Below are 56,727 nucleotides of genomic sequence, written 5' to 3' on the forward strand. Positions count from 1 at the left end.
CCCGGCACCCCTGGTCGGGCGGTCGCTGCCCGCGCTGGACCTGGTCGACGTCGACCAGACACCGGTGCCGCTGCGCGGCCTGCTGCCCGCGATGATCGTTCTGGTGGACGGCTGCGCGTGTGCCGCGCAGGTGGCCGCCGCCGCCAGCGCGGCACCCGACGGCGTGCAGGTGGTCACCGTCGCCGGCGGACGTGAGGTGACGCCCGCCCCGCCGGTCGGCGGTCCGGTCCGCGCCCTCGCCGACCCCGCCGGGGAACTACGCGCCGCGCTGCACCTGACCGCCCGACCCGACACCGCCCCGGCCCTGCTGGTGGACCGGGCCGGCACCGTGGTCCGGGTGCTGCCCGAGCTGGGTGCCGCCGCCGACTACCGGAACGACCTGGTCCGGCTCGCCGGCTGACCCGGGGCCGCCCGCCCAGGACGCAGGCCGCCCAGGACGCAGGCCGCCCAGGACCAGAGCCGCCCGGACCCGGGGCCGCCCGGACCCGGGGCCGCCCGGACCCGGGGCCGCCCGGACCCGGGGCCGCTGCCGGCGGCACGTCGACCGGCCCGCTCAGGGCAGCGCGACGACCTGCGCCTCCAACTCGACCGAGCCGGGGCCCACCGCCGAGAACTCCAACCGGGTGCCACCCAGCGGGCCGGTCAGCTCCCAGGCGACCAGCTCGCCGTCGCAGTCCGCCTGCCGGCGCTGCGGCGGATCGTCGTGCAGCACCGAGACCAGCAGCGTCCCGTCGCCCGAGCAGCGGTACTGGAACAGGTGCCGTGCGCCGTCGGGGGCCGACTCCCGCAGGACCGGCGCCCGGCCGGACACCAGGGTCATCCGTTCCCGCCACATGGTGTCGGTGAACGTCGGCAGCCCCACGTCCGGGTCACCGGAGGAGCCGGGCAGTTCGGTCGAGCCCAGCACCCGCCCGGTGCGGCTGTCGAGCACCACCACCCGCCGGGTGGCCTCCGCGAGGGCCGACGGTGCCGGGGACACCGTCCCCGCCGACCCGACCGGGTCGACCGCAGGGGCGGCGGCCGACCACCACCAGCCGCCCCCGACCAGGGCGATCAGGGCCGCGCCGGCCAGCACCGCACCGCGCAGCCGATCACTGCCGCCCCTCTCGACCCCCACCCGGCGAGGGTAACCAGGAGCCGACGACGACGCTCGGCGCAGCGCCGACCGCACCCTCCCCGACCAGGTCATCTGCCCACACGCCGGTGCCCCGGGCCAGCCGTCCGCCGGCCCGGGGTGCCGGACCCGCTGGGCTCGCCGGGCGGCACCGACCACCCCGGGGCCGGGGTTCCGGACCGGGGCCCGGCACAGGGCCGGCGGTCAGGTCAGGGTCGGCGTTCGAGTAGGGCGGCGTAGAGGGTCAGTCCCGGGCCGAAGGCGAGCAGCACGACCCACCGGGGCGGCACCGCCGCACGCAACAGCCGGTCCAGGATCAGCAGCACCGTCGGCGACGAGCAGTTGCCGTGCTCGTCGAGGACCGCCCGGGAGGCCGCCAGCGCGTCGGCGGGCAGGGCCAGTTCCCGCTCCACCACGTTGAGGATGCGCGGCCCGCCCGGGTGCACCGCCCAGCCGTCCACCTCGGCGATCGTCGTGCCGTGCCGGGTCAGCAGACCGTCCACCAGCCCCCGGACGTGCGCCGAGAGCACCTGCGGCACCTTCGGCGACAGGCCCATCCGGAAACCCGTGTCGGTGACGTCCCAGGTCATGTGGTCGGCCGTCGAGGTGTCGGTGACCGAGGCGACCTCGCGCAGCGCGTACCCCCGGTCGGTGGTTTCGGTCCCCGGGACCAGCACGGTGGCCACCGCGGCGTCGGAGAACAGGGCGTGCGAGACGATCTGCTGGGTGTCCATCCGGGCCGACGCCGGCTGGATGTGCAGACTGGTCAGCTCGGCACAGAGCAGCAGCGCCGGCCGGCCCCGCGCGGTGACGAAGTCGCCCGCCGCACCCAACCCGGGCAGGGCCGCGTAACAGCCCATGTGCCCGACGAACATCCGCTGGGTCTGCGCAGCCATGCCGAGGTCACGGGCGAGGAGGATGTCCAGCCCGGGGGTGGCGTAACCGGTGCAGGAGCAGACCACGAACAGTCCGAGGTCGCCCGCCGCGAGGCCGGCGGCGGTCAGCGCCCGGCCGATCGCCTCCTTGCCCAACGGCAGCGCCTCCACCTGGTAGCGCCGCATCCGCCGGTCGGTCGGCCAGTCGGAGACGTCCTCCAGCAACGGGTTGACCGCCGCCTGCCGGTGCGACACCCCCGAGTTGGCGAAGATCCGCTCGGCCAGGGCCCGGGTGGGACCCGAGAAGTGCTCCGCGAAGTAGCCAGCCCAGAGTTCGTCCTGCCGGGCGCCGGGCGGATGTGCCGCCCCCAGCCCCGCGATCAACGGCACGGCCATCTGTCCCCACCTCTCGTCCACACTGCCCGTCCGGCGGCCACGCCGACCTCCGTCACCCTCACCAACGAGGGGCCGTTCCGTCGCGGTCCGGGTCACCCCCGAGCACCGCCACCCCGAGCCAGTCGGCGCACACGTCCGAGGTCGCCGGATGCAGCGAGCCGCAGCGGGCGTCCCGGTAGAGCCGTTCCAGCGGGTGCCCCCGCCGGGTGGCCGAGGTGCCGGCCGCCTCCAGCATGGACGCCGCCACCTCCGCCGCCGTGGTGCCGGCGAGCAGCTTGGCCCGCCACACCCACCGGTTCGTCTCGGCGTCGCCGGGGGCGTCGTCGACCCGGCGGGCCGCCTCGGCCACCACCAGCTGCGCCGCCGCCACCGCCGCGTCGGCCCGGCCGAGCCGGGCCCGCACCGCCGGCAGGCCACCGAGGTCCCGCGCGGTGAGGTGCTCGGCGGCGGCGTCCACCGCCGCCCGGGCCACCCCCACGTAGACGGCGGCGTAGCTGGCCACCAGCCAGTGCGGCATGAGCTGGGCGACGACCAGGGCCAGCCCCTCCACCCCACCGAGCAACTGGTCCGCCGGCACCGTCACGTCCAGGTGCAGGTCGTGCGACGAGGTGGCCCGCATCCCCAGCGCGTCCCAGGTCGGCTCTACGGTCACCCCGTCCCCGGCGGGCACCAGGAACTGGGAGACCACCGACGGGTCGGCGGCGCTGCGGGCGGCCACCAGGTAACCGTCGGCGTGCCCCGCCCCGGAGCAGAACGTCTTGCTCCCCTTGATCCGCCAGCCGCCGTCGACCGGTTCGTAGACCGTGCTGAGCCGGGACAACCGGGCCCCCGCGCCGCGCTCGCTCATCGCCACCGCGTACCAGGCGCCCTCGGCCGCCGCGCGCAGCAGCCGGTCCCGGGCGACCAACGCCTCGTCCGGGACGCCCAGCGCCTCGGCCAGCTCCTCGGTGACCGCGCCGAGCGCGCCGGTGACCGAGGCGTGCATGTTGAACACCAGCGCGGTCGCGCCGTTGCCCCGGGCCAGCTCGGTGGCGACCGCCGCGTACCCGGCGAAGGAGGCGTCCGCGCCACCCAGCCCGGCCGGGACCATCAGCCCGAACAGCCCGGACTCCCGCAGGTCGGCGAAGTCGTCGGCCGGGAACGTGCCCTCCCGGTCGTGCCCGGCCGCCCGCGCGGCGAACCTCGGCGCCAACCGGCGGGCCGCCGCCAGAGCGTCCACAGTCATACGGTCCCCTTCCTGGGTGTTCCTGGTACCCCGAACCGGGGCGGCTAGCCGTGCCGGACCCCCCGGCCCTGGTAGAGCACCGCCGTCGACCAGGTCGGACGGATCGCGGGCCCGTCGTGGGAGACGTCGCGGGCGGCACCCCCACGGGTACGCCGCACCAGCCAGCCCAGCGTCGCCCGCAGCCCCGGCCGGACCCCCCGTACCCGCAGGGCGACGCCGTGTCTGGCGCACTCGACGACCAGCGCCCGGTCGTCCACGAACAACCGTGGGTCGTGGATGCCCCGGGGCACGGTGGGCAGGCGTTCACCCAGCTCCACCGCGACCAGCCGGGCCAGCAGCGTGTCGTTGAGGGTGTCCAGCACGAGCAGTCCACCGGGGCGCAGCAGGCGGCACGCCTCGGCGACCGCCGCCCGCCAGTCGGGCACGTGCTCCAGCACCTCACCGGCCGCGACCACGTCGGCGCACCCGTCGGTGAGCGGCACCGCCGTGACGTCACCGGCGAGCGCGGTGACGCCGTGCGCCGCCGCCTGCTCCAGGGCCGACCGGGTGAGGTCCACCCCGACGTGCCGGTAGCCCTTGCCGACCAGGTGCGGGGCCATCAGCCCGGCACCGCAGCCCAGGTCGACCAGGACCGCGTCGGGCCGGGACGCCGGTGGCACCAGGGCGGCGCGGGCCCGGGCCAGCCAGTGCAGCATCGCGAAGGCGCCGTCGGGCCGCCACCACTCGCCGGCCAGGTCGTCGTACTGGCGAGGGTCGTTGGGGGGCAGCACCCGGGCACCGTTGGACACCGGACCGTCACGCATGGCATCGAGCGTGGCACGACCGGCCGGTAACGACCAGACTTCCCTTATGTCGCGGACGGTGTTAGGGCTGGTCAGGGCGAGTCATCCGGAACCCGGCCTGGCGGTGACCACGGTGGCCGGACTGCTCGCCGTCGGGGTCGGCCACCGTCCGGCCGGGACGGTGGCCGTGGTGCTCACCGTGCTGGCCAGCCAGCTCGCCGTCGGCTGGACCAACGACGCGGTGGACGCCGGGCGGGACGCCGCGGTGGGGCGTACCGACAAACCGGTCGCCGCCGGGGCGGTGGGTCGCCGGACGGTGGTGGTGGCCGCCGTGCTGGCCGCGCTCGCCACCCCGCTGCTGGCGCTGACCACCAACCCGGTCGCCGCGTTCTGGTTCACCCTCGGCCTGGTGTCGGCGCTGCTCTACGACTGGCCGCTGAAGTCCACCCCGGTCTCGGTGCTGCCGTACGCGGTCTCCTTCGGCTCGCTGCCCGCCTTCGTGGTCCTCGCCCTGCCGGGTGCCCCCGCGCCACCGGCCTGGCTGGTCGTCGCGGGGGCCTGCCTGGGTGCCGGCGCGCACTTCGCCAACGTGCTGCCCGACCTGGCCGACGACGCCCGTACCGGGGTGCGCGGGTTACCGCACCTGCTCGGCGCCACCGGGAGCCGGCTGGCCGCCGCCGGGCTGCTGTTCGCCGCCACCGTCGCCCTGGTCCTCGGGCCACCCGGGCCACCGTCGTGGGTCGGCTGGTCGGCCGTCGCGGCGGCCGTCGCGGTGCCGGCCGTCGGCTGGTACGCGGGCCGCGCCGCCACCCGCCGCGACGGCCGCTCGGTGGCCGCCTTCCGGGCGGTGCTGGTGGTGGCCCTGATCGATGTGGTGCTGCTGGTGGCGAGCGGTCGGGTGATCTGAGCGGCACCCGCCCGGGTGGCGGCACCGGGTCCGTGTGCGGTCCTCGATCAGCCCCAACTACCCTGGAGCGCGGTCTGCGCGGGTATGACCACCCCGCGCCCGGGGCATGCACCGGGTGGGGATCGTGACGAGGAGGACCGACGTGACGCGCTCGATCAGGGGTTCCCGGCGGGCCACCCTGCTGCTGGTCGGCCTGGCGGGGGCGACCGCCCTGCTGGCCACGGGCTGCGGGGCGGGCCAGGTGTCCGAGACCGCCAACAAGCAGCCGTCGGTTCAGGGTGTGAACGTCCAGACGTCGGACAACGCCTACAAGGTGCGCGGCCTCTACGTCGCGTACCCGGGTGACAGCGGCCTCGCCGCCGGTGCGAACGCCGCGCTCAACGCGGTGATCTACAACGACACCCGGGACCCGGTCACCGTCACCGTCACCACCGACAGCGCCCGGCAGATCGTGCTCACCGGGGCCACCGGCTCGGCCAGCCCCTCCGGTTCCGCCTCCCCGGCCGAGAGCGCCTCGCCGTCGGGCAGCGCCTCCCCGGCGGAGACCACCTCCCCGGACGGCAACGCCTCCCCGTCCGAGGGCGCCTCCCCGTCCGCGCCCGCCGGTCAGCCGGCCCGGATCGAGATCCCGGCGCTGAGCTACGTGCAGCTCAACGTGCAGAACGGCCAGCACCTCCAGCTCATCGGGATCAACGAGGCGCTGCGCACCGGCCAGCAGGTCAACCTGACCTTCGACTTCGGCGGCGGTCGTACCGTCAGCACCCCGGTCCCGGTCGGGGTGCCGCTGAGCCCGGCGCCCCCGGCCTCCCCGATCGTGCACCGCGAGGGTGGCGAGGAGAGCGGCCAGGAGGGCAGCTCCGGCCACGGCGGCTGACCCCGCGAGCGAGACACCGGCACCGCCGGCGTGGCGACGACCACGCCGGCGGTGTTTTCGTCACCGGTGAGGGTTAGCGTCCTGGGGTGACCACCCCCCGATCGACTCCCGCCCGTGGCGCGTCCGGCGCGTCCCGGAGCCGGGCCACCCGTGAGCCCCGCCCCGCCTACGCGTGCGACGCCTGCGGCCACCAGCCACCCAAGTGGGTGGGTCGCTGCCCGGAGTGTGGCGAGTGGGGTTCGGTGGTCGAGTGCACGGTCACCGGCCCGGTCGTCTCCGGTCGGGTGGTCAGCTCCCGGATGCCGGCCGAGCCGGCCCGACCGATCGCCACGATCAGTGCCGCCCCGGCACGGGCCCGACCCACCGGGGTCAGCGAACTCGACCGGGTCCTCGGCGGCGGCCTGGTCCCCGGCGCGGTGGTCCTGCTCGCCGGGGAGCCCGGGGTGGGCAAGTCCACCCTGCTGCTCGACGTGGCGCAGCAGTGGGCGGCCACCGCCGGCAGCCCGTCGCTGGTGGTCAGCGGCGAGGAGTCGGTCAGTCAGGTCCGGCTGCGCGCCGAGCGGATGGGGGCCCTGCACGAGCAGCTCTGGCTGGCCGCCGAGAGCGACCTGAGCGCCGTGCTGGGCCACCTCGACGCGGTCAAGCCGGGCCTGCTGGTCCTCGACTCGGTGCAGACCATCTCCACCACCGGCAGCGAAGGGGTGCAGGGCGGGGTGACCCAGGTGCGGGCCGTCACCGCCGCTCTCGTCGCGGTCGCCAAGGAACGCGGCATCGCCACCGTGCTGGTCGGCCACGTCACCAAGGACGGCCAGGTCGCCGGGCCCCGGGTGCTGGAGCACCTGGTCGACGTGGTGCTGCACTTCGAGGGCGACAAGCATTCCTCGCTGCGGATGGTCCGGGGCGTCAAGAACCGGTTCGGCGCGGCCGACGAGGTCGGCTGCTTCGAGATGCACGAGGGGGGCATCAGCAGCCTGGCCGACCCGTCCGGGCTTTTCCTCACCCGCTATTCCGAGCCCGTCCCGGGCACCTGCGTCACGGTGGCGATGGAGGGGCGGCGGGCGCTGCTGACCGAGGTGCAGGCACTGATCGGCGCTACGGTGGCCGGCTCGCCCCGGCGTACGGTCTCGGGGCTCGACGGGGCCCGGTTGGCGATGGTGCTGGCGGTGCTGCAACGCCGCACCGAGCGGCTGACCCTGCACGACCGGGAGGTCTTCGCGGCCACCGTCGGCGGGATCCGGGTGGTCGAGCCGGCCGCCGATCTCGCGGTCGCACTGGCGGTCGCCTCCGGCGGGCTCAACCTGTCCATCGCGCCCCACCTGGTGGCGATCGGCGAGGTCGGGCTGACCGGTGAGGTGCGCCGGGTCGGAGCGGTCCCCCGGCGACTCGCCGAGGCGGCCCGGCTGGGCTTCCGGACGGCCCTCGTCCCCACCGGATGCGGCCCCGAGAGCACCGGCGCCGGCCCGGACACCATGCGGGTGATCGAGGTCACGGATGTCCGGTCGGCGCTCCAGGCGGTCGCCCGCGCATCCGCTGAGTGACGGACGGTGGCGAAGCGCCGGGGACCGGTCAGGCCATACCGGACAACGCCCGCCAGGTCAGGCGGGTGGGAAAATCCGACGCCGTGGCACATCACAGTAACCACGAGAGCACCCACCGCAGGGCAGTCCGTAGACTGTGCGCGTGCCGACCGACCGCGACGCCGCCAAGCCTGCCGGCGCGACGCCCCACACCCGCGCCGCCGCCGTGGGCTCACCCACCCGTCCGATCAGCGTGAGCGTGGCCGGGGCCACCGGCAGTGCCGGTGATCCGCTGCGGGCCAACCTCGCCCTGATGGCGCCCGGTACCGCGTTGCGCGACGGGCTCGAACGCATCCTGCGCGGTCGTACGGGCGCACTGATCGTCCTCGGCTACGACAAGGTCGTCGACGGGATCTGCACCGGTGGCTTCCCGATGGACGTCGAGTTCTCCGCGACCCGGGTCCGCGAGCTGTGCAAGATGGACGGCGCGGTGGTGCTGTCCAGCGACGGCACCCGGATCGTGCAGGCCGGGGTGCACCTGATGCCCGACCCGTCCATCCCCACCGAGGAGTCCGGCACCCGGCACCGCACCGCGGAGCGGGTGGCCCGGCAGACCGGCTACCCGGTCATCTCGGTCAGCCAGTCGATGCGGATCATCAGCCTCTACGTCAACGGGCAACGGCACGTCCTGGACGACTCGGCGGCGATCCTCTCCCGGGCCAACCAGGCCCTCGCCACCCTGGAGCGCTACAAGCTCCGCCTCGACGAGGTCTCCGGCACCCTGTCCGCGCTGGAGATCGAGGACCTGGTCACCGTCCGGGACGCCGTCGCCGTCGTGCAGCGGCTGGAGATGGTCCGCCGGATCGCCGACGAGATCGCCGGTTACGTGGTCGAGCTGGGCACCGACGGCCGCCTGCTCGCCCTGCAACTCGACGAACTGATGGCCGGTGTCGACGCCGACCGTACCCTGGTCATCCGCGACTACCTGCCCACCGGCCGCAAGTCGCGCACCCTCGACGAGGCTCTCGTCGAGTTGGACCTGCTCGGCGCGACCGAGCTGATCGACCTGGTCGCGGTCGCCAAGGCGATCGGTTACCCGGCCGCCTCCGACGCGCTCGACGCGGCGGTCAGCCCCCGCGGGTTCCGGTTGCTGGCCAAGGTGCCCCGGCTGCCGGTGGCCATCGTCGACCGGCTGGTGCTGCACTTCGGCAGCCTCCAACGGCTGCTCGGGGCCACCGTGGAGGATCTCCAGGCCGTCGAGGGGGTCGGCGACGCGCGGGCCCGGGGCGTACGGGAGGGGCTGTCCCGGTTGGCCGAGGCGTCCATCCTGGAACGCTACGTCTGACCGGGGTGGGCCACCCGGGCTGACCGGCTCGTCGGTGCCGGTCGGCACCTCCGGGATCAGCCGGTGACGACCAGCTTGACCGGCTCGCTCAACTTGGTGCCCACCCGGGCGAAGACCTGGTAGGTGCCGGCCGGCGGGTTGGGGCCCGAGGCCACCCCCTGGCTACAGCGGCTGGCGTCCATGCCGTTCCAGGTGAGCTGGTAGGTCCGTTCGAAGCCGGGGGTGAAGGACTGCACGTCGGAGCCCTTGCCGGTGCCGCAGGTGTCCGAGGACCAGACCTTCTCCGCGCCGGACTTGATGAACAACTCCTGCACGTCCGCACCGACGTCCCGGCTACAGGTCCGCTGGGACGTATTTTTGATCTTGAGGGTCAGGTCGACCGGGGCACCCTGGCGCACCTCGGCCGGGAGCGCCACCGGGGTCACCTGGACCTCGCTGTTGGTGCAGGTCCCGTCGTCCGCCCGGGCCGGATTCGTCGGCGCAGGCGCAGCGGCCGACGGCGCGCTGTTCGTGCCCGGCTCGGCGCTCGACGCGGCCGACGAGTCCGGCGCACCGGCCGCACCCGACGGCGACGCGGACCCGGGGGCCGGCGACGCGACCGTCGGGGAGGCCCCGCCCGCCGCCGGGGCCGACGTCGGGCCCCCGGCACCCCGTGTGGTGCCGGTGTCCCCCGATCGGGTACACGAATAGAGCAGGACAACCAGGAAGAGAAGCCCCGCTCCGAGTACGACGGCGCGACGCCGCCAGTACACGGCGGAGGGCAGGGGACCGACCGTCAGACGCATGATGCCCCCACCGTAGCGGCGTGACGCACGAGGACCGACCACGACTCGCCGGGCATCGGCCGGCGGCGGGGAAACCGCACTCCACTCACGACAGTCACCCGGAATCCGCCCCGACCCGCGTCACAGGTAGACCTTGCGCTGATACACCGCGTGCGCGCTGGCCACCCGGTCCAGGAAGAGCAGCCCGGCGCAGTGGTCGATCTCGTGTTGCAGGGCACGGGCCTCGAAGCCGTCGGTGACCAGCCGGACCAACGCGCCGCTGCCGGGCAACGCCCCCTCGACCACCAACCGGCTGGCCCGCTTCACGTCACCGGTCAGATCCGGCACCGACATGCAGCCCTCCCGGCCCGGCTTCCAACGGCTCGCCTCCACCACCCGGGCGTTGCAGAGCACGAACGTGCCATGCACCGTCACCGCCTTGGGGTGACCGGTCACATCCACCGCGAACACCTGCGCACCCACCCCGACCTGCGGTGCCGCCAACCCCACACAGCCAGGCGACACCCGCATCGTGGCCACCAGGTCGGCCGCCAGCCGGACGGTCTCCTCGGTGGTCGGGTCGACCTGCGGTCCCGGCCGGCTCAGCACCGGCTCGGGGGCACACACCACCCGACGCACCTCCCCCGGCACCCCCAACGCCGCCGGAGTCCAGCCACCGAGCCCGGTGTACGGTTCCTCGCTCACGGGTTCACCTCGGTTCGCGACTGCGGGGCTCGCAAACCCGGCTCACTCCTCGCGCTCACAACACCCACCCGCGCTCGCGACTGCGGGGCTCGCACAACCCGCTCACTCCTCGCGCTCACAACACCCACCCGCGCTCGCGACTGCGGGGCTCGCAACCCCGGCTCACTCCTCGCGCTCACAGGAGGTCCGGGTCGGCGGGGCGCAGGGAGAATCCGACACCCAGGTCGGCGGCGACCCCGGCGAGTCGGACGGCCAGGTCGTCGGCGCTGCCCGGCGGCAGGTCCACCTCGGCCACCACCACGTAGAGCGGACCGGCCAACCGGGTGGAAAGATCCGTCACGTTGCCGCCGCTCTCGGCGACCACCCGGGTCATCGCCGCCACGATGCCCATCCGGTCCGCGCCGTGCACCGCCAGCACGTACGGCTCACCCGCCGGAGCCGTCGTACCGTCCGGGGTGACCGCGCGTACGGTGGCCAGGAGTTGGCCGTCGGCGGCCAGCGGCGTCAGGGCGGCCTCGACCTCGGCGGCGGCCGGGCCGACACAGATCAACGTCATCGCGAAGTGACCGCGCAACCGGGTCATGGTCGAGTCGGTGAGGTTCGCGCCGAGCCGGGCGAGCACCTCGGCCACGTCGGCCACGATGCCGGGCCGGTCCCGACCGATGACGGTGATCGCGAGCTCGCTCATCCGGGCATTCTGCCCGATCCGCCCGGCGGTCCGGTGACGCCCCGCCCGGCCCGCCCAATCAGCGGGAAGGCATCGCGTGACATCATCGTCGGCGCGATGACTGAACCGACCTTCACCACCCTGGTCAGCCGGTGGTACGAGCAGAACGCCCGCGACCTGCCCTGGCGGACGCCCGGCATCGGGGCCTGGCCGATCCTGGTCAGCGAGGTCATGCTCCAACAGACGCCGGTGGTGCGCGTCCTGCCCGCCTGGCACGCCTGGCTCACCCGCTGGCCCGATCCCGCCGCCCTCGCCGCCGACACCCCGGCCGAGGCGATCCGGATGTGGGGTCGGCTCGGCTACCCCCGCCGGGCGGTACGGCTGCGCGAGTGCGCGGTGGCGATCGTGGAGCGGCACGGCGGGCGGGTGCCCGACCAACTGGACCAGTTGCTGGCGTTGCCCGGCATCGGGACGTACACCGCGCGGGCGGTCGCCGCGTTCGCCCACGGTCAGCGGCACCCGGTGGTCGACACGAACGTCCGGCGGGTCGTCTCCCGGGCCGTCGCCGGTGCACCGGATGCCGGCCTGGCCACCACCCCGGCCGACCTGGTCGCCTGCGCGGAGCTGCTGCCGGTCGAACCGGCCGCCGCGGCCCTGGCCAGCGCAGCCTTCATGGAACTCGGTGCGATCGTCTGCACCGCCCGTTCACCGCGTTGTCCGGCCTGCCCGGTCGAGGCGGTCTGCGCCTGGCGGGCCTCCGGCCAGGCGGCGCCCACCGGGCCGACCCGCAAGACCCAGCGGTACGCGGGCACCGACCGTCAGGTGCGCGGGCTGCTGCTCGGGGTGCTCCGGGACGCCACCGGCCCGGTGCCGCACCAGCGGCTCGACCAGGTGTGGCACGACGACGTGCAACGGGCCCGGGCACTCGCCGCGCTGGTCAAGGACGGCATGGTGGAGCCGGTCGGCGAGGAGCATTTCCGGCTCATCGGGGATGGTCCCGCCACCCAACCGATTCCCGGCTGACCCGCCCCCGCCGAGGGCTGCGCTGGCCGACGGCAGGCAGAAAGGGCGACGGCCCGGTGGCTCGCGCCACCGGGCCGTCGCCCTCGTGCTCTGTCCTACCGACCCGTCAGGTCCTACTCACCGGCGGTGGCGGTGCCACCCAGGTCGGCCGGGACGGCGTCCGGCACCTCGTCCGGGCGGTCCGAGCCGTGGAAGACCAACTTCGACTTCTCGATGTCCTCCGGGTCCCCCTCGCAGTCCACCACCACGATCTGACCGGGGGTCAGCTCGTTGAACAGGATCCGCTCGGAGAGGTTGTCCTCGATGTCACGCTGGATCGTCCGACGCAGCGGACGGGCCCCCAGCACCGGGTCGAAGCCCTTCTTGGACAGGTACTTCTTGGCGTTGTCGGTCAGCTCCAGACCCATGTCCTTGTTGCGGAGCTGGCCCTCGATCCGCTGGATCATGATGTCCACGATCGAGAGGATCTCGTTCTGCCGCAGCTGGTGGAAGACGATGGTGTCGTCGATCCGGTTGAGGAACTCGGGCCGGAAGTGCTGCTTCAGCTCGTCGTTGACCTTCTGCTTCATCCGGTCGTAGGTGGACTCGGAGTCCTCCGACTGCTGGAAGCCCAACGACACCGCCTTGGCGACGTCCCGGGTGCCCAGGTTGGTGGTCAGGATGATGACCGTGTTCTTGAAGTCCACGATCCGACCCTGGCCGTCGGTGAGCCGGCCGTCCTCCAGGATCTGCAGCAGGGTGTTGAACACGTCCGGGTGGGCCTTCTCGATCTCGTCGAAGAGCACCACCGAGAACGGCCGACGACGGACCTTCTCGGTCAGCTGGCCACCCTCGTCGTAGCCGACGTAGCCGGGAGGGGCCCCGACCAGGCGGGAGACCGTGTAGCGGTCGTGGAACTCGGACATGTCCAGCTGGATCAGCGCGTCCTCGCTGCCGAACAGGAACTCGGCGAGCGCCTTGGACAGCTCGGTCTTACCCACACCGGACGGGCCGGCGAAGATGAACGAGCCGGACGGCCGCTTCGGGTCCTTCAGGCCGGCCCGGGTACGCCGGATCGCCTTCGACACCGCCTTGACCGCGTCCTCCTGGCCGATGACGCGCTTGTGCAGCTCGTCTTCCATCCGCAGCAGCCGGGAGGTCTCCTCCTCGGTCAGCTTGTAGACCGGGATACCGGTCCAGTTGCCCAGGACCTCGGCGATCTGCTCGTCGTCGACCTCGCTGACGACGTCCAGGTCACCGGCCTTCCATTCCTTCTCCCGCTGCGCCTTCTGCCCCAGGAGCTGCTTCTCCTTGTCCCGCAGCTGGGCGGCCCGCTCGAAGTCCTGCGCGTCGATCGCGGACTCCTTGTCGCGGCGCACCTGGGCGATCCGCTCGTCGAAGTCACGCAGGTCTGGCGGCGCGGTCATCCGGCGGATGCGCATCCTGGCCCCGGCCTCGTCGATCAGGTCGATCGCCTTGTCCGGCAGGAACCGGTCGGAGATGTACCTGTCGGCCAGCGTCGCGGCAGCCACCAGGGCGGCGTCCGTGATCGAGACGCGGTGGTGCGCCTCGTAGCGGTCCCGCAGGCCCTTGAGGATCTCGATGGTGTGGGCCAGCGACGGCTCACCCACCTGGATCGGCTGGAAACGACGCTCCAGAGCGGCGTCCTTCTCCAGGTGCTTGCGGTATTCGTCGAGGGTGGTCGCGCCGATGGTCTGGAGCTCACCACGGGCCAGCATCGGCTTGAGGATGCTCGCCGCGTCGATCGCGCCCTCGGCGGCACCCGCACCGACCAGGGTGTGGATCTCGTCGATGAACAGGATGATGTCGCCCCGGGTGCGGATCTCCTTGAGCACCTTCTTGAGGCGCTCCTCGAAGTCACCCCGGTAGCGGGAGCCGGCGACCAGGGCACCGAGGTCGAGGGTGTAGAGCTGCTTGTCCTTGAGCGTCTCGGGCACCTCGCCCTTGATGATCTTCTGGGACAGGCCCTCCACCACGGCGGTCTTGCCGACGCCGGGCTCACCGATCAGGACCGGGTTGTTCTTGGTGCGGCGGGACAGCACCTGCATGACCCGCTCGATCTCCTTCTCGCGCCCGATCACCGGGTCGAGCTTGCCCTCACGGGCAGCCTGAGTCAGGTTACGACCGAACTGGTCCAGCACGAGGCTGGTCGACGGGGCGGCCTCGCCCGGCGCGGTGCCGGCGGCGGCCGGCTCCTTGCCCTGGTAGCCGGAGAGGAGCTGGATCACCTGCTGGCGGACCCGGTTGAGGTCGGCGCCCAGCTTCACCAGCACCTGGGCGGCGACGCCCTCACCCTCGCGGATCAGCCCGAGCAGGATGTGCTCCGTGCCGATGTAGTTGTGGCCGAGCTGCAGCGCCTCGCGCAGGGACAGCTCCAGCACCTTTTTGGCCCGGGGCGTGAACGGGATGTGCCCGCTCGGCGCCTGCTGGCCCTGGCCGATGATCTCCTCGACCTGCTGACGGACGCCCTCCAGGGAGATGCCGAGGCTCTCCAGGGCCTTGGCGGCGACGCCCTCACCCTCGTGGATCAGGCCCAGCAGGATGTGCTCCGTACCGATGTAGTTGTGGTTGAGCATCCGGGCCTCTTCTTGGGCCAGGACGACAACCCGTCGCGCTCGGTCGGTGAACCGCTCGAACATGCCCTCGTGCTCCTCACGTGCCGTGCGCCTCGACTGCGAGATCTTGGCGGGGCCGGTGCGCGGACGTCCGGGACGGGCGTCCGCACCTCCTTACTCTATCGCCGCTGACCGACTCCGCTGAGGTCGTGTCTCCTCGTACCGAGCCGTTCCGACGTCGTTTTGACCAACCATCCGCGCTCAGGAGGTGTTCCGGCACCCCAGCCTGTACGCGCAGAGCGAAATTCACCCGGGGTGCGCAACGCCCTCCGGGGGGTCCCGTGGGTTGTCCACAGGCTGTGGACGAAGTCTCCACCGCCTGTGGACAACGCCTGCGGACCCGGAGAACTTCCCGCCCCCACACCGCCCGCAGCCCCACCCACCGGCCCCCGACGGCGGGTGACGTCGGCCGGGCCCGACGGCCGCCGGGCTGCTGCCCCGAGACGGCGACGCCGGCCGAGGGTGCCCCGAGACGGCGACGCCGGCCCGGAGGGGTGCCCCGAGACGGCGACGCCGGCCCGGAGGGGTGCTCCGAGACGGCGACGCCGGCCCGGAGGGGTGCTCCGGCCCGGCGTCGGTTCGCCACTGACAGCTCAGCGGGTCGCGTGGTACTCGTCGACGATCTCCTGCGGGATACGACCCCGGTCGGAGATGTCCTTGCCGTTCTTCTTGGCCCACGACCGGATCGCCTTGTTCTGCTCGCGGTCGGCGGTCGCGCCGCCCCGGCCCCGGGCGGCCCGGCCACCCACGACCACGCCGCCCCGGCCGACCCGGGTGCCGGCAGCCACGTACGGCGCGAAAACGTCCCGCAATTTGTCGGCGTTGGAGTTCGACAGGTCGATCTCGTACTGAACGCCGTCGAGGGCGAACTTGACGGTCTCGTCCGCGTCCCCGCCGTCCAGGTCATCGACCAGCTTGTGAATGATCTGCTTGGCCACGTCCCACATTCCTTTCGAGCAGGGTGCTCCTGCAATAGGAGCACGATAACCCCCCCGACGCTTGCCGCGTCAATAGGACGCCGTAACGACCCGGCAAAGGTCTCACCGGAGGCTACTCGGGGCGGACCAAGGGGAAGAGGATGGTTTCCCGAATTCCCAGCCCCGTCAGCGCCATCAACAGCCGGTCGATTCCCATTCCCATACCCCCGGCCGGCGGCATTCCGTACTCGATCGCCCGGAGAAAGTCCTCGTCCAGCCGCATGGCCTCGTCGTCGCCCCGGGCACCGAGCTGCGCCTGCGTCACCAGCCGCTCCCGCTGCACCACCGGGTCCACCAGCTCCGTGTACGCGGTGCCCAGCTCGAAGCCGAGCACGTAGAGGTCCCACTTCTCGGCCAGGCCGGGCTCGGTGCGGTGACCCCGGGTCAACGGGCTGGTCTCCTCCGGGTAGTCCCGCACGAAGGTCGGCGCCTGGAGGCTCGGCACCACCAGTTCCTCGAACAACTCCTCGGCCAGCTTGCCCGGCCCCCACTTCGGGTCGACCGCGAGCCCCACCTTGTCGGCGTACTCCACCAGGCGGGTCCGTTCGGTGCGGACCGTGACCTCCTCGCCGAGCGCCTCGGAAAGCGCCCCGAACAGGGTCACCGACCGCCACTCGCCACCCAGGTCGAACTCCCGACCGTCGGCGTGGGTCACCGTCGTCGAGCCGCTGACCGCCACCGCCGCCTGCTGCACGAGATTACGGGTCAACGCCGCCATCGTGTCGTAGTCGCCGTACGCCTGGTAGGTCTCCAGCATCGCGAACTCCGGCGAGTGCGACGAGTCGACTCCCTCATTGCGGAAGTTGCGGTTGATCTCGAACACCCGGTCGACCCCGCCGACCACGGCGCGCTTGAGAAACAGTTCCGGCGCGATTCGCAGATACAGATCAGTACCGAGCGCATTGCTGTGGGTCACGAATGGGCGGGCCGCCGCGCCGCCGTGCAGCAACTGGAGCATCGGCGTCTCGACCTCGATGAATCCCTGACCGTGCAACGAGTCACGCAGGCTGCGTACCGCCGCGGCCCGGGTCCGGACCATCTGCCGGGCCTGCGGACGGACCACCAGGTCCACGTAACGCTGCCGGACCCGGGCCTCCTCGCTCAGCGGCTTGTGCGCCACCGGCAACGGGCGCAGCGCCTTGGCGGTGACCGCCCACTCGTCGGCCAGCACCGACAGCTCACCGCGCCGGCTGGTGATCACCTCGCCGGTGACACCCACGTGGTCACCCAGGTCGACCAGGCGCTTCCAGGCGTCCAGCCGCTCCGCGCCGACCCGGTCCAGGGAGAGCATCGCCTGCAACTCGGTGCCGTCGCCGTCGCGCAGGGTGGCGAAACAGAGCTTGCCGGTGTTCCGAACGAAGATCACCCGGCCGGTGACCGAGATCCGGTCCCCGGTCGCGGTGTCGGTGGGCAGCTCGGCGTACCGCTCGCGCACCTCGGCCAGGGTGCTGGTCCGGGGGTAACCGACGGGGTACGGGTCGATGCCCTCGGCGAGCATCCGGTCCCGCTTCTCCCGGCGGACCTTCATCTGCTCGGGAAGGTCGTCGGCGGGGTCCACTGGCACGGCGTTCTGCTCGGTCACGGCACGCTTCCTCGGCTAAGGGAGTTTCGACTGGGTCAGCCCATGAGCGTACTCATGCCCCCGAGCGGCCGTTACGGGATAACCTGCCCGGCATGGTCGAGCACACCCGGGCACGGTCCTTCGGTACGGTCGCCGCCGACTACGACCGGTTTCGACCCGGTTATCCGGCCGAGGCGCTGCGCTGGGCGCTGGCCGGCACGGGTGCGGGTGCGGGTGCGGGTGCCAGCGTGGTCGACCTGGGTGCCGGCACCGGCCTGCTCACCCGTGACCTGCGGGCCCTCGGCCACCGGGTCACTCCGGTCGAACCCGACCCGGCGATGCGGGCCCGGCTCGACACGGCCGTTCCCGGGACCACCGCCCTCGCCGGCTGCGCCGAGGCGGTCCCGCTGCCCGACGCGAGCGCCGACGCGGTGCTGGTCGGCCAGGCCTACCACTGGTTCGACCGGGAACGCGCGCACGTCGAGATCGCCCGGGTGCTCCGGCCGCACGGCATCTTCGCCCCGATCTGGAACATCCGGGACGAAACGGTCGGCTGGGTGGCCGAGCTGGGGCGGATCGCCCAGATGGGGGAGAACGTCAGCGACCTGACGGTGAAGGTGACCACCTTCGGTGCGGCCTTCGGCCCGGTCGAGCTGGGCCGGTTCACCCACCGGACGACCGTCACCTCCGACGAGGTCCTCGGGCTGTTGCGTACCCGCTCACACTGGTTGGTCGCCGCCCCGCAGCAGCGGCAACGGCTGGAGCGGGACCTGCGCGAGTTGTTCGCCACCCACCCCGACCTGGCCGGCCGGGAGACCGTCGAGCTGCCGTACCAGACGCTGGTCTTCCGGGCCCGGCGGCGCTGAACCGCCGCGACCGGCCGTCGTGATCAGGTGTTGCGTTCGTAGACCATGCGCAGCCCGATCAGGGTGATCATCGGCTCGTGGTGGGTGATGGTCCGGCACTCGCCGATCACCACCGAGGCCAGCCCGCCCGTGGCGATCACCGCCCGGACCTGGCCCAACTCCTCGGTCATCCGCTCGACGATCCGGTCGACCTGCCCGGCGAAGCCGAAGTAGAGGCCGGACTGGAGACACTCCACGGTGTTCTTGCCGATCACCGAGCGGGGCTTGTTGGCCTCCACCTTACGCAGCTGGGCGGCGCGGGCCGCCAACGCGTCGAAGGAGATCTCGATGCCCGGGGCGAACGCCCCACCGAGGAACTCCCCCCGACCGCTGATCACGTCGAAGTTGGTGGTGGTGCCGAAGTCCACCACGATCGACGGACCCCCGTAGAGGGTGTACGCGGCCAGCGTGTTGACCACCCGGTCCGCGCCCACCTCCTTCGGGTTGTCGATGGCCAGCTGCACCCCGGTGCGGACCCCCGGCTCGACGACCACGCTCGGCAGGTCGGCGTAGTAACGGGCCAGCATGGTCCGCAGCGAGCGCAGCGCCGCCGGCACCGTCGAGCAGGCGGCCACCCCGGTGATCTCCACGGCGTCACCGGCGAGCAGCCCCCGGAACATCAGACCCAGCTCGTCCGCTGTCGAACGGGCGTCGGTCTTGATCCGCCACGAGTGCACCAGCTTGTCGCCGTCGAAGGTCGCCAGCACGGTGTTGGTGTTTCCGATGTCGATGCAGAGCAGCACGCACGCAGCCTAGACGCCGACCGGCCCACCGCAGGCGAGCAGTGGGCCGGACCCGCTGCCCCGCACCGACGGGTAGCCGGCGGCCCGGCCGGCTCACCGCTCGCGCAGGTCCAGGGCGATGTCCAGGATCGGCGAGGAGTGCGTCAGGGCACCCACCGACAGGTAGTCCACCCCGGTCGCCCCGTACTCGGCGGCCACCTCCAGGGTCAGCCCACCGGTCGCCTCCAGCTCGGCCCGGTCGCCGACCGCCGCGACCACCTCGCGCAGGGTCGCCGGGGACATGTTGTCCAACAGCAGGAAGTCCGCGCCCGCCTCCACCGCCTCCACCGCCTCGGCCGGGGTGTCCACCTCGACCTGCACCGGCACCTGCGGGAAGGTCTGCCGGACCCGACGGAAGGCCGCCCCGACACCACCGGCGGCCAGCTTGTGGTTGTCCTTGATCATGGCGACGTCGTACAGGCCCATCCGCTTGTTGGTGCCACCGCCGGCCCGGACCGCGTACTTCTCCAGCATCCGCAGGCCCGGGGTGGTCTTGCGGGTGTCCAGCACCGTCGCCTTGGTGCCGGCCAGGGCGTCCGCCCAGGCCCGGGTGTGGGTGGCCACCCCGGACATCCGGGAGAGCAGGTTCAGCGCGGTGCGCTCGGCGGTGAGCAGCAGCCGGGTCGGGCCGGTCACCGTCGCCAGCACCTCACCCCGGGCCACCCGCGCGCCGTCGTGGGCCACCACCACCACCTCGACGGTACGCTCCGCAGCGCTCACCTCGCCGACCAGCTCGAACACCGCCGCCGCCACCGCCAGCCCGGCCACCACCCCGGCCTCCCGGGCCACCAGGTCGGCGGTGTCGGTCTGCCCGGCCGCAACGGTGGCGACGCTGGTGACGTCGACGAAGTCCGCCCCCAGATCCTCGGTGAGCGCGTCGACGATCACCCGCCGGACCCGCTCCGGGTCCAACCCGCCCGCCGTCAACGCCTGTCGCGTCGGTTCCCGCACTGCATTTCCTTTCGTTCGCCACTGCGGGGCTCGCAAACCCGGCTCACTCCTCGGACTCACCCGCCCCCCTTCGTTCGCCACTGCGGGGCTCGCAAACCCGGCTCACTCCTCGGACTCACCCGCCCCCCTTCGTTCGCCACTGCGGGGCTCGCAAACCCGGCTCACTCCTCGGACTCACCCGCCCCCCTTCGTTCGCCACTGCGGGGCTCGCAAACCCGGCCCGCTCCGGGTCAGGGCAGGCCCTCCCAGCGTTCGGTGAGGTCACCCCCGGCACCGACGGCCGCGACGAGATGACCGCGCCACCGCTCGTCGGCCGCCGGGAAGTCCTCCCGCCAGTGGCAGCCCCGGGTCTCCTGGCGGGCGTACGCGGCGGCGACCAGGGCGGACGCCACGGTGACCAGGTTCGTCGCCTCCCAGCCGGCGGTGCCCGGCCGACCCTGGCCCTGCCCCAGCTCGGTCAGGGTGGCGGCGGTCGCGGCCAGGGTCGACGCCGACCGCAGCACCCCCGCGCCCCGGGTCATCGCCCGTTGCAACGCGGGCACCCCCTCGGCGGGCAGCACCCCACCCCCGCCGCCCACCCAGGCACCGGTCTGCGCCGGTTGCGCCTGCTCGGGCAGCCCGGCGGCGATGTCCTCGGCGATCCGGCGGGAGAAGACCAACCCCTCCAGCAGCGAGTTGCTGGCCAGCCGGTTCGCGCCGTGCACGCCCGTGCAGGCGACCTCGCCGCAGGCGTACAGGCCGGGGATGGAGGTCCGGCCGCGCAGGTCGGTGCGGACGCCACCGGACGCGTAGTGGGCGGCCGGGGCGACCGGAATCAGATCCGTCGCCGGGTCGACCCCGATGGCCAGGCAGGACGCGACGATGGTCGGGAACCGCCCGGCGAGGAAGTTCGCGCCGAGGTGCCGGGCGTCCAGATGGACGTGGGCCGCGCCGGTGGCCAGCAGCACCCGGTGGATGCCCTTGGCCACCACGTCCCGGGGGGCCAGCTCGGCCAGTTCGTGCTGGCCGAGCATGAACCGCTTGCCGTCGGCGTCGACCAGGTGGGCGCCCTCACCGCGCAGCGCCTCCGACACCAGCGGCTGCTGGGCCAGGCCCGCGCCCGGCACCCGGGCCTGCTCCGGCACGATCAGCGCGGTCGGGTGGAACTGCACGAACTCGACGTCGGTGACCGCCGCCCCGGCCCGCATCGCCAACGCCACCCCGTCACCGGTGGAGACCGCCGGGTTGGTGGTGGCCGAGAAGACCTGCCCCATCCCGCCGGTGGCCAGCACCACCGCGCGGGCCAGCAGCGCGCCGACGCCGTCCTCGCTGCCCTCGCCCAGCACGTGCAGGGTGATGCCGCAGGCCGGGCCGGGAGAGTCCGGGTCGTCGCCGGGGGCGCGCAGCAGGTCCAGCACCAGGGCGTGCTCGACCAGGCGGATCCACGGGTCCCGGCGCACCGCCGCGTGCAGGGCCCGCTGCACCTCCGCCCCGGTGGCGTCCCCACCGGCATGCACGATCCGGTCGGCCCGGTGCCCGCCCTCCCGGGTGAGCATCAACGAACCGTCCGGGTTGCGGTCGAACTCCGCGCCGATGCGCATCAGTTCCCGCAGCCGCAGCGGCCCCTCCTCCACCAGCAGCCGCACGGCCGCCGGGTCGCAGAGTCCGACCCCGGCGATCTCGGTGTCGCGGGCGTGCGCGGCGGGCGAGTCGGCCGGATCGAGTACGGCGGCGATGCCGCCCTGCGCCCAGCGGGTCGACCCGTCGTCGATGTTGACCTTGGTGACCACGGTGACGTGCAGGCCCGCCTCGCGCAGGTGCAGCGCGGCGGTCAACCCGGCCACCCCGGAGCCGACCACGATCACATCGGTGGTCTCCACCCAACCGGGCGCGGGAGCAGCCAACAGTCTGGGCAGGGCCGGCAGGTCGACGGTCGGCGGGAGTTCCATAGCCACAGTCAACCCGAACGATCCTCGCGACGGGCGGCGGGGGCGGGACGAGTGGTTTCGGCTACCCCGTCCGCTACTTCGTCCGCACCGGCAGGGCGGCCGGTCCGCCGCCCTTCAGCGAGGCGGTCACCGTCCGGTCGCTCAACCACAGGTAGCAACGGACCCCCCGGTCGCCGACCCGCCACCGGCCCGGCCCCGGCGGACGCACCACCACGCCGCTGCGGAAACGCAGGTCGGCGTCGTCCGGCACACCCACGTAGCGACCCAGCAGGCTGCGGCAGCCGGCGTACAGCGGCAGCCAGTCGACGTCCTTGACCGGATAGGCCCGGTCGGGGGCCTTCCAGGCGCCCACGAACTCCGCCTCGTGGACGGTCGAGCACTCCACCGGCACCAGCACCTGCACCCCGGCACCCCGGCCGCTCTTGGCCCGCTGACAGCCCAACCGCAGCGGCGACGGGCCCTTCAACGCGTCCCGCAGGCTGCCCGTACGGGTGACCACGGTGGCCGCCGCCTCGACGGTGGTCACCTCGCTCAGGTCGCACCGGAACCAACGGGCCCCGGCCGTCCAGCCGAGCGCGGTCGGCAGCGCCACCGCCAGCCGCAGCCGGCCGGCCCGCCAGTCGTCGCCCAGGTAACCGGCGGCCCGGGTGTCGCACTCGGCGAACGCACCCCGCAACTCCGCCGAACCGGTGACCGGCGCGACGACCCGCTCGCCCGGCAACGCGCCCACGTGCACCGTCTCCACCCGGTGCGGCACCGCGCAGTCCACCGGCGCGTACGCCGCCAGGGCGACCGTGTCGGTGAAGTCGGCGACCTGACAAACCCCCGCCTCGGGGGTGAACGGCCCGGCCGGCGGCAGGGCCGCCCAGTCGTCGGTGAGATCGCCGTCGAGGCCGCCCGGCGCACCGCAGCCCGCCAGGACCACACCCACCGCCAACGCGGCGATCAAGACCCTCATCGGACGACGCAACGCGGCCTCCCCCAGCCGACGACCGTCAATCCGACGGTCAGTCCAGGGTAACCAAAAATGACCTTCCGGTAACAGACCGGAATTCCGGTCAGCCCACGACGGCGAGCGGACTCGGCACCGGGTCCCCGGCCGTCCCCGGGGCCGCAGCCGCCGGATCGCCGCCCAGCTCAACCACCCTGTTGTCGGCGTCCACATGGACCACCCGGGGGCGGTACGTCCGGGCCTCCGCGTCGTCCATCTGACCGTACGAGATCAGGATCACCAGGTCGTTCGGGTGCACCAGGTGCGCCGCCGCGCCGTTGATGCCGATCACCCCGCTGCCCCGCTCCCCCGGGATCACGTACGTCTCCAGCCGGGCCCCGTTGGTCACGTCCACGATCGCCACCTGCTCGCCCGGGAGCAGGTCGGCGGCGTCGAGCAGATCCTGGTCCACCGTCACCGAGCCGACGTAGTGCAGGTCGGCCTGGGTCACCGTCGCCCGGTGGATCTTCGACTTGAGCATGGTCCGGAACATCGGCTTGCCTCTCGACAGGTGGTGTGCGTGGTCAGGAGCGGGGGGCGAGGTCGATCGCCAGGTTGTCGATCAACCGGGTGGTGCCCACCCAGGCCGCGATCAACAGCCGGGCCGGGCCGGCGACCGGCCCCGGCTCCAGATCCGGATCGGTGAGCACCAGATAGTCCAGTCGCACACCCGGCACCTCGCCGAGCACCCGGTGCGCGGCGGCCAGCACGTCACCGGCGTCCGCGCCCCGCCCGGCGGCGTCCGCCCCGGCCCGCAGCGCGGCCGAGAGGCTCAACGCGACCTGCCGCTCGTCCGCCGACAGGTAGCGGTTACGGCTGGACCGGGCCAGCCCGTCCGGCTCCCGTACGGTCGGCACACCGACCACCTCGACCGGCACGTCCAGGTCCCGGGCCATCCGACGGACCAGGGTGAGCTGCTGGTAGTCCTTCTCCCCGAAGAAGGTCACGTCGGGCCGGGTGAGCTGGAGCAGCTTCAACACCACGGTCAGCACCCCGTGGAAGAAGCCGGGCCGGCTCTGCCCCTCCAACTCCTCACCGGGCTGACCCGGGTTGACCCGGACCGTGGGCTGCCCGTCCGGGTACATGTCGGTCACGGCCGGGGCGAACACCAGGTCCGCACCGGCCCGCCGGCACACCTCCAGGTCGGTGTCGAGGGTGCGCGGATACCTGTCGAAGTCCTCGTTCGGGCCGAACTGCAACGGGTTCACGAAGATCGTCACCAGCACGTGGTCGGCCCGCTCCCGGGCCGCCCGGATCAGCGCCTCGTGCCCCGAGTGCAGCGCACCCATCGTCATCACCACACCGACCGTGCCGGCCAGCCCCGCCCGGGCCTTCGCCAGCTCCACCCGGGTGTGCACCAGTTCCGTCACTGAACCGCCTTCCGTTCGCGACTGCGGGGCTCGCAAAACCGGCTCACTCCTCGCACCCACCAACCCGCCCTCCGTTCGCGACTGCCGGGCTCGCAAAACCGGCTCACGCCGCCACCTCGCGGTGGATGCCGGCGAGCACGTCGAGCAGGGACTCGGCGTCGACCGGGCGCAGCCGGCCCGCCGCGATCGCCCGGTCCGCGCTCCGTCGGGCCAACGCCAGGTAGGGGGCCACGGATTCCGGCGCGGTCTGCGCCAGCCGGGCCAGGTGCCGCCGTACGGTGCCCGCGTCGCCACGCGACACCGGGCCGGTGAGCGCGTCGTCGCCGAGCCGCAGGGCGTTCTCCAACGCCGCCCGCAGCAGCGGGGCCAGCACCTTCTCCGGCTGGGTCACCCCGGCGTCCCGCAGCCGGTCGGCCGCCTCGTTGACCAGGGTCACCAGGTGGTTCGCGCCGTGCGCCAGGGCCGCGTGGTAGAGGACCCGGTCGGTCTCCCCCACCCACTCCGGCACCCCGCCCAGGTCGGCGACGAGCCGGGCCGCCGCCGCCCGCAACTCCACCGGGGCGGTCACCCCGTAGGAGATGCCGGCCAGCCGGGACAGGTCGTCCGGCGTACCGGTGAAGGTCATCGCGGGGTGCAGGGCCAACGGCCGGGCACCGACGGCGGCGGCCGGGGCCAGCACGGTCAGGCCGTGCGCGCCGGAGGTGTGCGCGACCACCTGGCCGGGGTGCAGCGCCCCGGTGTCGGCCAAACCAGCGACCACACCGGCCAGCGCGTCGTCGGGGACGGCGAGCAGCAGCAGGTCGGTGGCCTCCCGGGCGACCGAGGTCGCCGACCGGGTCACCGCGTCCGGCAGGAGCAACGCGATCCGGGCCCGGGTCGCCCCGGAGACGCCGGAGGCGGCGACCACCCGGTGCCCGGCGGCGACCAGCGCCGCCCCGAGCACCGCACCCACCCGGCCGGCACCGACCACACCCACGGTGAGCTGGGCGGGAAGGACGAACGGGACACCGGGTGCGGCGGGGCCCTGCGGTACGGCGACGCCGGGGGCAGCCGGACGGGGGCGCAGCGGTGCGCTCATGGCAACGATCCAGTCCTCGAAGGGGGTACCGGTCGATCGCAAGTATGCGCCGGGGGCAGGGAACCCGAACAAGGATGTGTGAAAACCTTCACCGACCCCGGGCACCGGGTGGCCCGACGGCGGCAGCTCACCCGGTGCGGCGGCCCACCCGGTGCGGCAGCTCACCGGTGGCCGGCCAGGAACCCGGCGTCGACGAACTTGACGTTGGTGTCCGGGCGTACCCCGTCGTCCCCGTCCGGCGTCGTCGGGGTGTTACGGCCGTCCTGCACCACCAGCAGCCCGCCCGGGAAGCCCGGCAGCGGCGTCGCCGTCACCGCCGCCCCGTCGCACTCCTGCACGCCGTCGACCCGTCCGTCGACCACCGCGAACCGCCCGGTCGGCCGGTTGGTGACCCGGTCGTAGGTGAAGAACGTGTCGTCGCCCTGGCTGGACACGACGAGGGTGCCCGCGTCCCGACCGGTGGGCAGGATCGTCAGCCCCTCCACGTCCTGGGCGATCCGCCCGCCGAAGCCCGGGTCGGCGGTGTCGTCGGCCACGCAGTCGTCGGCCGCCGGGTCGAAGACCGCCGGGACGCCGTAGTCGCGGACCCGCTCCACCGACCGGGGTACGCCCACGAACCGGCCAGCGACCATCCGGGTCCGCCACAGGCCGACCTTCTCCTGCGCCAGGTACACCACGCCGGTGGCCGGGTCCACCACCGTCCCCTCCACCTGCGGGCCGTCCCCCGGGTCGGTGCACGGCGACCAGGCGGAGCCGTCCGGCAGGGTGAACGTCGACGGCAGCACCAGCCGCCCCACCGGCCGGTAGCTGACCTTCCCGGCCCGCTCCACCAGCCGGAACACCCCCACCTCCGGGGTGCTGCGCCGGCTCACCACCGCGTACGCGGCCCCGTCCCGGTCGGTGAACGTGCCCAACCCGTACGCGGTGCGTTGGGTGTTCACCTCCGCCTGGTCCCGGCTGAACGCGAACGGCGGCTGCGGCGCGGTCACGTCGACCAGCCGCCGCGACACCGGATCGATCCGGTAGAACCGGAGCTGGTCGCGTCCCCGGTCGGTGACCACCGCCAGGTCGACCGGCCGGCCCGCCAGCCGGAAGCCGCTGACCAGGTCGACGTTGTTGAACCGGCCCGCCTCGTCGTCCGGGCCGGGTGCCGGCGGGGTGGCGATCGCCTGCCGCTCCCGGGCCCGCAGGTCGTACACCCGCAGGCCGCCGTTCTTGGCGGTGACGACCACCAGGCTGCCGGCCCGGTCGGTCGGGTGCACCCAGATCGCCGGATCGTCGGCGTCGGCGTCGCCACCGGCGGCGTCGGCGAACAGGGCGGGTGTCTCGGCCACCGCCCGGACCGCACGCGGCACGTCGTCGCGGGCGGGCGCGGCGGCGGCACCGGTGGTCGTCACCAGCAGCGGTACGACCGCCAGCGCGGAGATCACGATTCGTCTCATGCCCGCAGACCGTAGGGTCGGCACGGTGACGGACGCTGAACACGGGATGAACGCGATTCGCTGGCGGTACGCCATGGACGCCGCCCTCTACGGGCCGCGCGGCTTCTTCGTCTCCGGGTCCGGCCCGGCCGACCACTTCCGGACCAGCGTGCACGCTTCTCCGGCGTTCACGGCGGCGGTGTTCCGGCTCGTGTCCCGCCTCGACGCCGCCCTCGGTTTCCCCACCCCGTTCGACGTGGTGGACGTGGGTGCGGGCCGGGGTGAGCTGCTGCGCGCCCTGGCCGCCCTGGCCCACGGGTCGGCGACGCCCGGCGCGGCTGCGACGCCGCTGGCCCACCGCCTACGCCTCACGGCCGTGGAACCGGCCCCCCGCCCGGCGGACCTGCCGCCCGACATCGCCTGGACGACCGAACCCCCGGCGGGAATCACCGGCCTGCTGACCGCGACCGAATGGCTGGACAACGTCCCCCTGGACGTGGCCGTCCCCACCGGCACCGGCTGGCGCTACCACCTGGTGGACCCGAGCACCGGCGAGGAGACCCCCGGCCCCCCGCTGACCCCGGAAGACCTCACCTGGCTGACCACCTGGCACCCCACCCCAATCCCCACCCCAACCCCGGCCGCGCCCCCCACCACCGCCCCGGTGATCAAGAGGTTTGCGTCAACGGAGGGGCCCGAACCTGACGCAAACCTCTTGATCACCGGGCGGGGGGAGCGAGGGGGGCGGGTTGAGGTGGGGCGGAGTCGGGACGAGGCGTGGGGGCGGGCCGTCGGGCGGCTGCGGCAGGGGGTGGCGTTGGCCGTGGACTACGGGCACCTGCGCGAGCGGCGGCCGGTCGACGGGACGTTGACCGGGTACCGGAACGGACGGCAGGTGCCTCCGGTGCCGGACGGGTCGTGCGACATCACCGCGCACGTCGCCATGGACTCCGTCGCCGCCGCCGGTGCGCAGGTCGCCGGGTGTGCGTACACGCTGGTGTCGCAGCGGGAGGCGCTGCTCGCGCTCGGGGCCGACAGTGGGCGACCGGCGCTGAGCCTGGCCGGCAGCGACCCCGCCGGGTACGTGCGGGCCCTCGCCGCCGCCTCGGCGGTGGCCGAGCTGACCGACCCGGCCGGACTCGGCGGGCACCACTGGCTGCTCCAGCCGGTCGGCGTCGCCGTCGATGCGCTCATGGCACGATGACCGGCATGACCACGGACACCGGTGAACTGCGCGAGCTGACCGTCGGCACCGGGGCCGGCGGGGAGCAGCTCGGCACCGACATGGTGCTCAACATCGGCCCGCAGCACCCCTCGACGCACGGCGTGCTGCGGCTGAAGCTGGTGCTCGACGGGGAACGGGTGGTCGCCGCCGAACCGATCGTCGGGTACATGCACCGGGGCGCGGAGAAACTGTTCGAGGTCCGCGACTACCGGCAGATCATCGTGCTGGCCAACCGGCACGACTGGCTGTCGGCGTTCTCCAACGAGCTGGGTGTGGTGCTCGCCGTCGAACGGCTCATGGGCATGGAGGTGCCCGAGCGGGCCACCTGGCTGCGGATGGCGCTGGCCGAGCTGAACCGGGTGCTCAACCACCTGATGTTCCTCGGCTCGTACCCGCTGGAGATCGGCGCGATCACCCCGGTCTTCTACGCCTTCCGGGAACGGGAGACCATCCAGGCGGTCATGGAGGAGGTCTCCGGCGGCCGGATCCACTACATGTTCAACCGGGTCGGCGGGCTCAAGGAGGAGGTCCCCGCCGGCTGGACCGGACGGGCCCGCGCCGCCATCGGCGAGGTCCGCCGCCGGATGCCCGACCTGGACCGGCTGATCCGACGCAACGAGATCTTCCTGGCCCGTACCGTCGGGGTGGGGGTGCTGTCGGCCGCCGACGCCGCCGCGTTCGGGGCGTCCGGGCCGGTCGCCCGCGCCTCCGGGCTCGACCTGGACCTGCGCCGCGACGACCCCTACCTGGCGTACGACCAGCTCGACGTGCCGGTGGTCACCCGCACCGCGGGCGACTGCCACGCCCGCTTCGAGGTGCTGCTCGACCAGGTGTACGCCTCCCTCGACCTCGCCGAACAGTGCCTCGACCGGGTCGACCGGCTCACCGGGCCGGTGAACACCCGGCTGCCCAAGGTGGTCAAGGCCCCCGAGGGGCACACCTACGCCTGGACGGAGAACCCGCTCGGGATCAACGGCTACTACCTGGTCTCGCGGGGCGAGAAGACGCCGTGGCGGCTCAAGCTGCGCACCGCGTCGTACGCCAACGTGCAGGCGCTGGCCACCCTGCTGCCCGGCTGCCTGGTGCCCGACCTGATCGCGATCCTCGGCTCGATGTTCTTCGTGGTCGGCGACATCGACAAGTAGACCGGGGCCAACACCACACCCGGGCCCGACCTGGTCCGGCAACGGGGGCCTGATCCGGCCCTGCCCGGCACGTGGGCCCGGCCCGGTACCCGGACGGTCAGCGCCAGTGGCCGCCGGCGCGCGGGGCGTCGTCCTGCGGGGGGTAGCCGTACCGCTCCTCGCCGTCGGACTGCTGGTGCCCGCGTGGTTCGGGGTCGGGGGTACGCCACGACACCACCGGCTCCCGGTCCCGCCATTGCTCGGCCGGTTGCCCGCCCCACCGCTGGTCGTCCACGGGAGCGGACCGGTCCGCAGCCGCCGGTCCGGACCGCCCGGACCGGTCCACAGCGGACTGCCCGGTGCGCGTGGACCAGTCCGGCGACGGCTGTCGTACGCCGCCCGGCCACTCCTCGCCCGGCGGGACGGCCCGCCCCGGCCGCTCCTGGGCCGGCTGGGCAACCGACGCCGACCAGTCCGGTGCGGACGGCGCGGGCTGGGCGGCCCCGGCCGACCACTGCTCGGCCGGCCGGTGACTGCGCGCCGGCTCCCGCCACTGCTGCGGCACCGGGACACCACCCGCCGGCAACGCCGGGCGGCCCTCCGGCGTCGACCGTCCGCCACCCCACCGCTCACCGGTCCGCGCCGGCTCCTCCCGGTAGGCGTCCTCCTGCCGGTACGGGTCCTCCTGCCGGACCGAGGCCCACCGGTCGGAGTAGTGGTAACCGGCGCCGTCGGCGTGCACCTCCGCCCGGCGCTCCCCGACCCGCAGCTCCCGGGCACGCCCGTCGTCGCGCACCTCGGCCCAGCGGTCACCGGCGCGTACCTCGCGGGCCGGCGGGTCGGCCCTGTTCTCGGCCCACCGGTCACCGGCCGGCACCTCGGGCGCGGACGATTCGCCACGGGTCTCGGTCCAGCCGGACCGGCCGCCGGACGACCTGACGCCGCCCTCCCCACCGACCGGGGACCACTCGGGGCGGGGCTGCTCGGGACGGGACCACTCGGTGCGGGCCGGTTCGGGACGGGGCTGCTCGGGACGGTCGTCGGCCGGGGCACCCCACGAGGGGCCGGACGCGGCCGGCCAGGCCCGCTCGTCGCGGGACGGCGGGCGGGACGCCCGGGACCGGTCGTCCGACGGGGCGGACCAGTCCCGGCCGGGCGGCTCCGCCTGACCCGACCAGGGGTGCTGCGGCTCCCCACCGGCCCAGGACGGCTGCTCCGCGCCAGGCGTCCAACGACCGGCGTACCCACCGCCGTAGCCGCCGGCCGGATCGGGACCGTCGACGACGGTGTGCCGGGTGGTCACGTGCACCGTCTCGGTGTGCCGCACCACGCCGAGCGGACGCGACGTCGACTCGGCACCGGGCACCGGGCCACGTGGTTCGCGAGCGGACGCCCCGTACCCGCCGGGCTGGCCGGACTGGCCGGTGGCCGGGCGGTCCGGGGCGTACCGGCGGCCGGACGCTGCGGGGGTCTCCCGGTCGGCGGCGACCCGGCCCCGGCCCGTCGCGACCGGCTCGGCGTCATCCGCCGCGCCCCAGTCCGGCGGGCTCTCCTCGGCGACGGCCCGCCGACGGCCGACCGGGACCTCCGGCGCCGGTTCGACGGCCGGGACCCGGGCCCGGCCCGCACCGACGGCCCGATCCTCGACGGCCGGCGGGTCGCCGGCGGCCGTCGCCAGATCGGCTGTCACCGCATCCAGCCGGCGACGCAACGCGGTGACCTGCTCCTCGGCCCGCTGGGACTGGTCCAACGCCTGGTTGCCGCGCTGGGCGGCGGCGACGATCTCGCTACGCAGCTCGCGCCGCAGCTGCGCCAGCTCGTCGAGCACCTCCGCGTCGGACGACCGGGTGCCGCCGTCGGCCCGCAGTGCGATGGAGAGGCCGATCAGCACCACGGCGGTGATGGCCAGCACCGCGGCGAACCGCAGCGGACCGTTGCCGTCGGCGAACAACAGGATCAGCGCGGCGATGGGCGCGAACGCCACCCCGATCCAGAACAGGACGGTCAGGAGCTGCGGGCTGCGCTTCTCGGAGACGACCGGGGAGGGCATGGCTGTGCAGCCTACCGAGATGTACGCGGGCTGGGAACGGTCCCAGGGCAGAAATGCCCCGATCTCGGCCGGTACGGCGCAGCGGGCCCGGCTGACCTGCCCCGTGCACCGAGGTCGTCGCCGCACCCGTAGACGGGGAAAGTGAGAAACGACTCAGGACGGGCCCGGTCGCGGTCGGGGGGAGCCGACCGCGACCGGGAACGATCAGCTGGTGGCGAGCGCGCCGTCGGACGAGAAGACCAGGCCCACGCTGGCGGTGCCGGTCTTCAGCGCGTTCTTGGTCTGCGGGCCACCGGCGTCCAGCGAGCTGAACGAACCGGCCTTGAAGTCGTAGACCTCGACCAGACCGGCCTGGCACTTCGGCCGCTGCGGGCACTCCGGCGGGCCGGCCAGCACGGTGTCCTTGCCGGAGCACTTGGCCGCCAGGTCGGAGAGGGTCTTGAGGGAGTACTTGTCGGCGAACGCCTTGGTCACCGCGAAGGCGTTCTGGTCCTGCGCCGAGGACGGGGTGCCGAACGTGATGCCCGCCTTGTCACCCTCGGACTTCAACGCGCTGACCGTCTTGTCCAGCTCCGGCGAGGAGACCGGGGTGGCGTCCTTGCCGTTGGCCTTGGTGTTGAGGAACTCCGCCATGGTCGCCGCGTACTCGGGGACGACCTGGATCTCGCCCTTCTCCAGGCTCGGCCCGTACAGCTCGCGGTTGCCGATCTGCTGCACCTTGACCTGGTAGCCGGCCGCCGTGAGGGCGATGTTGTACAGCTCGGCCAGGGTCTGACTCTCGGAGAAGTTGCCCGCCCCGACGACGATCTGCCCACCCGGCCCCTTGGCGATGCCGGTGGTCAGACCCGTGGCGACGGCGAACTCCTCGGCCGCCGCCTTCGGCGTCTTGCGGTCCACGTCGACGGCCTTGTTGAGGGCGATCAGCTTCGGGGTGTCCAGCGCGGCGGAGACCTTGTCCAGCGCGGCGAGCAGCTGCGGGTTCGCCACCTTGGCGTTGACCGCCGGAATGATGTTGTCGGTGTTCTGGAGCTTCTTGTCGTCGTCGAGGACGACCAGCTGCTCACCGGCGACCGGGGCGCAACCCGCACCGCTCGCGCCCTGCTCCGGAGCATCGGTGCCGGACGAGCCGGCGTCTCCGCACCCGGTCAACAGACCCGCCATGGTCAGGGCGCCCACCGCACCCACCGCCAGCCGTGTCCGTACGCGCATCGTGCCCGCCTTCCGTGTCCCGGCACGGCCCGGGCAGGGCCGGCCGCGTGTCCGACGGGCGACGGCCGCCGCCCGCGGGTTCAGCCAATATCCTTCCGGACCGACCGACAAACTCTGAACCGCTTTCGTAACGTGATCGTCACGGAAAGGGATCAGTTCCCCGCCGTGGCGTCCGCCGCCCGCCGGTTCGCCACCCGCCGGGTACGCCGCAGCGGTCGCGGAGTCACCACCCGCTCGACCAGTGCCAGCAGCCCCTCCGCCGCCAACGCCAGCCCGGCCACCAGCACCCCACCGGCGATGATCTGCCCGCCACCGGCCGCGATGTCCAGCCCGAAGCCGGCCCGGATGATCTGGCCCAGCCCACCACCGTTGACGAACGAGGCCAGTGCCGCCGTCGCCACCACCTGCACGGCGGCCGTCCGGAACCCGGCGGCCAGATACGGCACCGCCAGCGGCAACTCCACCCGCCGCAGCACCTGCCACCCGGACAGCCCCATCCCGCGCGCCGCGTCCCGGGCCTCCGGGTCGGCCTGCCGCACCCCGGTGTACGCGTTGGCCAGCAGCGGCGGCACCGCGAACACGGCCAGGGCGACCACCACCGCCGGACGCCCGAATCCGAGGAAGGTCAGCGGGAGGATGGTGAGCAGCGCCAGCGTCGGGATGGACAGGGTCAGGTTGGAGATCAACACGACCGCTCCGCCGCCGCGCCCCGAGTGCCCCAGCCAGAGACCGACCGGCCAGGCCACCAGGCAGCCCAGCAGCACCGCCGCGACGGACATGCTCAGGTGCTCCCCGACCCGGTCCAGCACCCCACCGGGATTGGTCCAGTTGAGCGGGTCGTTGAGCCAGACCACCGCCTGCTGCACCGGGTTCACTGGATATGCCTTTCGCTCGCGACTGCGGGGCTCCGCTGCGCTGCACTCCTCGCGCTCACCGGACCAACCTTCCGTTCGCGACTGCGGGGCTCCGCTGCGCTGCACTCCTCGCGCTCACCGGACCGACCTTCCGTTCGCGACTGCGGGGCTCCGCTGCGCTGCACTCCTCGCGCTCACCGGGGACGGCTCCGCAGCCAGGGGGTGAGCAGGCGGCCCACGCCGGCCAGGATCAGGTCCAGCACCAGGGCCAGCAGGACGCAGAGCAGCGTGCCGGTCATGATCTGCGCCTTGTAGAAGTTGTTCTGGAAGCCAGCGAAGATCAACTGCCCCAGGCCACCCCGACCGATCACCACCCCGACAGTGACCAACGCGACGGTGGAGACCGTGGCGAGGCGTACCCCGGTGAGGATGCCGGGCAGGGCCAACGGCAGGTCGATGCGGAACAGCCGGGCCCACCGGCCGTACCCCATGCCCTCGGCGGCGTCGCGCACCTCCGGGGGCACCTGGTTCAGCCCGGCCACCGCGTTGCGGACGATCACCAGCAGCGCGTACAGCACCACCACCGTCAACACGGTCACCGCGCCGATGCCCAGATAGGGGGCGATGAACGCGAACAGGGCCAGGGAGGGGATCGTGTACAGCACGCCGGTCAATGCGAGAATCGGCCCAGCGAGACGGCGGTACCAGTAGGCCACCACCGCCAGCGGCAGGGCCACCAGCGCGGCGAGCAGCACGGCCCGGCCGGTCAGGGAGGCGTGCTCGCGCAGCGCGGCGAGAATGGTGTCAGAGTTGTCCCGCACGTACTGCCAGGAGAACCACGGATTACCCGGCTCGGCCCGGTAACTCAGGTGGAAGGACACACGTGGACGTTACCCCCGGGGGCACCGGCGACGCAGGACACACTGCCGCCTCGATCACGCTCGACGGCATCCGCAAGCGGTACCCCGACGGCACCGACGCCGTCCGCGAGCTGAGCCTGGAGGTGCCGGCCGGCGAGCTGGTGGTGCTGATCGGCCCGTCCGGCTGCGGCAAGTCGACGGTGCTGCGGATGATCAACCGGCTGATCGAGCCGACCGGCGGCCGGATCATGCTCGGCGACGAGGACATCACCCGCGTCGACCCGGTGAAACTGCGGCGGCGGATCGGCTACGTCATCCAGAACGTGGGGTTGTTCCCGCACCAGACGGTGACCACCAACGTCGGCACCGTACCCCGGCTGCTCGGCTGGTCGAAGGAGCGGATCCGGCAGCGCAGTGGCGAGCTGCTGGAGCTGGTCGGGTTGGACCCGGCCCAGTTCGGACGCCGCTACCCGCACGAGCTGTCCGGCGGGCAGCGGCAACGGGTCGGGGTGGCCCGCGCGTTGGCCGCCGACCCGGTGGTGCTGCTGATGGACGAGCCGTTCTCCGCCGTCGACCCGATCGTGCGGACCCGGCTGCAGGAGGAGTTCCTCCGGCTCCAGGCCGAGGTCCGCAAGACCATCGTGCTGGTCACCCATGACCTCGACGAGGCAGTCCGGCTGGGCGACCGGATCGCGGTGCTGTCCGAGGGCGGCCGGCTGGAGCAGTACGACACCCCGGCGGCCCTGCTCGGCACGCCCGCCTCGCAGTTCGTCCGGGACTTCGTCGGGGCGGACCGGGGCATCCGCCGGCTGGCGGTCACCCCGGTCACCCGGGAGGTGCTCGACGGGGAGGCCACCGACGCCACCCTGCCGGAGCTGCCGCTGGGCCGCTCGGCGTACGACGCCCTGGCCGCGATGCTCACCGCCGGCACCGACGCGGTCCTGGTCACCGCCGACGGCCGGCTGGCCGGCACGCTCAGCCGCGCCCGGGTCCTCGATCTGGGGCAGCCCGGCAGCTAGCCGGCGTGGAAGTGCCACCCGGACCCGGTCCAGCGGGTCGGTGCGGGGGCGGGCCGGCCGCCTACGGGTCAGGCCCGGCCGCCCAGGCTGGCCAGCCCGATGATCCAGCCGGCGAAGAAGCCGTAGCCGGCACCGGTGCCGGTGGCCTCGAACGCGGCCTGCAGCGGTCCGTCCGTGGTGAGTAGCGCCGCCACCAGGGTCGCCGCCGCCCCGGCCAGGGTGTACGCGGCCCAGCCGGAGAAGAACTGGCTGGCCGAACCCGGCACCCGGGCCACCTGGCCGGTCGGCAGCAGGTAAAGCAGCGCGGCGGCGAACACCAGCAGCAGGATGGCCCGCAGGTCGGTGGCGAGCACCCCGTGCGCCGGGTCCGCCGACTCGACCCGCCAGGCCGGCCAGGCGAGCAGCCGCAGATACCAGCCACCGGCGGAGTTCGGGTCGGTGTGCGCCTCGGCCCAGCTCACATACCACGGGCTGCCGCAGACGCCGACGAGGATCAGCGCGGCGAGGGTGCCGGTGCCGGCGGCGGTGCCGTACCCGCGCACGGTACGGGGACGTTGGGTGAGGGCCATGCGGCGGGAAGTGCCCGACCCGCCCCGACCGGCAAACCTCTCCCGCCAGCCGGCGACGCGACCGCTCAGTGCTTCATCAGGTAGTCGATGAACGCGGCCCGCAGCAGCGGCGCGGACTCCTCGTAGCCGTGCCCGGTCAGCTCCCGCCACAGCGCCGCCGCCTCGTCGATGGTCGGCCCGACCGAGTTGGGCGCCCCGTCGAGCGCGGCGGCCTCGTCGGCGTTCGGCAGGTGCCGCAGCACCGACCAGAAGAAGCCGACGTCCCGCCGCTCCCGGGCCCGCGCGAAGGCCCGCTCCCGCAACTCCTCCGTAGAGAGGGCGTCGAGCTGGTCGAAGGTGTGGCCGGTGCCGGCGGAAGGAGTCTCGGTCATGCCCGCGAGCCTAACCGGCGAGATCCTTCCCGGCCCGTCGTCCACGCCCGCCCGTACGGTCGCCACCGGTCCGGGCCCCGCTGGGATGGTCCGCCGCCCGATCGGGGTCACCGTTCGTCGGCGTCCCAGCGCGGCGGGCCGCTCTGCCAACGGGGGGCCTCCCAGGGGTCGGGCGGGGTGTCGGCGTCGGTCGTCCGCTCCGGCAGCGCCGGGGTCCAGTTGCGCGCCTCGCCGGCCGGGGGCATCGACCACCCGGAGCTGATCGCCCCGTCCCGCACCGGCGGCAGCTCCACCGGCTCACCCCGGGCCGTCCGGGGTCGGCCCCACGTCTCGACCATCCGGGTGACCACCAGGCCACCCGCGAGCGCCACCCCACCGACGGCCCACCGGTCGGTCGGAGCGCCGGTCCCGGTCGCCCAGGCCAGATAGGTCACCACCAGGGCGACCGCGAGGAGGGCACCGAAGATCCCGCCCCGCCGGCCGTACGCGCTGGCACCGCCGAGCATGGACACGCCCACCGCGAGCACCGTCCAGTCCAGCCCCGACCCCGGCGTCACCGGGCCGGTCGCGTTGGCGGCGACGAGCACCCCGGCGAGCGTGGCGAGCACGGTGGAGGCGGTCAGCGCGGCGGCGGTCACCAGGGCGGCCGCCATCCCGCGACGCAGGGCCGGATCGGCCACCGGCCGGAACCGGCCGACCAGCCGACGTACCGCCCGGATCGCGCCGAACGCTCCGAGCAGGACGGCCACCGCGGCGAAGCCGGCGAACAGGTAGTAGGCGTTGCGCCGGGGGTCGTAGTCGGCCTGCACCGCCACCGGCAGGGTCCACCGCTCGATCCACACGATCATTCCGGCGGCGGCCGCGAGGCTCGCCGCCCAGCCGGGCACGTGCAGCACCACCACCGCCCAGGCCAGGGCCAGCCCACCCAGGGCGGCGGCGACCAGGGCCGGCACGACCGCCGTGGACACCCCCCGGTCGCCCTGCTCGGCGAAGTGCAGCGCGGCGGCCAGCGCGACCGGGCCGATCGCCAGGTTCACCGCTGCGGTACGCAGGCTCAGCCCGGCGGCGACGACGAGCAGACCCAACGCGACCGCGTCGACGAGCAACCGGCGCAGGCCCGCCCCGCGCAACGCGTCGGGGTTCTCCCGCCAGAGCAGGTAGGCCAACGCGACGAGGGCGAGCAGCAGCACCAGTTCCCAGACCACGTGCACGCCCAGCCGGTCGCGGCCGGGCTCCCCGTGCGTCGGGTCGTCGAAGACGGTGTCCAGTGCGGTCACGGGCACCTCTGCCGACGCCGCCCGGCCCGGTTCGTCGTACACCATGCGGTGCGCCTCCCAGGTGACCGGCCGTCCCCGGTGACGGCTGACTGTTCTCCGGTCGCCAGGCACCGTACCCGCGCGCAGGGCCGGGCGTAACCCCTCGGTCAGCGGCCGGATCGGTCCTGCCGGTCGTCGGCGTCGTCGTCGGACTCGGGGACCCGGCAGGAGCGTTCGAGCCAGAGCGCGGCGGCGACCAGTGCCAGGGAGGCGAGCGCGCCGGCCCCGGCGGCCGGCCGGTCCTCGATCGCCGCGTTGGTCGGCTCGACGAAGAGCCAACCGGTCAGCCCGGCGTAGAAGCCGAGGAAGATCGCCCCGGCCAGCGCGGACGCCTTGGCCAGCACCACGAACCGGGCCACCAGCAGCGGGTTGACCGGTTCCCGGCCGGGCTTGCGCTCGATGCGGCCCCGGGTGTTGACCGCCGCGTACGCCTCGAGCACGGCCAGCGCGGCCAGGGTGACCACCGGCAGCCAGGGCAACCGGGGGATCCCGCTGTAGTAGAAGCTGCTGATCAGCAGCCAGGCCAGGGCCGCGGCGGCGAGCGCGGCGACCACCAGGGTCGAGAACCGGGTGGGGCCCATCCTCGACCCGTCGGGTTCCTGGTCACGGGGCGGTCGGGGCGCTGTCATGCCGGCCGGCTCCACTGGTTCATAAGTCCGACTCTAACGTCAGATCGGGGCGCGGGTTCAGTTCCAGGGCGTCACCGGCGACCGGTTCGGCGTTGAGCAGGTCGGTGAGCCAGCCGTGGCCGGTCAGTCGCCCGTGCGGGTCGATGTCGATCCACGGTCGGAGCACGAAGGCACGCTGGTGGGCGCGGGGGTGCGGCAGGGTCAGCTCCGGGTCGTCGCTGAGCACCGGCTGGCCGCTGTCGTCCCAGACGGCGACGACGTCCACGTCGAGGGTGCGCGGGCCGAACCGGCGGGCCGGGTCGCGGACCCGACCGGCGGCCCGTTCGGCGGCCTGCGCGCGGGCCAACCAGTCGCCCGGGGCCGCCGCCGGGTCGGCGACCATCACCGCCGCGTTGAGGTACGCCGGCTGGTCGGCGTCCCCCCAGGGGGGCGTCTCGTAGACGCCGGAGAGCACCAGCACCGTGTCACCGAGGCGGTGCACCGCGGTCCGCAGGTGGCCAAGCCGGTCGCCCAGGTTGCTGCCGATCGACAGCACCGCCCGGGTCACCGGGTACGCCGCAGGGTGACCGACACGTCGGCGAAGGGGTGCGGGATCGGGGCCTCGGGTTTGTGGACGGTGACGGTGGCGGCGGTGACCAACGGTTCGGCGAGGCAGACCGCGAGCAGCCGGTCGGCGAGCGTCTCGATCAGGTTGACCGGCTCGCCGGTGAGCACCGCGACCAGCCGCTGCGCCAGCTCGCCGTAGTGGACGGTGTCGGTCACCTCGTCGGAGCGGGCGGCCGGGGCGAGGTCGAGTTCGAGGACGGCGTCGACCACGAACTCCTGCCCCTGGGCGCGTTCGAAGTCGTACACGCCGTGTCGGCCCCGGGCCCGCAGGCCGGTCAGGGCGATCCGGTCGGTCATCGTCGTCCTCCCTCTGCCCGGCCGGCGTGGGCCGGGTCCTTCCCGATGGGGGTGGTGGCGAGCCGGGGGTGGCCGGTGGCCGACCAGACGGCGAGCGCGTCGACGGTGCCCAGGACGTCGTGCACGCGGACCCCCCAGGCGCCGGCGGCCACGGCGAGCACGCTGGTGGCGACGGTGGCGGCGGCCCGGCCGTCGGTGTCGCGGGGGGTGCCGTCGGGTGCGGCGAGCAGCCGCCCCAGGTAGGACTTGCGGCTGGCCCCGAAGAGCAGGGGGAGGCCGAGTTCGAGCAGTTCCGGCAGGCGGGCGCTGAGTTCCCAGTTGTGCGCGGCGGTCTTGGCGAAGCCGAGCCCGGGATCGATCACGAGCCGGTCGGCGGCCACCCCGGCGGCCAGCGCGTCGTCGACCCGCTGGGCCAGCTCGGCCCGGACGTCGGCGACCACGTCGGTGTACGCGGCCAGCTCGGCCATTCCGCGCGAGTGTCCCCGCCAGTGCATCAGCACCCAGGGGCAGCCGGCGTCGCGGACCACCCGGGCCATGTCGGGGTCGGCCAGTCCGCCGGAGACGTCGTTGACCACGGCGGCCCCGGCGGCGACGGCCGCCTCGGCCACCGGTGCCCGGGTGGTGTCGATGCTGACCGGCACGCCGGCGGCGGCGAGTTCCCGGATCACCGGCAGCACCCGGGCCGCCTCGGTCCGTGGGTCGACCCGGTCGGCGCCCGGTCGGGTGGACTCGCCACCGACGTCGACCAGGTGCGCACCCTCGTCGCGCAGTCGCACCCCGTGTGCGACGGCGGCGTCCAGATCCGCGTACCGGCCGCCGTCGGAGAAGGAGTCGGGCGTGACGTTGAGGACGCCCATCACCACCGGGGCCTGCGCCCGTACCAGATCGGTCACGACTAGACGGTACCGGTCGCGCCGGGGCGTCCCGGGAACCCCCACCGGCCCTCTCCACGGCCGGACTGACGTGCCGATTAGAACAGGTGTACTATCGGTCTTCCGGGCCGAATCGGGTCGACTCTTCGCGGCTTGTCGCAAAGGGGGGCGGCCCGTACGCTGTGGAATTGCCCAGCATCAAGAGATGGCGAAGCCTGGAGGGAGGGCCAAAGCGGGAAAATCCCCCCAAATCTCGCCACTCTCCGTGGTGGGAGACCCGCACCGCGTCAACGATGCCGTGCACAGTGAGCACATTCCCGCCAGGCTTGCCTACTGCACCACCGCGGCGCCGCCGGCCGCGTTATGGGGAGGTTCCAGTGATCGCCTTCGAGCTGATGGAGACGACGTCGTCCGGCGTCGCGCAGGTGCTGCACACCCTGGCGACGGCGCCACTCGCCGAACCAGCCCCCAAGGGCATCGACACCAACGGTGTCGTCACCTTCTTCGCCAGCAAGATCGCTCCCATCCTGCTCGCGGTGCTCGGGGTCATCTTCATCGGGCGGGCCAGCCGGGGTGAGATCTCCAAGGTGCTCACCAGCTCGGCCATCGCGATCGTCGGGCTGGCCTTCATCGCCGGCGCGGCCACACTCTTCTTCATCGGTGACTATCTGATCGATCTGATCTTCGAATAGGCGCGGGCGAGACATGCGGCTGCGCACCGACGACGACATCTACCGGGCCCGCCTGGTCTACCTCGGGCCGCCCGGCTACACCCTTCCGGTCCACCTGCCCTACGCCCAGTACGGCCTGTTCATGCTGCTCGTACCCCTCTACATGTTCATCCACTGGCTGTTCACGTTGCAGGTCGAGCTGTTTCCCGCCTGGGAGATCGCGCTCGCCATCGTGAGCACCTCGTTCATCTTCCGGTACGTCGACCCGGACCGGCCGGCGCGGATGGTCATCCGCACCGCGCTCACCGACTGGCGACGCACCCGGGAACCGGCCGCCGAGCTGCGGGACCCCCGCCTGGTCGGCAGCCGGATCAGGATCCGGGAGGAACTGGCATGACCGGGTGTACCCGCATCGGGCAGTCGGACCACATGGGTGAGGCGGTCGAATGAGTCGCTCTTCCACGCCGGGTTTCCCGGCCGGACGACACAGCGCCCCACACGGTAACCGTGCGCGCTCGTTCGACTACCCCCAGGAGGAGTTGCGGGACGACGAGCCGTACGACCCGACCCTGCTCACCGGCCCGGGCAAGGTCGGCGTCTTCCAGGCGCCCCGCCCAACCCCCGGCGGGGGCACCCCCCCGGTCGAGCCGGTCTCCGCCGCGCCGATGCTGGTGGGTGACGGCACCGACATCGACTCCCCCTTCCTCGATCTCTTCGGCGGCGGTCCACGCCCCGGCACCCCCCCGGCACCCGGTGGGCCGCCCCCCGGCACCGCCGCGCGGCGCGGCCCCGGCCGGCAGCCCCAGCCCGCCCCGCACCGAATCGCCGCCGCGTCGACGCCACCGGCGGCGATCGAGGCGCAGGCGCCTCCGGCGGCCATCGAGGCGGCCCCGCCGACCGAGCGACCGGCCCGTACCCGGGTTCCACACCAGCAGGGCGACCGGTCGGCGGTCGCCGGTGACCGGCCGACCGAACCACCGCAGCGGGCACCGCGCCGCGTCCCGGCCGAGTTGTTCCCCCGGGACACCGGCGAGCCGCTCACCGCCCGCGAAGCGGCCGAACGGGCCCGCCGGGAAGCCACCGAACGGGCCCGGGAAGCCGCCGACCGCAGCCGCCGGGAAGCCGCCGAGACCGCCCGCCGGGAAGCCGCCGAACAGGCCCGGCGGGAAGCCGCCGAACAGGCCCGCCGGGCGAGCGCCGAAGCAGCCCGACGGGAGGCGATCGCGCAGACCCAGCGCGAAGCCGCCGAACAGGCCCGACACGAGGCCGCCGAGACGGCGCAGCGGGAAGCCGCCGAGCAGGCCCGCCGGGCGGCGGCCGACGCGGCCTGGATCGAGGCCGCCGAGCGCAGCCGGCGCGAGGCCGCCGAGTCGGCCCGGCGGGACGCCGACGAACAGGCCCGAAGGGCCGCAGCGCTGACGGCTCGGCCCCGCCCCACCCCGGTGGAGTCCCCGCCGACGACCTGGCCCGACCACGTCGAGCCGGTCTGGCCGGAGACCACCGACCCGGCCTGGCCGGAGCCGGCCGAACCGGTCCGCGTCGAGTCCGTGACCGCGCCGGCCGGCGCGCTGACCGCCGAACCGACCCGGCGTGCACTCGTCGAGCCCGACCCCACCGAACCCGGCCCCCGCGAACTGGCCGCGCCGAGGCAACGTGCGGCGAGCCGCCGGACCGAGGCGACCAAGCCCGTCCGGGTACGCCCCCCGAAGATCAAGTTCGGTGACCGGGACCCCTCGATCGACCTGGCGATCACCGAGATCGCCGGACACCTGACCTTCACCCCCAACACGGTCACCGCCTGGTACTGGCTCCCCGAGGTCCGATGGGCGTTCCGCCCGGACGCCGAACGCGAGGCGCTGCTCTCCGCGATCTCCGAGCAGTACGCCGGCCTGGCCGGTTTCCGGCTGCACCTGCGCCGCACCACCCGGCCGTTCCCGGCCGACGAGTGGGCCCGCACCATCGACGCGCACACCGCGTCACCGCTGCCCGACGTCCCCGGCACACCCGGCTGGGCCGACCACCTGGTCGCCGCACAGCAGCACCTGATGTCGGTCAACCACGCCGAGGGACAGACCTACCTGGGGGTCACCTTCGCCCGTCGCTCGCTCGGCGACTCCCTCACCGAACGCCTGCTGCGCGCCTTCGGCAGGGGCACCGCCGACGGGGAGCGTCGCAAGCTGGGCCGCACCGTCGAGCAGTTCGACGAGGTGCTGGGCAGCTTCGGCATGCGGGGTCGGCGGGTCACCGCACAGGAGCTGGAGTGGTTGCTCTACCGCTCGGTGGCGCTGTGCATGGCCCCGCCCGGCACGCTCTCCCCGGTTACCAACGGGCGGTGGGAACGCGGTGACCTGCTCGCCCTCACCGAACAGGTCGAGCGGTACCGCACCCCGTACGGCACCACGGTCAAGCTGGTCAACCGGATGACCGGGGAGGAACGGCACGTCGCCGTGCTCGCGGTCGGCCGGATGGAGCCGTTGGAGATCCCCGAACGGCACGAACCGTGGCTGCACTTCCACGAGCGGCTGCCCTGGCCGATGGAGATCTCCACCCGGGTCGACATCCTCGGCTCCGGTGACTCCTTCCGTAACCTCGAACACCGGCTGCGGATGATCCGCTCGCAGCAGCTCGACTACGCCGAACACGGCATCGACGCCCCGCCCGAGCTGGAGCGGCTCGCCAAGCGGGCGCTGGTGATCGGTGACGAGATGACCACCGGCCTGCCGGTCGACTCCGCCCGGGCGCACGGCTGGCACCGGATCGCCGTCGGCGGCCGGACCCGCGAGGAGTGCATGGAACGGGCCCGCCGGCTCATCCAGCTCTACTCACGCGAGCTGCGCATCTCGCTGCAACACCCCAAGAACCAGGACTGGCTGGCCCGGGAGTTCATCCCCGGGGAGCCCATCGCCAACACCGGCTACGTCCGCCGGATGCCGGTGCCGCTGCTGGCCGCCGCGCTCCCCCAGGCGGCGTCCACCGTCGGTGACCGGCGGGGCGACCTGATCGGTCGTACCGCCGGGACCTGCCGCCGGCCGGTCTTCCTCGACCTGCACTTCCCGATGGAGGTACGCGAGCGGTCCGGCCTCGCCGTCTTCGTCGCCGAACCCGGCGGTGGCAAGTCGACGCTGCTCGGTGCGCTCGGCTACCTGGCCGCCCGGCGGGGGGTCCAGGTCACCCTGCTCGACCCGTCCGGCCCGTTGGCCCGGCTCTGCGCCATGCCCGAACTCAAGCCGTACGCCCGGGTGCTCAACCTGACCGGCTCGGAACCGGGGACGCTGGCCCCGTACGCGCTCATCCCCACCCCGCTGCGCAGCGAGTTCAACAGCGGCGCGGCGGGTGACCGGGAGTTCGAGATCGCCGTCTCCAACGCCCGGGCCGAGCGACGCATGCTGGTGCAGGACATCTGCATGATGCTGGTGCCACCGCAGGTGGCCAGGGAGGCGTCCACCGCCACCCTGTTCCGGCACGCGGTACGCCAGGTGCCCGCCGAGGAGACCTCCACCCTGGACGACGTGGTCACCTGCCTGCAGGGGCTCGACGACGACGCCGGCCGGGAACTGGCCCACCTGCTGCTCGACACCGCCGAGATGCCGCTGGCCATGCTCTTCTTCGGCCGCCCGCCGGAGGGGCTGCTCGGTGCCGACGCGGCGCTCACCGTGATCACCATGGCCGGTCTCCGACTGCCCGACCTCAAGATCGAACGCGAGTACTGGTCGGCCGAGGAGGCGCTGGCGCTGCCGATGCTGCACACCGCGCACCGCCTCGCCGTACGCCGCTGCTACGGCGGGTCGATGTCCTCCCGCAAGCTCGTCGGCCTGGACGAGGCGCACTTCATGGAGGGCTGGCGCTCCGGCCGGTCCTTCCTGGTCCGCCTCGCCCGCGACTCCCGCAAGTGGAACCTCGCCGCCCTGGTCGCCTCACAGAACCCCAAGGACATCCTCGGCCTCGACGTCCAGAACCTCGTCTCCACCGTCTTCGTCGGCCGGATCGCCGAGGACACCGAGATCGCCTCCGAGGCGCTCCGGCTGCTCCGGGTCCCGGTCGACGACGGCTACGAAGCCACCCTGGCCTCCCTGTCCGCCGTCGACACCACCTCCGCGACCCGGCTCGGCTTCCGCGAGTTCGTCATGCGGGACGTCGACGGCCGGGTGCAGAAGGTCCGGGTTGACGTGTCGTACGTCGAGGGGCTGCTGGACCACCTCGACACCACCCCCGCCGCAGCCGCTCAGGCCGCCGGGATACTACCGACCGTCCTGGCTGATCTGGAGGCGTGACAATGGCGAGGACCCGGGCACGGATCACGGCGCTCCTCCTCGCACTCGGCGTACTCGCCGGTGCCACGATCGCCTGGCCGGTGATCGGGGCCACACCGGCGTACGCCGCGACATCCGTGACGGCACAGGCCGCAGCGGATCTCTGCACCACCAAAGAGTGGCAGGCCGACTTCCGCGCCTGCGTGAAGAAACTGAAGCAGGTCAGCGAAACCGAGGTGGACTGCCGCAAGCCACCGGTTCCCTCAGCCCCCGACTCCGGGCTGGCCGGCTGGTTCGCCTCCCGGCCCGACGCGTCGAAGCTCCCCGGGCCGAAGGGCCTCTACAGCGACTACGGCTACGGCGGCTACAGCTTCAACACGTACGACGTCGATGGTGGCTGCGCCTCCACCGTCCTGCATCCGGACTACAAGTTCACCACGACCGTCGCCAACGGCGAACTGATGATGGCCACTGCGGTGGTGGGTGCCTCGAACGCGCTCCGGGAGCGCGCCTGGGATCCACGGTCGATGTGGAACTGGGCGGACCCACTGGTGGAGAAGGCGACCAAGGCCGTCTACCAGAAGGTGTTCAGCGTCTTCGGTATCGTGACGCTCTGCGTGGTGGGCCTCTACCTGCTCTGGCGTTCCCGTCAGTCGGACATGAGCAACGCGATGACCACCGCTGGCTGGGCACTGCTGGTGATGGTCGCGGTGACCGCGCTCGCGGCCTGGCCGGTGAAGTCCGCCAACATAGCTGACGGCACCCTCATCACCTCCCTCGGCGTCGTACACGACGCCGTCGGACCTGCGACCCGTGACACACCTGCAGACCAATGCGACGACCCCAATCCCGATGCATGTAAAGACAGTCGACCTCCTGCCGTCCGTGCCAGCGACACCGCCACCGAATCGATGTTGTACCGCAACTGGCTACGTGGGGTCCTCGGTTCGGCGGACAGTGAGACCGCGCAGAAGTACGGGGCGGCCCTCTACGACGCCAAGTCGCTCTCCTGGGAGGAGGCGGAAAAGCTCCGGCAGAACCCCGCCACCCGCGAGGCCACCATCAAGGCCAAGCAGCAGCAGTGGATGACGGTCGCCGAGCAGATCAAGGCCGAGGATCCCGAGGCTTACGAGTATCTCCAGGGCAGCCGGGACATGGACCGGATCGGTTCCGGGTTCATCGCGGTGCTCGCCTCGCTGCTCTTCGCCATGTTCGACCTCACCGCCTCGTTGTTGGTGTTGCTCGGCTTCATGATCTTCCGTTGGGCGGTCATCGCCGCACCGATCCTGGGCACGATCGGCCTGCTCCGCCCGGCCAGCGCCGGGTTGCGGCGGCTTGCGAACGCCGTGGTCGCCGCCGTCTTCAACATCGCCATCTTCGGCACCGGGGCGGCGATCTACCTGTTCGCCGTCGACCTGATCATGAGCACCCCCACCCTGCCGGGCTGGCTTCAGGTGGTGCTGGTCTGGCTCTGTGGTGTGGTCGGTTGGTTGTTGCTCCGGCCCTACCGGAGGATCACCCAGCTCGGCGGCAAGGACAGTAGTGAGGCGGTCGGCTCGGCCGGGTCGTGGCACCGCCGGTTCTTCCGGGACATGCGCGTCGCCGCCCGCCTCGACGTGGCCGAGCCGGGAGGTACGGCCGAGCCGAAGCTCACCCGGCGGCGCGGGGCCGCGCTGGAACCGGTCACCCTGCGTCCTGAGGCCAGACGCGAGGACCCCAGCCACTCCACGGTCAGCACGCCGGCGCAGCGGGAACGCCCGGATGGACGCGAGCGCGCCGACGAGACCGAGGCGAAGCCACCGTCGCGGGAGACCAGCCGGCCGACGGCCGCACCCCGCCCCCGGCGCCGCACTCCGGCGAGCTGGACCGAGCCGGACGTACCGGAGGAGGCCCCGTCCTTCGTGGTCTACCGACCCGGCTCCGCCACACCCGCACCGACACCGGTGAAGCCCAGCCCCCGTATACGCTCCGAGGCCAGGTGACGCGATGCGGCGAGCAGTCGAATTCCTCTTCACGCGACTCATCCGGTCGCGACTCGGCATCGCACTCGTGATCGCCGTGCTGGTGCTCGGGGTGATCGGCACGGCCCGCCTGGTCTCCGGTCCCGATGACCTCAGAGCGGGACTCAGCAGCCGCCCACGGGAACCGATCACCACCGTCGATCCGGAAGAGGGTGACGACGGGGTCATCGCCACGCCGTCCCCGGAGTCACCGCGTACCCGACCCGGTGAGTTGACCCCCGAGCAGACGGCCACCCGGTTCACCACTGCCTGGCTGGGAGGGTCCACCACCACTGCCGAGCAGTGGCAGGCGGCTCTACGGCCGATGTCGACGCCGGAACTCACCGAGAAGTTGACCGGTGCCGACCCGGCCGGGGTGCCTGCTGTCAAGATCGCCGGCGCTCCGACGCTGCGTCCCCGGACGGCGGTCTTCGCGGAGGTTCTGGTTCCCTTGGAGGGCGGACGGCTGCGGCTGGAACTGGTTGCACCCGACGGCCGTTGGTTGGTGGATGCCGTGGACTGGGAGCGGGAATGACTGCCGAGCTGTCACCGACCGGAGCCCCACGCCGCCGGGTCCGGGTAGGTGCCGTCGCCGCCGCACTGACCGGCGTTTTCGCGCTGCTCTGCTGTGGTGGCGGCAGCGCCGCGTTCTTCCTGACCAATCTCGGTGGCGACCAGGAGACCCTGGTGTCGAACGAGCAGCAGTGCGATGACGAGCACCGGGTCAGTGTCACCGGCAAGATGCCCCGGATGTCGGTGTACGGGGCCACTCAGATGCGTAATGCCGCAGTCATCATCAAGGTCGGTCAGGAGATGAAGGTTCCGCCCCGGGGCTGGGTGATCGCGGTGGCGACGGCGATGCAGGAATCGGCGTTGCGCAACCTGTCCAACAGCACCGTCGCCGGTTCCAGTGGCATTCCCAACGAGGGGGTCGGGTCTGACCACGACTCCCTCGGCCTGTTCCAGCAGCGGGCCGGCTGGGGCAGCGTCACGCAACGGATGAGCCCCGACTATGCGGCCCGCAAGTTCTACGAAAAGCTGCTGAAGCTCGACGGTTGGGAGCGGATGCCCCTGACCCGGGCCGCGCAGAAGGTGCAGATCAGCGCCTACCCCGACGCGTACGCAAAGCACGAGGACGTCGCCAGTCAGATCGTCAACGCACTGGCAGGTGGGGCCGCCCGGACGGTCCAGATCGCCGACCGGTCGGTGTGTGACCGGGCCTCCGCGCGGACCATCGCCGCTTCCGGATGGACCGCGCCGATCGAGGGCGGGGTCGGCTCCGGCTTCCGTACCGCGAGTCGACCGCGACACAACGGCGTAGACATCGGCGCACGCAAGCGCACCGAGATCCATGCCGCTGCCACCGGCCGGGTGCTCGTTGCCCGCTGCGATCCGGACCACGATGGCAATCTCAGCTGTAATGTCGACGGCTTCCCCGGAAAGGGGGGGTGTGGCTGGTTCGTCGACATCCTGCACGCCGGTGGTTTCGTCAGCCGCTACTGCCACATGATCGAAAAGCCGCGGGTGACCCCCGGGCAGCTCGTCAAGGCCGGTGAGGTGATCGGCCTGGTGGGCAGCAGTGGCAACTCCTCCGGCCCACACCTGCACTTCGAGGTGCACGTCGACAGTGACCGTAGCTTCGCCGGTGGGATCAACCCGGTGCCGTTCATGCGGCAACGTGGTGCACCGCTGAACGGCTCGGCATGAGACCGACGCGACGATGAGCGGACCGCTGCCGGACCCCTTCGCCGGCCAGCCCGACTGGGCACCGCTACCGCCGAGGCCGATAGAGATCGTTCCCGCCACCAGCCGGGTCGAGCTTCGTGGCCGCCGCGTCCTCGTCGGGCTTCCGGGCCTCGGGTGGCGGGGAGACCTACGCGCCGACGAACGGGTGGTGCAGGGCAGCCGCACCTACGTGCCGATCATTCCCGAACACGAGTGGTACCGGGCAGAGTCCGACCAGGTCGAAGTTTTCGCCCCGCTCGTCCCCGTGGAACGGGTCTGGGTGGAGACCCTCGGGGCCCGCCCATCGACCACTGATGCTGGTCGTGGCCAGGGCATTCGTCTGGTCTCCCTGGACGGACCGACACACCCCGCCCCCACCCCGGTCTTCGAGACGGATGCGGTCAACGGCCGACGGGTGGTGCACGTCGAGGACTCCACGGAACACCGCGATCTTCGCGCGGTGACCGAGTCGTATTCGGGTGCCGACGGCGACATCTGCGTGCGGGTCACTCCGGAACTGGAGTGGTACCGCTGGGCCTGGCGCGGACAACCGCCCACCACCCTTGAGGTTCCGGTCCACCTGCTGTGGATCGAGTAGTTGTCTCAGATCCCCCTGCGGGCCCCACAAACTCGCCAACCGTCTCGGATATCGATGACGTCGAAGGTCCAGTCTTCCCTGCGACTGCTCCGCTGCTGCCCGTTGGATGAACCCGCAATGGTCAAGGTCGTCGTCACCGACTCACCCTCGGAGGTCTTGACCCTAGTCAGCGGCCCCCAACCTACCTTTACCACTACGTTGAATTTTTGCTCTCGCTGCCGCAACTCGCTGCGGAGAGCGTCGACCGCCTTGAGATCGGCGTTGCCACAAACGAGGAGTTCTGCGCGGGTGTCGTTCTCATTGACCAGAAACTCGCGAAGGTAGTTGTCCACCACGACGTCCGGGGCGCTGCGGTCGGGGGTGGCGGCCCGCTCGTACAGCACGTAGCCGGTCACTCCGGCCCCCACACAGAGCAACGCCAACACCCCGCCGACGACGGTGAGGACGGTCCGGAGCCGGCGAGGCCGACGCGGCGGCACCGGCAGCGGCGCAGGGGGTGCCGACTGGTCCGGTGGGGTCCGCTGCGCCGGTACGCGGGACACCTGGGAACCGGCGGGGGGCTGCACTGATTCCACCCCCTGAGGCTATCGGCTGGCCGCCTCGTACCCAATGCCCCGGAAGCTGCAGATCGTGACAGGACGACCCCGGCAGGTGAGAGTTCTCCACCATTCGCGACAAGCCCGGCGCATCGCCGTCGTGCATCCCGGGGGAGCGGCCCGGGCTGGGATACGGTCTGCAGTCGGGGGTATCCAACCTCGAAGGAGGGGTGGACACGCCTCGGAAAGAGGGGTGGACGCGGTGGCCGGTCCGAAGGCTCGTACGAACCGCGCCGCAGCCCTGCACCGTCGGGCCGCCGCCACCGTCGCCGCGGCCACCGTCGTCCTCGACGAGATCCGTCCCGCCCCCGCCGACCAGCGTCGCCAGTACGAACTGGCGGACCGGCTGCGCAGCGCCGCCGCCCTGCTCGCACCGGGGTGGGCCGGCGTCCCGCTGGAGACCCTGTCGGCGGACGCCCCGTGTGGTGAGGAAAATCCGCCCTTCGTGCGGATCGGGGTGGCGGCACCGTTGGAGGATGCCCGTTTCCCGGCCCTGGTGCCGTTGTTCGGGTCGGGGCACCTGACGCTCGACGCGGACGCCCGGGACCTGCGGGTGCGCGGCCTGCTGCGGGCCGTACTGCTGCGGGTGCTGGCGGCCATCCCCGCAGGTTGCCTGCTGGTGCGCGGCGTCGACGGCACCACCAGCCGACCCGGCGCGGGCGTCGCCCCGGGCGGTAGCCGGGGCGACGGTGTCGGGTTGGGGGGCGACGGCGTCTTCGCCCCGTTCGCGGCGCTGGTCGACGCGGGTCTGCTGCCGCCTCCGGCGGCGGACGTGGCCGGGCTTCGGTCGGTGCTGACCGAGGCAGAGCAGTGGGTGTCTCCGGGTGCCGGTCGTCCCCGTCGGCACGACCGGACCCTGTTGCTGGTGATCGCCGGGTTGCCCGAGTCGACCGGGTCGAGCGACCTGGACCGGATCGTGGCGCTGGCCGAGCGCGGCCGGGGTGCCGGTCTGCACCTGGTGGTGGCCGGTTGGCCGGTACTGGGTCGGCCGCCGTTGCCACAGGCCACGCCGGTGCGGCTACGCACCTCGTACACGCTGGTGGGTGATCCGCCAGGCAGCCCGTTCAGCGGACCGGGCACCGAGTCACCGGGTGGGCTGAACTGTCCCGTCCTCGTCGACGAGGATCCCGGTCCGGAGCTGATCGGGGCGGTGTGTCGTCGGCTGGCCGACCAGGTGGAGGCGGGTTCCCGGTTGGGTCTGGCCGAGTTGTTGCCGCCCGGGGATGCCGAGTTGTGGACGACGACGTCGGTCGACGGCCTGTCCACCACTGTCGGGGATGCCGGGGGCCGGCCGGTCACCGTGGGCTTCACCGAGTTGACCCCGCACTGGTTGGTCAGTGGCCGGTCGGACGCGGGTCGGTCGGCGTTCCTGACCACCGCCCTGCTCGGCCTGACCGCCCGGTACGGCCCGGACGAACTGGCGCTGTACCTGGTGGACCTGGGCGACGGCGAGTCGTTCGTGGAGTTCCTCCAGACCGAACGGGACCGGTCGTGGTTGCCGCAGGTCCGCGCGGCGGGTATGGCCGCCGACCCGGAGTACGTCCGGGACCTGTTCGACCAGTTGGCGGCGGAGATCCACCGACGGGAGGAGGCGGCGGCGCGGGCCGGTGGTCAACGGTTCGCGGAGCTGCGTGACCATCAGGTGCTGCCCCGCATCGTCTGTGTCCTCGACAATTTTCCGCTGCTGTTGTCGGATCGGGATCCGGTGGCTGCCGAGGTGCTGGCCCGGTTGGACGGGCTGGCCCGCTCGGGGCGGGGGTACGGCGTCCACCTTGTCCTGGCCGGGGCGGGTGACCTGGGTGTCGGTGCGGGGTCGGCCCCCCGGGACTCGGTGCTGGGGCAGTTCCCGGTGCGGGTGGCGCTCGCCGGGGGCAGCGCGGTGCTGATGCCGACCAACGATGCCGCCGCCGGTCTGGCGGTGGGTAGCGCGGTGGTGAACACGGCCGGTGGGCTGGGTGGTCCACGCGGCGCGACCCGGGGGCACGAGCGGTTGGTCCGGTTCCCCGATCCGCACGACGCCCCGGAGGTGGTCGAAGGGCTGCGGCGTCGCCTGTTCGCAGCGCGGCCGGAGGGTGCCGTACCGCCGGTGGTGTTCGCCGGGTGGGCCCGGCCGTTACTCGGTAACGACCCACGGATGCGGGCCGCCGTCGCCGGGCGGTCCGGTGCCCCGGCGGCGCTGCTGGGTCGGGCGGTCGACGTGGCACGGACGACCGTGGCGGTGCCGCTGGGTCCGGTGGCCGGGCGCAACCTGGCGGTCCTCGGGCCGGGCCTGGCGGCGGCGGCGCTGCTGGCGACGGCCGCCCGGAGCGTCGCCGCGCACCACCCGCCGGGCGGCGCGGAGTTCGTGGTCGCCGCGCTGACCGAGGGGTCCGCCCCGCTGGCCGCCGCGCTCGCCGCCGAGTTGGGTGGGTGTCACCGCGTGTCGACGGTGGACGGGCCGGGCCTGCTGACCGCCTCCACCGGCACCGGCCCGACCTATTTCGTGGTGTTCGGGGTGGACGTACCCAATGCGGAGGAGCTGCCGCCGGAGCGGCTGCGCACGCTGCTGCGGGAGGGCCCACCGGCGGGTCGGCACCTGTTGGGCTGGTGGCGGACGGTTCCGCCGTTCGCGGGGTTGGTGGAGCCGGACGACGAGGTGGGCAAGCTGGCCGCGGTCGCCACCGTCGACGTGCCGGGTGCGCAGCTCGCTTCGCTCTTCGGCCATCCGGTGCAGTGGCGTCCCCGACCGGCCCGGGTGGTTCTCTGGGACAGTGCCGACGACCGGGGCACCGTCCTGGTGCCGTTCGCCGACGAGGAGGAAACCTCGTGACCGGCCGCGTGGGGAACGGGTACGGCCTGACCGGGCGCGGCCTGACCGCGAGGGACCGACCGCCACGGGGGCCGCAGCTGGGCGACCGCGAGGGGGACCTGAGGTGACCGACCGCGAGGGGGACCTGGCCGTGACCTGTCGTGCGGAGCGTCGGGCGTGAGCATCGATGACGCGGTGACGGTGGCACCGGTCCGGCAGCGGCCCGCCGGTGAGCCGGCCCCGTCGATGACCGCAGCGTGGACCGAGTATCTGGCCGCCGCCCGCCAGCTCGACGGGGTACGCCGGGGTGCGGCGACGGCTGCCGCGGCGCAGTCCCGCGCCGTGGAGGCGGCCCGTGCGGAGTTGGCCGAGGTACGCGCCCGGTTGGTGCCGCAGCAGGCGAGGCTGCGCGAGTTGGGCGTACCGGCGATCTCGTTGGCCCCGACGCCGCCGGAGCTGACCGAGGCCACCAGGGTGATGCTGGGCGGTCCGGCGGCGGTGCTGGCCGGACTGCGTACGGCCCAGGGCTGGGTGGAGGGCGCGGACGCGGCGTTGGCCGCGCGCGGTGCGCCGCGTCCGGCGGCCTGGCCACCCCGGTGGCGCAACCTGCTGGTGTACGGTCCGCTGGCGCTGATCGTGCCGGTGGTGCAGTTGGTGCTGTTCCTGACGGTCGACTCCGGCCCGGTGAGCGTGGCGGCGCTGCTGGTGGGCCTGCCGATGCCGGCGGCGGCGTTCGCGGCCGGCTGGGTCGGGATCAGCCGGCTGTTCCCTCCAGGACCGGACGGGAGGTGGGAGCGTACCCCCCGGCTGGGGCTGCTGACCTGCCTGGTGCCGGCAGTGGTGACCACCGCCGGGATCATGCTGGCCCTGCTGGCCGGCTGACCGCCGGCCCCGGCCCGCACCGCTGACCCCGGCCCGCACGCCAGCTCAGGGCTCAGGGCTCAGGGCTCAGGGCTCAGGGCTCAGGGCTCAGGGCTCAGGGCTCAGGGCTCAGCGGGGGATGATCAGTGACATCGCCTCGGCGCGGGACTTCGCGTCGTGCTGGAGCACGCCGCGCACGGCCGAGGTGATGGTCTTGGCGCCGCTCTTCTGGATGCCGCGCATGGCCATGCACATGTGCTCGCATTCGAGTATCACGATGACGCCGCGCGGTTGCAGTCGGCTCATCAGCAGGTCGGCGATCTGCGAGGTGAGCCGCTCCTGCACCTGCGGACGCCGGGCGAAGACCTCGACCAGTCGGGCCAGCTTGGACAGGCCGGTGATGCGACCGTCGGGGCCGGGGATGTAGCCGATGTGCGCGCTGCCCCGGAACGGCAGCAGGTGGTGCTCACAGAGGCTCATCATGTCGATGTCCCGGACGAGCACCAACTCCTCGTGGTTGGCCTCGAAGGTGGTGCTGAGCACCTGGGCCGGGTCGACCCGGAGGCCGGCGAAGAGTTCGGCGTACGCCCTGGCGACCCGGGCGGGGGTCTGCTGGAGGCCGTCGCGGTCGGGGTCCTCCCCGACCGCGATGAGGATCTCGCGGACCGCCTTCTCGATCCGGCCGAGGTCCATGGTGTCCTCGATCGGACGACCGTTGAGCTTGCCGCTGATCAGGCGGGCGGCGACGTAGTCGAGTGTCTCGTCTCCGGGCTCGGTGGACGAGGCGGCCAGCCCCGCGTTGTCGGGGCTGGCCGCGGCGTCGGTGTTCAGTGCAGACCGTCCGAGTTGTTCGAGGAGCCGCCGACGGAGATGCCGTCCGCGGTGGCTTGCGCCTTGAGCTTCTCCTTCTCGGCCGGGGTGAGCACCGGCGGCTCAGTGGAGGGCAGGCGCTTGCCGAAGCCGTTGTACGGGGCCATCGGCGGGCGCTTGACCACCCGCGAGCAGATCCGGGCCATGTCGGCGGTGGAGAGGGTTTCCTTCTCCATCAGCTCCAGGACCATCCTGTCCAGGACGTCCCGGTATTCCACCAGGATCTCCCAGGCCTCGTCGTGGGCCAGTTCGATCAGGGCCCGCATCTCGCCGTCGATCTCGGCGGCGACCGAGTCGGAGTAGTCCCGCTCGTGGCCCATGTTGCGGCCGAGGAACGGCTCGTCCCCGCTGGTGCCGTACTTGATCGCGCCGAGCTTCGAGCTCATGCCGTACTGCGTGATCATCGCGCGGGCCAACTGGGTGGCCTTCTCGATGTCGTTGCCGGCGCCGGTGGTGGGCTCGTGGAAGACGAGTTCCTCGGCGGCCCGACCGCCCAGCGCGTACGCCAGGGTGTCGATCATCTCGGCCCGGGTCTGGGTGTACTTGTCCTCGGTCGGCAGGACCAGGGTGTGCCCCAGCGAACGCCCCCGGGACAGGATGGTCACCTTGTGCACCGGCGCGGCGTGCGGCAGCGCCCAGGCGACCAGCGCGTGCCCACCCTCGTGGTACGCGGTGATCTTCTTTTCCTGGTCGCTCATCACCCGGGTCCGGCGCTGCGGCCCGGCGATCACCCGGTCGATCGACTCCTCCAGCGAGTCGTTGCTGATCGCCCGCTGTTCCTTGCGGGCGGTGAGCAGCGCGGACTCGTTGATCACGTTGGCCAGGTCGGCCCCGGAGAAGCCGGGGGTACGCCGGGCGACCGCGTCGAGGTCGACGTCGGGGGTGAACGGCTTGCCCTTGGCGTGCACCCGCAGGATCGCCTTGCGGCCCTCCATGTCGGGGGCGTCGACGGGGATCTGCCGGTCGAACCGGCCCGGACGCAGCAGCGCCGGGTCGAGGATGTCCGGCCGGTTGGTGGCGGCGATCAGGATGACCCCGCCCTTGGTGTCGAAGCCGTCCATCTCGACGAGCAGCTGGTTGAGGGTCTGCTCCCGCTCGTCGTGGCCGCCGCCCATGCCGGCGCCACGGTGCCGGCCCACGGCGTCGATCTCGTCGACGAAGACGATCGCCGGGGCGTTCGCCTTGGCCTGCTCGAAGAGGTCGCGGACCCGGCTGGCGCCGACACCGACGAACATCTCCACGAAGTCCGAGCCGGAGATCGAGTAGAACGGCACCCCGGCCTCGCCGGCGACGGCGCGGGCCAGCAGCGTCTTACCGGTACCGGGCGGGCCGAAGAGCAGTACGCCCTTCGGGATCTTGGCGCCCAGGGCCTGGTATTTCGCGGGGTTCTGGAGGAAGTCCTTGATCTCGTGGAGTTCCTCCACCGCCTCCTCGGCCCCGGCCACGTCCGCGAAGGTCGTCTTCGGGGTGTCCTTGGTGATCATCTTCGCCTTGGACTTGCCGAAGTTGAGCACCCGGGAGCCGCCACCCTGCATCTGCGACATGAAGAACAGCAGCAGGAGCACGAGCAGCGCGATGGGCAGCAGGTTGACCAGCAGGCTCACCCAGATGCTGTCGGACGACACCTTGGCGTCGGCCGGGCCGGTGACCCGGTTGGCCGCCTTGGCCTCGAGGACCTCGTTCCAGACCTGCTCGCCGGCCTGGTACGGGAACTGGGCCTCGATCCGGTCGGTCGTGGTGTCGCCGAACTTGGTCTTCTCGGCCAGGTTGAGCTGGAGCGTCTGCTCCTTGTCCTGGAAGACGACCTTGTTGATCTTGGCGGTGTGCAGTTGGTCGAGCGCAACGGAAGTGTCCACCCGGTGGTAGCTGGGACCAGCGGTGAACAGCTGACTGAGCACAACGGCGCCGAGGATGACCAGGATGATCCAGACCACCGGTCGGCGGAAGAAACGCGTACGTTCCATGCTGTTGTCGAGCGCCGAGGCGCCCGCATCCTCCTGATCGACGTCCTGACCGTCTGAATGGTGTCGCCGCCGGAGGCGGCGTCGAGCCGCCGTGCGGGCCGGCCTCGACCCCGGGGCGCGCGAACTGCCGCACCGCGGTCATTCGACGGTACACCGTGCGCGCCAGGTGCGAGCTTGCGAGCCCCGCAGTCGGGCACATTCGTGACCCCGAGTTGCGAGCCTGCGAGCCCGGCGCCCGCGTGGACGGCGAACCGGGGTCTCAGCCGACGTGGCGGGGAACTGCGCACCGGCTCCGTCGACCGCCCGGTCACGCGGGTCGGGGTGCCGGGCGCGGAGCTGCCCCCACGCCACCCGTCCCTACCGTAGTCGGATTGGCTGGGAGCCCGCTGAACGTCCGCTCGATGACGACCGATACGAGCGGACGTTCAGGCCCGGGCGTAGACCTCGGGCTTGAGCACACCGACGTACGGCAGCTCGCGGTAGCGCTCGCCGAAGTCCAGGCCGTAGCCGACCACGAACTCGGTGGGGATGTCGAAGCCGACGTACTTCACCGGGACCGTGACCTTCACCGCCTCCGGTTTGCGGAACAGGGCCACCACCTCGACGCTGGCCGCCGACCGGGACTCCAGG

The 56,727-nt window shown here is 72.9% G+C and carries 52 protein-coding genes (2 of these 52 only partly in view); 19 read left to right on the forward strand and 33 right to left on the reverse strand.

Going from position 1 to position 56,727, the window contains the following annotated elements; translation table 11 throughout:
• Window positions 1–400, forward strand: partial view of a hypothetical protein gene (locus ACQP2H_RS28925; protein ID WP_208567779.1) — the 3' portion only. The gene continues 332 nt to the left of window position 1, outside the view; the window shows 400 of its 732 coding nt (coding positions 333–732); its start codon lies beyond the left edge, outside the window; its stop codon occupies window positions 398–400.
• A 153-nt stretch (window positions 401–553) separates the two neighbouring features.
• Here ACQP2H_RS28925 and ACQP2H_RS28930 read toward each other — a convergent pair whose 3' ends face one another.
• The 4 genes from ACQP2H_RS28930 to ACQP2H_RS28945 all read right to left on the reverse strand — a co-directional run bounded on the left by ACQP2H_RS28930 (window position 554) and on the right by ACQP2H_RS28945 (window position 4,413).
• Entirely contained in the window at window positions 554–1,117 is a 564-nt protein-coding gene (locus tag ACQP2H_RS28930) for a hypothetical protein (protein WP_357536447.1), read from the reverse strand.
• Window positions 1,118–1,323: 206 nt separating this feature from the next.
• Window positions 1,324–2,385, reverse strand: coding sequence for a type III polyketide synthase (locus ACQP2H_RS28935; RefSeq protein WP_363819800.1), 1,062 nt, complete (start codon window positions 2,383–2,385; stop codon window positions 1,324–1,326).
• Between the two features lie 58 nt (window positions 2,386–2,443).
• Complete coding sequence (locus ACQP2H_RS28940) at window positions 2,444–3,610, reverse strand: acyl-CoA dehydrogenase family protein (protein ID WP_433229553.1); 1,167 nt, start codon at window positions 3,608–3,610, stop codon at window positions 2,444–2,446.
• Window positions 3,611–3,654: 44 nt separating this feature from the next.
• The gene (locus tag ACQP2H_RS28945) at window positions 3,655–4,413 is read right to left on the reverse strand and encodes a class I SAM-dependent methyltransferase (protein ID WP_208567775.1); all 759 of its coding nucleotides are present in this window, start codon (window positions 4,411–4,413) and stop codon (window positions 3,655–3,657) included.
• A 46-nt stretch (window positions 4,414–4,459) separates the two neighbouring features.
• Between ACQP2H_RS28945 and ACQP2H_RS28950 the strand changes: the two genes are divergently transcribed.
• From ACQP2H_RS28950 to disA, 4 genes are all read left to right on the forward strand, one after another.
• Window positions 4,460–5,299 (forward strand): UbiA family prenyltransferase, encoded by an 840-nt coding sequence (locus tag ACQP2H_RS28950; RefSeq protein WP_363819806.1) that lies wholly within the window; start codon window positions 4,460–4,462, stop codon window positions 5,297–5,299.
• Window positions 5,300–5,441: 142 nt separating this feature from the next.
• Window positions 5,442–6,173, forward strand: coding sequence for a hypothetical protein (locus ACQP2H_RS28955; protein WP_433229556.1), 732 nt, complete (start codon window positions 5,442–5,444; stop codon window positions 6,171–6,173).
• Window positions 6,174–6,259: 86 nt separating this feature from the next.
• Complete coding sequence (gene radA / locus ACQP2H_RS28960) at window positions 6,260–7,711, forward strand: DNA repair protein RadA (RefSeq protein WP_433229559.1); 1,452 nt, start codon at window positions 6,260–6,262, stop codon at window positions 7,709–7,711.
• Window positions 7,712–7,853: 142 nt separating this feature from the next.
• Window positions 7,854–9,035: a DNA integrity scanning diadenylate cyclase DisA gene (gene disA, locus ACQP2H_RS28965; protein WP_208567771.1), complete on the forward strand. Its 1,182-nt coding sequence runs from the start codon at window positions 7,854–7,856 to the stop codon at window positions 9,033–9,035.
• 56 nt (window positions 9,036–9,091) lie between these two features.
• On the opposite strand, the gene ACQP2H_RS28970 is transcribed toward disA, so the two are convergent.
• The 3 genes from ACQP2H_RS28970 to ACQP2H_RS28980 form a co-directional block, all read right to left on the reverse strand.
• Entirely contained in the window at window positions 9,092–9,820 is a 729-nt protein-coding gene (locus ACQP2H_RS28970) for a hypothetical protein (protein ID WP_357536456.1), read from the reverse strand.
• A 120-nt stretch (window positions 9,821–9,940) separates the two neighbouring features.
• A complete protein-coding gene (locus ACQP2H_RS28975) occupies window positions 9,941–10,504 on the reverse strand; it encodes a peptide deformylase (RefSeq protein ID WP_219465056.1) in 564 nt (187 codons plus the stop codon).
• Between the two features lie 175 nt (window positions 10,505–10,679).
• Complete coding sequence (locus ACQP2H_RS28980; protein WP_208567768.1) at window positions 10,680–11,192, reverse strand: glycine cleavage system protein R; 513 nt, start codon at window positions 11,190–11,192, stop codon at window positions 10,680–10,682.
• 96 nt (window positions 11,193–11,288) lie between these two features.
• Between ACQP2H_RS28980 and ACQP2H_RS28985 the strand changes: the two genes are divergently transcribed.
• Window positions 11,289–12,194, forward strand: coding sequence for an A/G-specific adenine glycosylase (locus ACQP2H_RS28985; protein ID WP_433229564.1), 906 nt, complete (start codon window positions 11,289–11,291; stop codon window positions 12,192–12,194).
• Between the two features lie 113 nt (window positions 12,195–12,307).
• Here the strand turns inward: ACQP2H_RS28985 and ACQP2H_RS28990 are convergent, their stop codons facing one another.
• The 3 genes from ACQP2H_RS28990 to lysS form a co-directional block, all read right to left on the reverse strand.
• A complete protein-coding gene (locus ACQP2H_RS28990; RefSeq protein WP_219465060.1) occupies window positions 12,308–14,833 on the reverse strand; it encodes an ATP-dependent Clp protease ATP-binding subunit in 2,526 nt (841 codons plus the stop codon).
• A 569-nt stretch (window positions 14,834–15,402) separates the two neighbouring features.
• Window positions 15,403–15,747 carry a histone-like nucleoid-structuring protein Lsr2 gene (locus tag ACQP2H_RS28995; protein WP_168222573.1) on the reverse strand — a complete coding sequence of 115 codons (345 nt, stop codon included), beginning with the start codon at window positions 15,745–15,747 and terminating at the stop codon, window positions 15,403–15,405.
• A 112-nt stretch (window positions 15,748–15,859) separates the two neighbouring features.
• Window positions 15,860–17,368 (reverse strand): lysine--tRNA ligase, encoded by a 1,509-nt coding sequence (lysS, locus tag ACQP2H_RS29000; RefSeq protein WP_219465062.1) that lies wholly within the window; start codon window positions 17,366–17,368, stop codon window positions 15,860–15,862.
• Window positions 17,369–17,460: 92 nt separating this feature from the next.
• On the opposite strand from lysS, the gene ACQP2H_RS29005 reads away from it, so the two are divergent.
• Window positions 17,461–18,213, forward strand: coding sequence for a class I SAM-dependent methyltransferase (locus tag ACQP2H_RS29005; RefSeq protein ID WP_433229568.1), 753 nt, complete (start codon window positions 17,461–17,463; stop codon window positions 18,211–18,213).
• Between the two features lie 23 nt (window positions 18,214–18,236).
• On the opposite strand, the gene ACQP2H_RS29010 is transcribed toward ACQP2H_RS29005, so the two are convergent.
• The 8 genes from ACQP2H_RS29010 to ACQP2H_RS29045 form a co-directional block, all read right to left on the reverse strand.
• Window positions 18,237–18,995 (reverse strand): type III pantothenate kinase, encoded by a 759-nt coding sequence (locus ACQP2H_RS29010; protein WP_208567763.1) that lies wholly within the window; start codon window positions 18,993–18,995, stop codon window positions 18,237–18,239.
• Between the two features lie 93 nt (window positions 18,996–19,088).
• Window positions 19,089–19,985 (reverse strand): carboxylating nicotinate-nucleotide diphosphorylase, encoded by an 897-nt coding sequence (nadC, locus tag ACQP2H_RS29015; protein ID WP_357536459.1) that lies wholly within the window; start codon window positions 19,983–19,985, stop codon window positions 19,089–19,091.
• A 230-nt stretch (window positions 19,986–20,215) separates the two neighbouring features.
• Complete coding sequence (locus ACQP2H_RS29020) at window positions 20,216–21,913, reverse strand: L-aspartate oxidase (protein WP_219465068.1); 1,698 nt, start codon at window positions 21,911–21,913, stop codon at window positions 20,216–20,218.
• Window positions 21,914–21,986: 73 nt separating this feature from the next.
• A complete protein-coding gene (locus ACQP2H_RS29025; RefSeq protein WP_357536461.1) occupies window positions 21,987–22,871 on the reverse strand; it encodes a septum formation family protein in 885 nt (294 codons plus the stop codon).
• 100 nt (window positions 22,872–22,971) lie between these two features.
• Window positions 22,972–23,397 carry an aspartate 1-decarboxylase gene (gene panD / locus ACQP2H_RS29030; protein WP_208567759.1) on the reverse strand — a complete coding sequence of 142 codons (426 nt, stop codon included), beginning with the start codon at window positions 23,395–23,397 and terminating at the stop codon, window positions 22,972–22,974.
• Window positions 23,398–23,428: 31 nt separating this feature from the next.
• Complete coding sequence (panC, locus tag ACQP2H_RS29035) at window positions 23,429–24,274, reverse strand: pantoate--beta-alanine ligase (protein WP_219465070.1); 846 nt, start codon at window positions 24,272–24,274, stop codon at window positions 23,429–23,431.
• Window positions 24,275–24,377: 103 nt separating this feature from the next.
• On the reverse strand, window positions 24,378–25,352 hold the full coding sequence (locus ACQP2H_RS29040) for a Rossmann-like and DUF2520 domain-containing protein (protein WP_433229574.1): 975 nt from the start codon (window positions 25,350–25,352) through the stop codon (window positions 24,378–24,380).
• 161 nt (window positions 25,353–25,513) lie between these two features.
• Window positions 25,514–26,794, reverse strand: coding sequence for a phytase (locus ACQP2H_RS29045; protein WP_433229576.1), 1,281 nt, complete (start codon window positions 26,792–26,794; stop codon window positions 25,514–25,516).
• 46 nt (window positions 26,795–26,840) lie between these two features.
• On the opposite strand from ACQP2H_RS29045, the gene ACQP2H_RS29050 reads away from it, so the two are divergent.
• Window positions 26,841–27,977, forward strand: coding sequence for an SAM-dependent methyltransferase (locus tag ACQP2H_RS29050; protein WP_219470424.1), 1,137 nt, complete (start codon window positions 26,841–26,843; stop codon window positions 27,975–27,977).
• Window positions 27,974–29,143, forward strand: a complete 1,170-nt coding sequence (locus ACQP2H_RS29055; RefSeq protein WP_219465076.1) for an NADH-quinone oxidoreductase subunit D — start codon at window positions 27,974–27,976, stop codon at window positions 29,141–29,143. The genes ACQP2H_RS29050 and ACQP2H_RS29055 overlap by 4 nt, the downstream gene beginning before the upstream one ends.
• A 97-nt stretch (window positions 29,144–29,240) precedes the next feature.
• Here ACQP2H_RS29055 and ACQP2H_RS29060 read toward each other — a convergent pair whose 3' ends face one another.
• The 4 genes from ACQP2H_RS29060 to ACQP2H_RS29075 all read right to left on the reverse strand — a co-directional run bounded on the left by ACQP2H_RS29060 (window position 29,241) and on the right by ACQP2H_RS29075 (window position 34,116).
• Entirely contained in the window at window positions 29,241–31,172 is a 1,932-nt protein-coding gene (locus ACQP2H_RS29060; protein WP_357536465.1) for a hypothetical protein, read from the reverse strand.
• A 204-nt stretch (window positions 31,173–31,376) separates the two neighbouring features.
• Complete coding sequence (locus ACQP2H_RS29065) at window positions 31,377–32,381, reverse strand: glycine betaine ABC transporter substrate-binding protein (RefSeq protein ID WP_208567753.1); 1,005 nt, start codon at window positions 32,379–32,381, stop codon at window positions 31,377–31,379.
• Between the two features lie 152 nt (window positions 32,382–32,533).
• Window positions 32,534–33,256: an ABC transporter permease gene (locus tag ACQP2H_RS29070; RefSeq protein ID WP_208567752.1), complete on the reverse strand. Its 723-nt coding sequence runs from the start codon at window positions 33,254–33,256 to the stop codon at window positions 32,534–32,536.
• Between the two features lie 173 nt (window positions 33,257–33,429).
• Window positions 33,430–34,116, reverse strand: a complete 687-nt coding sequence (locus ACQP2H_RS29075) for an ABC transporter permease (protein ID WP_208567751.1) — start codon at window positions 34,114–34,116, stop codon at window positions 33,430–33,432.
• A 2-nt stretch (window positions 34,117–34,118) separates the two neighbouring features.
• Here ACQP2H_RS29075 and ACQP2H_RS29080 point away from each other — a divergent pair, with 2 nt between their 5' ends.
• A complete protein-coding gene (locus ACQP2H_RS29080; protein ID WP_357536468.1) occupies window positions 34,119–35,114 on the forward strand; it encodes an ABC transporter ATP-binding protein in 996 nt (331 codons plus the stop codon).
• A gap of 68 nt (window positions 35,115–35,182) precedes the next feature.
• Here ACQP2H_RS29080 and ACQP2H_RS29085 read toward each other — a convergent pair whose 3' ends face one another.
• From ACQP2H_RS29085 to folP, 7 genes are all read right to left on the reverse strand, one after another.
• On the reverse strand, window positions 35,183–35,683 hold the full coding sequence (locus tag ACQP2H_RS29085; RefSeq protein ID WP_219465081.1) for a hypothetical protein: 501 nt from the start codon (window positions 35,681–35,683) through the stop codon (window positions 35,183–35,185).
• A gap of 65 nt (window positions 35,684–35,748) precedes the next feature.
• Complete coding sequence (locus ACQP2H_RS29090; RefSeq protein ID WP_088643875.1) at window positions 35,749–36,054, reverse strand: hypothetical protein; 306 nt, start codon at window positions 36,052–36,054, stop codon at window positions 35,749–35,751.
• Window positions 36,055–36,161: 107 nt separating this feature from the next.
• A complete protein-coding gene (locus ACQP2H_RS29095) occupies window positions 36,162–37,376 on the reverse strand; it encodes an ABC transporter permease (protein WP_208567748.1) in 1,215 nt (404 codons plus the stop codon).
• 101 nt (window positions 37,377–37,477) lie between these two features.
• Window positions 37,478–37,999 carry a DUF3180 domain-containing protein gene (locus ACQP2H_RS29100; RefSeq protein ID WP_374197533.1) on the reverse strand — a complete coding sequence of 174 codons (522 nt, stop codon included), beginning with the start codon at window positions 37,997–37,999 and terminating at the stop codon, window positions 37,478–37,480.
• Window positions 38,000–38,018: 19 nt separating this feature from the next.
• Window positions 38,019–38,546: a 2-amino-4-hydroxy-6-hydroxymethyldihydropteridine diphosphokinase gene (gene folK / locus ACQP2H_RS29105; RefSeq protein ID WP_219465082.1), complete on the reverse strand. Its 528-nt coding sequence runs from the start codon at window positions 38,544–38,546 to the stop codon at window positions 38,019–38,021.
• The gene (gene folB / locus ACQP2H_RS29110; RefSeq protein WP_208567746.1) at window positions 38,543–38,902 is read right to left on the reverse strand and encodes a dihydroneopterin aldolase; all 360 of its coding nucleotides are present in this window, start codon (window positions 38,900–38,902) and stop codon (window positions 38,543–38,545) included. The genes folK and folB overlap by 4 nt, the downstream gene beginning before the upstream one ends.
• Window positions 38,899–39,795, reverse strand: a complete 897-nt coding sequence (gene folP, locus ACQP2H_RS29115; RefSeq protein WP_219465084.1) for a dihydropteroate synthase — start codon at window positions 39,793–39,795, stop codon at window positions 38,899–38,901. The genes folB and folP overlap by 4 nt, the downstream gene beginning before the upstream one ends.
• Window positions 39,796–40,151: 356 nt before the next feature.
• On the opposite strand from folP, the gene ACQP2H_RS29120 reads away from it, so the two are divergent.
• From ACQP2H_RS29120 to ACQP2H_RS29150, 7 genes are read left to right on the forward strand one after another with little or no spacing between them, the layout of a single operon-like run.
• Complete coding sequence (locus tag ACQP2H_RS29120; RefSeq protein ID WP_091247662.1) at window positions 40,152–40,466, forward strand: hypothetical protein; 315 nt, start codon at window positions 40,152–40,154, stop codon at window positions 40,464–40,466.
• Window positions 40,467–40,479: 13 nt separating this feature from the next.
• Entirely contained in the window at window positions 40,480–40,842 is a 363-nt protein-coding gene (locus ACQP2H_RS29125) for a hypothetical protein (RefSeq protein ID WP_067302246.1), read from the forward strand.
• A gap of 49 nt (window positions 40,843–40,891) precedes the next feature.
• Window positions 40,892–44,716, forward strand: coding sequence for an ATP-binding protein (locus tag ACQP2H_RS29130; RefSeq protein ID WP_433229587.1), 3,825 nt, complete (start codon window positions 40,892–40,894; stop codon window positions 44,714–44,716).
• 2 nt (window positions 44,717–44,718) lie between these two features.
• Entirely contained in the window at window positions 44,719–46,677 is a 1,959-nt protein-coding gene (locus ACQP2H_RS29135) for an MFS transporter (protein WP_433229590.1), read from the forward strand.
• 4 nt (window positions 46,678–46,681) lie between these two features.
• Complete coding sequence (locus tag ACQP2H_RS29140; protein ID WP_219465088.1) at window positions 46,682–47,230, forward strand: hypothetical protein; 549 nt, start codon at window positions 46,682–46,684, stop codon at window positions 47,228–47,230.
• The gene (locus ACQP2H_RS29145) at window positions 47,227–48,402 is read left to right on the forward strand and encodes a M23 family metallopeptidase (protein ID WP_433229593.1); all 1,176 of its coding nucleotides are present in this window, start codon (window positions 47,227–47,229) and stop codon (window positions 48,400–48,402) included. The genes ACQP2H_RS29140 and ACQP2H_RS29145 overlap by 4 nt, the downstream gene beginning before the upstream one ends.
• A gap of 13 nt (window positions 48,403–48,415) precedes the next feature.
• Window positions 48,416–49,018, forward strand: coding sequence for a hypothetical protein (locus tag ACQP2H_RS29150; protein ID WP_357536477.1), 603 nt, complete (start codon window positions 48,416–48,418; stop codon window positions 49,016–49,018).
• Between the two features lie 5 nt (window positions 49,019–49,023).
• On the opposite strand, the gene ACQP2H_RS29155 is transcribed toward ACQP2H_RS29150, so the two are convergent.
• A complete protein-coding gene (locus tag ACQP2H_RS29155) occupies window positions 49,024–49,584 on the reverse strand; it encodes a hypothetical protein (protein WP_433233719.1) in 561 nt (186 codons plus the stop codon).
• A gap of 223 nt (window positions 49,585–49,807) precedes the next feature.
• On the opposite strand from ACQP2H_RS29155, the gene ACQP2H_RS29160 reads away from it, so the two are divergent.
• Both ACQP2H_RS29160 and ACQP2H_RS29165 read left to right on the forward strand, forming a co-directional pair.
• Window positions 49,808–52,423, forward strand: coding sequence for an FtsK/SpoIIIE domain-containing protein (locus ACQP2H_RS29160; RefSeq protein ID WP_433229596.1), 2,616 nt, complete (start codon window positions 49,808–49,810; stop codon window positions 52,421–52,423).
• Between the two features lie 156 nt (window positions 52,424–52,579).
• Window positions 52,580–53,284 carry a hypothetical protein gene (locus ACQP2H_RS29165; RefSeq protein WP_433229599.1) on the forward strand — a complete coding sequence of 235 codons (705 nt, stop codon included), beginning with the start codon at window positions 52,580–52,582 and terminating at the stop codon, window positions 53,282–53,284.
• 108 nt (window positions 53,285–53,392) lie between these two features.
• Here ACQP2H_RS29165 and folE read toward each other — a convergent pair whose 3' ends face one another.
• The 3 genes from folE to hpt form a co-directional block, all read right to left on the reverse strand.
• Window positions 53,393–54,055: a GTP cyclohydrolase I FolE gene (gene folE, locus ACQP2H_RS29170; RefSeq protein ID WP_219470430.1), complete on the reverse strand. Its 663-nt coding sequence runs from the start codon at window positions 54,053–54,055 to the stop codon at window positions 53,393–53,395.
• A 35-nt stretch (window positions 54,056–54,090) separates the two neighbouring features.
• Window positions 54,091–56,097, reverse strand: a complete 2,007-nt coding sequence (gene ftsH / locus ACQP2H_RS29175) for an ATP-dependent zinc metalloprotease FtsH (protein ID WP_219465091.1) — start codon at window positions 56,095–56,097, stop codon at window positions 54,091–54,093.
• Window positions 56,098–56,522: 425 nt separating this feature from the next.
• Window positions 56,523–56,727 carry the final stretch of a hypoxanthine phosphoribosyltransferase gene (gene hpt, locus ACQP2H_RS29180; RefSeq protein ID WP_208567737.1) on the reverse strand. Its footprint extends 371 nt past the window's final position, so the window shows 205 of its 576 coding nt (coding positions 372–576); the start codon falls outside the window, past its right edge — the gene reads right to left on this strand; its stop codon occupies window positions 56,523–56,525.

It is taken from the genome of Micromonospora sp. CA-248260 (assembly GCF_050942205.1).
Lineage (GTDB): Bacteria > Actinomycetota > Actinomycetes > Mycobacteriales > Micromonosporaceae > Micromonospora > Micromonospora antibiotica.

Excerpts from the sequence above, each read along its gene's own strand:
- ACQP2H_RS28935 (WP_363819800.1), bottom strand. The coding sequence starts at position 2,385 with ATGGCCGTGCCGTTGATCGCGGGGCTGGGGGCGGCACATCCGCCCGGC.
- ACQP2H_RS28940 (WP_433229553.1), bottom strand. The coding sequence starts at position 3,610 with ATGACTGTGGACGCTCTGGCGGCGGCCCGCCGGTTGGCGCCGAGGTTC.
- ACQP2H_RS28945 (WP_208567775.1), bottom strand. The coding sequence starts at position 4,413 with ATGCGTGACGGTCCGGTGTCCAACGGTGCCCGGGTGCTGCCCCCCAAC.
- ACQP2H_RS28950 (WP_363819806.1), top strand. The coding sequence starts at position 4,460 with ATGTCGCGGACGGTGTTAGGGCTGGTCAGGGCGAGTCATCCGGAACCC.
- ACQP2H_RS28970 (WP_357536456.1), bottom strand. The coding sequence starts at position 9,820 with ATGCGTCTGACGGTCGGTCCCCTGCCCTCCGCCGTGTACTGGCGGCGT.
- ACQP2H_RS28980 (WP_208567768.1), bottom strand. The coding sequence starts at position 11,192 with ATGAGCGAGCTCGCGATCACCGTCATCGGTCGGGACCGGCCCGGCATC.
- ACQP2H_RS28985 (WP_433229564.1), top strand. The coding sequence starts at position 11,289 with ATGACTGAACCGACCTTCACCACCCTGGTCAGCCGGTGGTACGAGCAG.
- ACQP2H_RS28990 (WP_219465060.1), bottom strand. The coding sequence starts at position 14,833 with ATGTTCGAGCGGTTCACCGACCGAGCGCGACGGGTTGTCGTCCTGGCC.
- ACQP2H_RS29005 (WP_433229568.1), top strand. The coding sequence starts at position 17,461 with ATGGTCGAGCACACCCGGGCACGGTCCTTCGGTACGGTCGCCGCCGAC.
- ACQP2H_RS29020 (WP_219465068.1), bottom strand. The coding sequence starts at position 21,913 with ATGGAACTCCCGCCGACCGTCGACCTGCCGGCCCTGCCCAGACTGTTG.
- ACQP2H_RS29025 (WP_357536461.1), bottom strand. The coding sequence starts at position 22,871 with ATGAGGGTCTTGATCGCCGCGTTGGCGGTGGGTGTGGTCCTGGCGGGC.
- panD (WP_208567759.1), bottom strand. The coding sequence starts at position 23,397 with ATGTTCCGGACCATGCTCAAGTCGAAGATCCACCGGGCGACGGTGACC.
- ACQP2H_RS29040 (WP_433229574.1), bottom strand. The coding sequence starts at position 25,352 with ATGAGCGCACCGCTGCGCCCCCGTCCGGCTGCCCCCGGCGTCGCCGTA.
- ACQP2H_RS29045 (WP_433229576.1), bottom strand. The coding sequence starts at position 26,794 with ATGAGACGAATCGTGATCTCCGCGCTGGCGGTCGTACCGCTGCTGGTG.
- ACQP2H_RS29050 (WP_219470424.1), top strand. The coding sequence starts at position 26,841 with ATGAACGCGATTCGCTGGCGGTACGCCATGGACGCCGCCCTCTACGGG.
- ACQP2H_RS29055 (WP_219465076.1), top strand. The coding sequence starts at position 27,974 with ATGACCGGCATGACCACGGACACCGGTGAACTGCGCGAGCTGACCGTC.
- ACQP2H_RS29060 (WP_357536465.1), bottom strand. The coding sequence starts at position 31,172 with ATGCCCTCCCCGGTCGTCTCCGAGAAGCGCAGCCCGCAGCTCCTGACC.
- ACQP2H_RS29065 (WP_208567753.1), bottom strand. The coding sequence starts at position 32,381 with ATGCGCGTACGGACACGGCTGGCGGTGGGTGCGGTGGGCGCCCTGACC.
- ACQP2H_RS29085 (WP_219465081.1), bottom strand. The coding sequence starts at position 35,683 with ATGGCCCTCACCCAACGTCCCCGTACCGTGCGCGGGTACGGCACCGCC.
- ACQP2H_RS29090 (WP_088643875.1), bottom strand. The coding sequence starts at position 36,054 with ATGACCGAGACTCCTTCCGCCGGCACCGGCCACACCTTCGACCAGCTC.
- ACQP2H_RS29095 (WP_208567748.1), bottom strand. The coding sequence starts at position 37,376 with ATGGTGTACGACGAACCGGGCCGGGCGGCGTCGGCAGAGGTGCCCGTG.
- ACQP2H_RS29100 (WP_374197533.1), bottom strand. The coding sequence starts at position 37,999 with ATGACAGCGCCCCGACCGCCCCGTGACCAGGAACCCGACGGGTCGAGG.
- folB (WP_208567746.1), bottom strand. The coding sequence starts at position 38,902 with ATGACCGACCGGATCGCCCTGACCGGCCTGCGGGCCCGGGGCCGACAC.
- ACQP2H_RS29125 (WP_067302246.1), top strand. The coding sequence starts at position 40,480 with ATGCGGCTGCGCACCGACGACGACATCTACCGGGCCCGCCTGGTCTAC.
- ACQP2H_RS29130 (WP_433229587.1), top strand. The coding sequence starts at position 40,892 with ATGAGTCGCTCTTCCACGCCGGGTTTCCCGGCCGGACGACACAGCGCC.
- ACQP2H_RS29135 (WP_433229590.1), top strand. The coding sequence starts at position 44,719 with ATGGCGAGGACCCGGGCACGGATCACGGCGCTCCTCCTCGCACTCGGC.
- ACQP2H_RS29140 (WP_219465088.1), top strand. The coding sequence starts at position 46,682 with ATGCGGCGAGCAGTCGAATTCCTCTTCACGCGACTCATCCGGTCGCGA.
- ACQP2H_RS29145 (WP_433229593.1), top strand. The coding sequence starts at position 47,227 with ATGACTGCCGAGCTGTCACCGACCGGAGCCCCACGCCGCCGGGTCCGG.
- ACQP2H_RS29150 (WP_357536477.1), top strand. The coding sequence starts at position 48,416 with ATGAGCGGACCGCTGCCGGACCCCTTCGCCGGCCAGCCCGACTGGGCA.
- ftsH (WP_219465091.1), bottom strand. The coding sequence starts at position 56,097 with ATGGAACGTACGCGTTTCTTCCGCCGACCGGTGGTCTGGATCATCCTG.